This window comes from Paenibacillus silviterrae, from assembly GCF_030167925.1.
Taxonomy (GTDB): domain Bacteria; phylum Bacillota; class Bacilli; order Paenibacillales; family NBRC-103111; genus Paenibacillus_G; species Paenibacillus_G silviterrae.
In genome coordinates this window covers 1,845,487-1,903,157 of sequence record NZ_JASKUT010000002.1, presented here as the reverse complement: position 1 = coordinate 1,903,157, position 57,671 = coordinate 1,845,487, and the positions used below count along the sequence as shown (strand labels likewise).

Below are 57,671 nucleotides of genomic sequence, written 5' to 3'. Positions count from 1 at the left end.
TGAAGCTGTGTCAGCTGCTGCTCCGCCTGAGCCTCCTGCTGCTGCGCCTGCTGTGCTGCCATGCCCGTGGCTTGCATTCCCTGTTGAGCTACCGGCGCTTGCATAGACGCCCCTAAACCTGCTTGTACACTCATGGAAGCTTGTTGCTGCTGCACTTGAGCAGCTTGCTGAAGCACCTGCTGTGATGCTTGTTGAGCTGCTTGCTGCGACGCTTGTTGAGCCGCCTGCTGGGCCGCTTGTTGGGCAGCCTGCTGAGCTGCTTGCTGAACGGATTGCTGCAATGCCTGCTGGCCTGCTGCTTGCTGCTCAGCTGCCGCTTGCTGTGTCAGCTGCTGTGCTTTTTGAATCAATTGCTGCGCATCCTGCTGTACCTGCTGTGCTTCCGAAGCGATGGTTTGCGTTGCGGATGCTTGCTGCTGCGATTTGTTGTTTGTAGTCATAGTTGTAGTCCTCCTCATAGTAATTTATGAACTGCTAAAGTGATGACACTATATTGTTATCTTGAAAAGATTTTTTATCCGGTGAGTTTTGTTGGATTGGTAACGAAAGGTATATAAACGCAGTTTATGTACTTTTATTTATTCTTCCTCGTTTCCGGCGGTGTTTCGATGCATGCCTTGAAGTTAGTAACAACAACTACTGTAAGGAAAAGCGCCGATAACACAATGAGCATGTTCACGTCCTCCTTTACGTTCATGTCCTTACTCCTTTATTTATTATGAATTCAACCTGCATGAGATTATCCATATAGGAAGTTATCATGGACACTTGGTAAAATTTTCGCTATATTAGTAGCTGTAATCTTATTGATTCGATTCGATTCATTTACTGAATCATTTATTTCATCGAGTTATATGATGATCATTTCTAATGATTCAATTAATGCATCAATAATCGATTCTACATTATTTCGATTTGGAGGTGAATTTGTGACGCGAGACGAGATTCTTCAAGCTCTCCTTGACCGACTGGGTGACGGCCAGTGGATGCTCGCCGTATTAATGACCCACAACAAGCCTTTGAATAAAGAAAAGCTTGGTTCACTGACCAACGAATTTTACAGGAAATTTAAGAATAAGGACTTAATCGGTTCCAGACATACTCTGGATGAACTGACTGCCCGTCTTGAGGGCGCCGGTCTGGTGGATATTCCGGATTTAGGCGGCCGTGCTCGATTCTATGTTATTTCTAAGTTAGGCAAGGAGCTTATTCAGTTCAAAGAACATCAAGCTTAGAAGGGATGATTACTCTTGAAAAATATTAATGAACGCGAAGATTTGGATTTAAGCTTAAAATTCGGTTTTCTTGGTTTAGGTATGGGCGGTTGTTCAATCGCATATGAGTGCGCCAATATCAAAACCAAAATTGTAAACAACATGAATCCCTACACCGCCCTGCTCATCAATACGAATGAAGTAGATCTGCGTAAGTTTCAAGAAACAACTAATGTTCGTAAATACCAATTAAAGGGTTATGAAAAAGGCGCCGGACGCAATATCGAAATCGGCGAGCAAGCTTATGTAGAGCATAAGGAAGAAATTTCGAATCTCATCCGCGGCTATTTTGCCGATCGTGACTTTGTATGGATAGTTTGCGGTTTGGGAGGCGGTACGGGTACCGGCAGCATCCTGCAGGCAGTTATGACACTGTACGCTAACGGATTTAAGGGCCGCTGCGGCTTTATCCTTACTATGCCGCGTGATAACGAAGGTTCCACTGTGCTTGAGAATGCCATCGACCGGCTAAAGCGCTTCGCTGAAGCTATGAAGGGCTTAGGAAGCATTCTACTGGTAGATAATCAAAAGCTATATAATGACTTTATTCAGCAGGAGCCTGGAGCCAGCATTTCAGAATATTTGGATTACAGCAACAAGTACATAGCAAATACACTCCATGAATTCAATGCCATCACAGCCAGCTTCGATCCGATCGCCGGTTATCATTTCGATAGCTCGGAGTTTATGAATATGCTGAAAACACCTGGTATTATATCTATCGGTAAGCTACTCGTATCAAACGGCAGCATTGATGTGGAGAATGAAGGCACCTTTCTGCCCGACTTTAAAAATTCGATTCAAAGAGGGATTCTTTCCGACGGCTACCAATTTAAGCATGCCAATCGAATTGCCGTTAGCTTAGTAGCCAACTCCTCTACCGCCAAGCGAGTGTTCACGATGTCACTCATTAACAAAATTGAGCGTACCGTAGATGAATTGGCTCCACTGGCCGGTGAGAAACCGGTTGCCGCCTACGGCGATCCGAAGGGTCAATCCATCGCTTTCTACTCCATTGTCGCTGGTCTTCATTTACCGATACGAGTGACGCAATTAGTGAAGAAGGCGGAAGAATTGCAGCAATTCGAAGAAGAAGAAGAAGAAGATTCCACACTCGCCCTCCTCTCTTCCTTCTCGAGAAAATCAAAGCAAACTGAGGTCGATATTGATCTTGGAAGCATTTTTACATCAAATCAATCCAAGGACAAAGGCAACCAAGAAAAGACACAGGACCTTGAAGATTTGGATCCCTTTAAGCTGATTAAGTCAAATGAATAGCCTATATCTCTGCTGACCTTGTGCAAAGGTCAGCTTTTTTACTCCCTTTTCCGGGGGCTTCCCTTCCACTGTTAGGTTTGATATCCTACGAGTAATCGCATTAGCGCCAGCATAATAGACTGCCAATAGCTGATAACCTACTAATAGAATAACACCATCTCTCCAATCAACTACAAGTATGTCACCGACTTCAACCATCCTACTAGTCGTACCTTACTCATAACCCTTTGATTACTAGTTTAACCAAACTACTAGTAGCTTGTATTATCCCGTTTCGTCTCTTCGTCGTCTTACTAGTAGATCATAATGTGCTGTGCACTGCGGTTATGAGTAACCAACGAGTAATGTGCGTGCCGTTACTAATCTACGAATAGACTTCGTGTTTGGGATTATTTATAATAGAGTCATAGGAATAAAGTGCAACAATATACTGCAAGGGTGGAAACTATGACGACAACAAACCAAACGCATTGGACCTTAGGGAAGGCCGCCGAGCATCTTCAAGAGCAAGGCATGGACATACCGGTAACAACGCTGCGAGGGTGGTTTAACGAGCTTCATAAGCATAAGATCCATACGTTATCCAGGAATGAACGCAGGGACCGTGTTTTGAACGAAAGAGATCTAAAAATTGCGGAGTTTATATACGAGGCCAAGAAGCAATATGGGAATCAAATTACCATGAAGACTATAGGCGAGCAAATTGCCGGCAAATTTGACGTTTATTATGTCCAAGAGGAAGAGGAAGATAAGTTTCAGCTTGAGGTATTCGAGGAGAATCGCTTGAAGGAGTTTATTCAATTAGCTGTAACAGAGCGAGTAGAAGCATTAAGACAAGATTTGATTCAGGAATATGAGCAAAAGTATCAGCAGCAGCTTGCCCTGATGCCAAGTCAAGAGAGCCTTAAGGAAGAACGAATGGTCGAGAATAAGACGGTGGCTTATAATCTTTGGCTTACGGAGAAGAAGCTTCGTAAAATCCTTGAAGATGAAGCCTTGGAGCTATGGAAGGCAAATCCGATAAAAACCGGTTTCCTGATCAAGAAGGAAGATCCTTATCGCAAGCTTGAGTTTATTCAGAAATACATTGATGAACAGTTACCCCAAAGACTAAAAGAAGCATTTGAATAGTGTTGTAATTGAATCAATTAAAGCAGCAATAATTGATTCAATAAATCTCTCAATTATAGTGGTTTCTCATTCATACTATGAAGTAATGCATCAATTAACTCTGCAGTTTTACCGGATTTTACTTGAGCGACAAAATCAACGAACAATGTTGAAATGAGCTGCTCCAACGTTAATGCAAAAGAGGGGACCAATTCGTTGAGGTCACGCAGCAAAACCTCTCCGCGTACAATGGACTTTCTTCTCATTTCAATATGTAGAGTAGCAACGTTGCTTTTGTTTTCTTGTACTTGTTCTACGAGGATCCAGTGATCGGGCTTTTGCTCTTGATAGGTTCGAACTACTTCACTGGTATCCAACCAGTTGTCATACTTCTGCATCAGTCTGCTCGCAAGGTTCTTAAGACTAGATTTCTTAGCTAATCGAACCTGCTTCAAGAAACCGGCGTATAACAATGCCACCAGCTCAATTACGTCCAGCTTCACCTCTTCATCGGTACATTCATATAGATCATCCAAGAATACCTCCGCCCGAAGTATATCATACGGTCTCAGCTCCAGACGTAGCATCATCCATTCTTCCTGCTTGGTTAGGCCTTTGATTAATGATGACCATAACGAAGTTTTGGGATTACCAGGAGAATCAATGAAATTGCGTAAGTGACTATATTTCATTTCATTAATATTTAACATCGTAGGATAGGCTCCTTCATTTTACTTCATGAACTATTAATACCACTTTATGAAAATAGCACATTTCTTATGCATACAATCTCTGACATTCGGGCATACTGTGAAGTAAGTTTAGTAGAATGAGGAGAATGTACCATGAAATCACAGAAGCTCACCAAGGAACAAGCAATTGCTTTTTCGAAAGCGGCTAAACAAGCAGCTAAGGAGCTAGGAATTAGAAAACCTAAGTAAACATCATAGCTTATGCTAATGAAGGCCTTTAAGGATCTACGGTCCTAATGGCCTTTCTTTGCGTTTGGTTGCTATAGGCACTATAAACGCGTATGATAATTTTGTAATGACTGTACTTTGGAGGAGGCAAAGGAATGACGGATCAGCCAAATCGTATTGAAATAGCGACATTCGCCGGTGGCTGCTTTTGGTGTATGGTCACTCCATTCGAAGAGCTTCCGGGAATTATCAGCGTGGTTTCGGGATATACCGGTGGCCATACCATTAACCCGACGTATAAAGAAGTTTGCTCGGAAACAACAGGTCACGCCGAAGCTGTACAAATCACCTTTGACCCCGAAGTGTTTCCATATGAAAAGCTGGTGGACACCTTCTGGAGACAAGTGGATCCGACGGATCCTGGCGGCCAGTTCCATGATCGCGGAGAATCGTACCGCACGGCAATCTTTTACCATAATGAACAGCAAAGACGCATTGCCGAAGCATCTAAAAAGGCTTTAGAAGAAAGCAAACGTTTTGATCGACCTATAGCAACACAAATCGTCCCTGCAGAGGACTTCTATCCGGCAGAAGAGTATCATCAGAACTATCATAAGAAAAACCCATTACGCTATAAGCTATATCGGAAGGGTTCCGGAAGAGATACGTTTATAGAAAATCATTGGGGTCGTACGGAAGCCGAGAAGCTGGCATTTAGAAATCAATTAACGCCTATGCAATATAAAGTAACTCAGGAAAACGGTACTGAGCCCCCATTCCAGAATGAATTCTGGGATCATAAGGAAGAGGGCATTTATGTTGATATCGTATCCGGCGAACCCTTGTTCAGCTCATTACAAAAATTCGATTCCGGATGCGGTTGGCCGAGCTTCACCAAACCGCTTGTTGACGCCAATGTGAAAGAAAAAGAAGACTACAGTCATTTCATGATACGTACGGAAGTCAGGAGCAGGGAAGGGGACTCTCACCTTGGACATGTGTTTACGGATGGACCCAAGGATGAGGGAGGTCTTCGTTATTGTATAAATTCAGCCGCACTGCGTTTCATTCCTAAGGATGAATTGGAGAAGCAAGGCTACGGTGCATTTCGAAAACTGTTTGAAAGTTAGAGTATTTATGAAAGTAAGGAGCCACGTGGCAATCTACGCGGCTCTTTTGTATTTCGGACGAAAGCTATCCGGTATATCTCTGGATATATCAAGGAGGGGATTCAATTAATATTCTAAATTAATTTAATAATTATATGAATTCTAGTAGACTTACGATTGTTGTGACTTATAATAAATATCAGTATTATAAATTGTAATATTCTTATTAAGATTATCAATCTAGTGAAACGAAACTAAGTAAACAACAAACATATAGAAATATTATACTTATTATTTTTAATAATTTTATTACTATTTGCAACATTGTGTACTTATATAATTTTATTGGACTTAGTAATTTTATCTTACTTTATAATGTGAAACTCGCGGTGTAGGAATACCGTAATAAAACCTGCGAATTCTTACATAGGTATAAATTGATAATATGACTCATAATCATATCAATTATAATAATTTTATTAAGCGCATTAACAATAATAATGCTTATAAATATTAATAAGCTTGTATTCATTATTCAGTTTGCGAAGTTTAGTCAATTTCATCAAGTTATTATCAATCCTATCTTTAATAACTTTGTTATTCTTACAAAAATGAATAATAAAATGGTTTGTATCAAGTTTAATAATTATCATACTTTTTATAACTATAAGAAAAGCTTCTATCGGAGCTTACTCGAGGAGGTACATTCGTGATCATGAGGAAGCATTTCTTAAAACATTAGAATCCTTGAGCTCCGCTCAAAACTTATAAAGTCTAATGTTATAACTAAAAATCAATGTACTCCTATTACATCCCAATAACCGGTACTTGACGAAAATCAGTGAACAGACCTACACTAGGTTGAATTGAATTTTAACTGCAGAGGAAGACATTCATGGAAACGAAAGAAGTACCATCTTGGCAGAAGCTCAGTTTGTTCGCAGTAACGTGGCCTATATTTATAGATTCGGTCCTTCGAATGATGCTCGGAACAGCCGATGTATTCATGCTTAGCCGAATCTCCGATCAAGTGACAGGAGCAGTGGGTCTGGCCAACGAACTCATCATGTTCTGTATCCTCATGTTCGGCTTCGTTGGAATCGGAACGAGTGTAGCCATCACGCAGTACCTGGGCGCAGGAAGAAAAGAAGAAGCAAGTCGAATCTCCGCACTTGCGATCACAGTCAATCTAGCTATTGGACTACTTATCAGTATGCTGCTTTTAGGATTCGGCGATAGCCTCATGCGTCTGATGAATTTACCTGCAGAACAAATACAGATAGCAAACCCCTATTTAAAGCTAATTAGCGCCTTCATCTGGATCGAGGCCTTGTCTTACGCTGTTAGCTCTGTCATACGGGCAAACGGGCAAACAAGAGATGTCATGTATGTCACGCTAGGCGTAAACATCATACACGTCATTGGAAACTTCTTATTAATTTTCGGCAGCCTCGGCTTTCCGGAATGGGGAGTTTTCGGCGCGGCAGTATCTACCGTAATAAGCCGTTTCCTCGGACTCCTTGTCCTTCTAGTGATCTTGTATCGCAGAATACCGGTAAAAATTAATATGAAAGATTACATTACGTTGAACCCCGTGTTCCTGAAACAAATCTTGGGTATCGGTTTACCGGCGGCAGGCGAGCATCTTTCGTGGCAATCTCAGCATATGATGATCGTCAGCTTCATTAACATGATCGGATCGTCTGCATTAAGCGCTCATATTTACGTGATGAACGTCACGAACTATTACATGGCGTTGGCTATGGCAATTGGGGTAGGAACGGAAATCATCGTAGGACATATGGTTGGTGCCGGAGAAATGAATGCAGCCTACCGCAGATTACTGCGTAGCTTGCGAGTCAGTTTCCTTGTGACTGCGGTTGTAGTCGGCATAGCCGCTATTTTCCGAAACGATCTCATGAGTCTGTTTACCGCCAATCCGGACATTATAGCGATGGGCTCTACCATACTCATTCTCTCGATCCTATTGGAGCCTGGGCGTACCTTCAATCTTGTAGTCATAAATTCTTTGCGAGCCGCGGGCGATGCACGTTTTCCCGTCCTTATAGGTATGATCTCTATGTGGGGGGTAGCGGTACCTTTAGCCTATTGGCTTGCCATCCACTTGCAAATGGGCTTACTCGGAGTATGGGTGGCTTTTACGGTAGATGAATGGTTAAGGGGACTTCTGATGCTGCTGCGTTGGAGGAGTCGTGCTTGGGAACAAAAGGTGCTCATACAGCCAATAAAAGAAGCTTCAATTCCTTCATAATCGTTGGGATTGAAGCTTTTTCTCTGATCTGTAAAGCAGGTAAGGAGGAATAAGCCAGGAGATCACGAATACTACGATAGAATTAGAAAATTAGTACTTCATTCTATTTTCAACATGAACATAATGAGGAAAACAAAAAACATAACGGTAAAAAGTACTCCAAACAAAGCACTCAATACCAATTCTAACGGTTTCATTGGAAACATATCGGAGAATCCAAATTTGGCGTAAAGCTGCTGCTTACGCAATCGCCTCCGGCAACCGTCAATATAACGCCGGATGTAAAACTCATCGTGCTCCTCGAGCTCCTTCCAAAGCTCCATATACTCCACGTGCAATTGAGATTTATGATCATGATCAATCAACGGATTCATCACAGCACTCCCGAAAATACATAGTCTTGCACAAATTAGACGCAATCGATGGACCGTTTGTTTCATTGAATTAGCTAATATAGGAAGCGTTTACCAACTTTTTAGAATATTTCATCGGATATACGGATAAAAATAGGGTAATAGGGAAACCTTTCTATATTCTATCAACCGGGCGGTGGTCTTAACGATGACTTCAACCACTAGAAGACTTACCTACATTTTGGCTCTAATTATAGTGTCACTTATCGTATTATGGCTGCTTCCGTCATTACTTCGCCCGTCACTCTCGCAAATAGCGATGACAGCTCCGCCAACAACAGAACAGAACGATCGACAATCCACGAAGCAGGAAGTACGCATAACGGAAACAACAATTTCATCGAATGAAAAGGAAGCAGCTGCCGTCACCGAATCGAAACCAAAGGAAGAAGCACCGAAAGCAACAGAGCAATCGTCAGGTGAAACGGTTCAGCCTGCAGTCCCAACAATATCATCCAATGTTATCCCTATAGCGGACACCACCGTAAAACCAAAAGGCTCGGTTCATGAAGCTGTTTACAAATATGATGCGGAAAAGATCAAATTTAGCATCCCCGTCCTAAATTACCATAGTGTTACGGTTCAGCCGGGCAACAGAGCTGCAATTGCACCCGACAAGCTGGCAGAGCAAATGCAATACTTATCCGATCAGGGCTATACTACTCTGTCCTTACGCCAGTTTATAGATATATGGGAAGGCCGTGCTAAGTCACCGGAGAAGCCCGTGCTCTTGACCTTTGATGACGGTTACATGGATAACTACACGAAAGCAATGCCGATCCTTGCCAAGCATCAGTTTCGGGCTACGATGTTTATGTCACCGGGAATGGTGGATGACGGATACTTTGTAAGCTGGGAGGAGGCCAAAGCCATGCACAAGGCAGGTTGGGATATCCAGCCTCATGGTATGACCCATCCCTCGCTTCCTAAGCTGAGCGCAGAGAAGCAGTCCTTCGAGATTGTCGAGGCGAAACGCCAAATCGAAGAACAACTCGGAATTACCGCTGACGTATTCTGTTATCCCTATGGAGAGCGTAACGAGACAACACTGAAAATTCTTAAGAACAACGGCTTCCGCTATGCCTTTACGATCGATCAGGGAATGGCCCAGCCTACCCAGAATCCCTTACTCATCCGCCGGCTTTTCGTAAATGGGGAAGAGGACCTGAATAGCTTTAAAGCACTGCTGCAAAAACACAAGTAATGAGAAGCGCATCGTCTTGCGCCCACAAATTGGGCTTAGGCAATGCGCTTCTTCGTCATTTCCCACGGAACCAATGACATTCGCTGATAATATAGTGAATAGGTATCATCCGGAATCCGTGGAGGTGCTTCATGAGAAGATTGGTTTTATTCTCCATTATCGGCTTCTTCGCACAGCTGATCGATGGAGCCCTGGGGATGGCGTATGGCGCTACCTCCGCATCACTGCTGCTAATGTTCGGCGTTGCGCCTGCCGTTGCGTCCGCCTCCATTCATATGTCGGAGATTGCTACGACCGCCGCATCCGGAGCATCCCATCTATGGTTCAAGAATGTTGATCGCAGCATCCTGTTAAGACTGGTCATCCCCGGATCCATCAGCGCATTCATCGGGGCAGCCTTCCTAAGCTCCGTCCCGGGACACATGATCAAGCCCTTTGCTTCAGCCTTCTTAACCATCTTAGGAATTTACATTATGTTTCGATTTCTTGTCAAAAAGAAGTCGGACCCGGCTCCTGAGAAACCGGCCAAATATTCTACAGCTTTTCTCACACCGCTTGGGATTATTGCCGGATTTATGGATGCCGTCGGCGGCGGCGGATGGGGACCGGTGACCACCCCTGCATTGCTTGCCAAGAACGGTGCAACGCCGCGTAAGGTGATCGGCACGGTGGATACAAGCGAATTTGCCATAGCTGTTTCAGCTACAGCAGGCTTCGTGCTATTTCTTGGATGGGAGACATTTAATTTTACATGGGTTCTTGCGTTCGTAATCGGAGGTGTACTGGCGGCGCCGCTAGCAGCATGGCTCGTTAAGATCATCCCCTCCTATATTATGGGAGTTGTTGTGGGTGGTTTTATTATTCTTACCAATCTGAGAACCTTGATCCAATCCATAGCGATGATTCCAGATTCTTGGACGACGGCAATCTACGTCGTTTTGATAACTCTTTGGTTGATCACGATTGCATATCAATTGATCCATAGGAGAAGGATTGCTATGGCAGAATAAGTCTCAAGGGCAGCCGCCGGTTGCCTTTTCCTTATATTCCCGGTGTGCTATATCCCCTAAATTCTCTTTCGGTTTCCGAAGGTTGTAGCAACAACCTAGAACGAAGGGATTCTGCATATATGACGATTCATGAGCTAAAGCAAAGAATGCAGTATATGAAATACCTGGGCTTCGATGAAAGCAAGAGAATGTGGGTGTATGCTTATCAGGAGAAGTTCCGCCGCGACGGTATGTACGGCCTGATAGCAGGCAAGCTTAACGTTACTGTTCTGCCATCGTTGGAGGGACTGACATTGACGAAGGGCTGAGTGTGCCTGAAACCTGATTTCAGCGTTGACACCGCATACATTTTCATATACCTTAAGAAGTAAGTTCATAAATCGAGTGATGGAGAAATGGAGATCCACGTCAATTGCCCTCTACATGTAGGGGCTATTTGGCCATGGTCTCTTTTTTCATATCAACGTCACTTGTGGATAGGGGGAAGCTTGGTTGGAGCGCTATATTCTTTCTTTGGATCAAGGCACGACGAGTTCACGAGCAATTCTTTTCGACAAGAACGGGCACATTGTGTACACTGCGCAAGAGGAATTTCGTCAATATTTTCCGCAACCGGGCTCTGTGGAGCAGAATGGAATTGAGATATGGAAATCGATTACTAATGTTATAACCGCTTGCTTACAGGGAGCGCAAGTTAAGCCGGAGCAGCTTGCCGGAATCGGGATCACGAACCAGCGTGAAACAACCTTAGTATGGGATCGCGCTACGGGTCTGCCGATCTATCATGCCATCGTATGGCAATCGAGACAAACGGCGGATATTTGCGATGCTTTGAAGGAACAGGGCCTGGAAGATACCTTCCGGCAAAAGACAGGACTTCTCGTTGACGCCTACTTTTCCGGAACGAAGGTGAAATGGATTCTCGACCACGTGGATGGCGCTAGGGAAAGAGCGGAGAAAGGTGAACTGCTCTTCGGCACCATTGACACCTGGCTGATTTGGAAGCTTACCGGAGGCGCTGTGCATGTGACGGACTATTCCAATGCCTCCCGGACACTGCTGTTTAACATCCATGAGCTTGCATGGGATGAGGAGCTGCTTCGGATTCTGGAGGTACCACGGGCGATGCTGCCGGAGGTTCGTTCCTCTTCCGAGATATACGGATATACGGACGTCAGCTTGTTCGACGGCTGTTCAATCCCGATTGCCGGAGCGGCAGGGGACCAGCAGGCTGCTTTATTCGGGCAGGCGTGTTATGAGCAGGGGATGGTGAAGACCACCTACGGAACCGGCTGCTTCATGCTGATGAACACCGGAGAGCAAGCGGTCAAATCGGAGCACGGTCTTATTACTACGATAGCGTGGGGCATCAACGGAAGGGTGGAATATGCCCTGGAGGGCAGCGTCTTCGTTGCAGGCTCTGCGATCCAATGGCTGCGCGACGGATTGCGTCTTTTTGCCGATGCCAGCGAAAGTGAGCAATATGCGGTGAAGGTTTCCTCCACCGAAGGGGTTTATATTGTACCCGCCTTCGTAGGTCTAGGCAGCCCGTACTGGGACAGCGAGGTACGCGGCAGCGTGTTCGGATTGACAAGGGGCACGACGAAGGAGCATTTTATCCGGGCTACGCTGGAATCATTAGCTTACCAGACCAAGGATATTTTATCTGTGATGGAGCAGGATTCAGGACTTCCGGTTTCGACGCTGCGGGTAGACGGCGGGGCCGTGAAGAACAACTTCCTGATGGAGTTTCAAAGCGACATTCTAGGTGTGCCGGTAGAGCGTCCGGTTATCAACGAAACCACCGCACTCGGTGCGGCTTACCTTGCAGGGTTAGCCGTCGGCTTCTGGGAGAGCCGGGAGCAAATTGCACAGCAGTGGCATATCGAGCGCCGCTTCCAGCCAAAGATGGCAGAGCAAGAGCGAAGCTCGTTATATGCCGGCTGGAAGAAAGCCGTTCACGCTGCTATGGCTTTTAAATAGCACTCATACGTTGATTTCTCAAGGTCAGCCGGTGTTTCCGGTTGGCCTCTTTTTGTTATTGTAATGAATATTATTTATTTTATTAATTTTATTATTTTAGTTAAGCATCACAAAAATATCAAAAAAGTTAATATTGTTAAGAGGATTTTTGGCGCTTGATGTAGAATATGGATATATACGAATATTGACGTGTGGAAGGGGATTCCAGACCTATGACAGGCAAAGTAATTACCGTATTATCAACCAAAGGCGGTGTAGGCAAATCGACATTGGCACGTTTCATTTCCATCGTCGGTCATGAGCAGGGGAAGAAGGTATGTATTATCGATACCTGTCAGAATTCCTCTATTGCAACCGGCTTTCTGAAGAACCGTGATTCTTTCGAGAAGAATGCGTATGATTGGCTTGTCGGAGAAGCCAAACCATCGGAGGTTATCCAGCAATACAAGGATACCAGCATTTACTACATACCCTCCGACGAACGGATTGACGATTACGAGGATTGGGTCAGCCGTAAGGTTCCGAAGCCTAAACAGCTCGAGGTGCTGAAGCAGAAGATTGAGCCGCTGCGACAAATTTTCGATTATATCCTGATCGATACCCATCCAAGTGAGAACGCGGACATGGTGAATTACTCGATTGCAGCTTCGGACTATTGCGTCATTCCATTGGAGATTGACCTCGACGCGAAGCTTGCGGCGAAGCGTTGTGTAGAAATTATTTCAGATTACCAGGAAGCAGGCTACCACATCGATTATGGACTCGTGTGGAACAAGGTGGAGATCACGAAAGGAAAAGCGCGTGCACAACTGGATCAAATGAAGAGCGAGCTGGTCGAGTACGGTATTATGGAAAGCAAATTTATCGGAGACATCCGCTATTCAACGACAGTTTCTACTTCGAAGAATGAAGGCATCATGCTGAATACGCTCGATAACAAATACACGAAGAATGTGATGAACGACATCCGATCCGTATCGAACACCATCTTCACCAAGATCGGGGAGGCAGGATAAGCATGAGCAACAACAACAACATCAATCTTTCTCAGCTGGATGAGCTCGATACGAAGCTTTCGTCGCCTCCGCCTCTGGAGTCCAAGCCAAGAAGGAGCGTCCTTTCGAAGTATACGGAACCGGAGCCCGAACAGGAACCGGAACTAAAGCCAATCGCCCCGCCTGTGAAGAAGGAGAAGCGTGTGAAGAAAGTAAAACCCGTCAGCTTCGCGATCTCCTATGAGCTGGATGAGAGGATCGATCAATACTGCGAACGGAAATACATGAAAAAATCCACTTTTGCCGTTCTGGCCTTAGAGGAGTTTCTCAAGAAAAAGCTGGAAGAAGAAAACGGATGATATATATGTAAGGCTCGCCTAAACCATTCACAGGCGGGCCTTTTATTCTGTCATTATCTGTAGTTAAGCTCCTGTCAAATTATTACCCAGGAAATCAAGATTCGACAAGGGGCTTCAGCCTGCAGGACTGGCAGATAACTGCCCTAGTATAGTAAGATGGAGGTATACAGTAGTCCAAAGGAGAACCTTATGTGTCGAAATATAAAACCATTGCATAATTTCGAGCCGCCGGCAACCGAGGATGAAATCCGGGCCGCGTCCCTGCAATTCATAAGAAAGATATCCGGCTTCCAGCAGCCTTCCAAAGCCAATGAGGAAGCGTTCCAGCGTGCGATAGAAGAAGTCTCCGCAGCAGCTTCAAAGCTGCTTAGCTCACTCGTAACCCACGCGGAGCCGCGTAATCGTGAAGTGGAAATTCAGCGCGCCAGAGACCGGAACGCCAAAAGATTCGGAACAAAAAATTGAACAAGGGCACCATTAAGTTGAAATCATTGGGGGTAACGGCGAAATGAGTACTTTGGTTGATCGAATCCATACGGCTGTTCAGTCGTTCAGACGGGGCATCGAAGCAGGCATTATGCAGAGCGTAGGCACTGATATCACAGCGCCACAGATGTTCATGTTATATTTCATCAACCAAAAGGAAAAATGCAAGCTGACGCAGATCGCCGAGAGATTGGGTGTAAAGCCTAGTGCGGTGACCGTTATGATTGATCGCTTGGAGAATGCGGGATACGTGGTGCGGGGGGATGATCCTTTGGACCGGAGATCCATCCTCGTTGAGCTGACGGATAGCGGCAGGGAAGTCCTGGCAAGGGCAGTTGCCAAGAGAAATGAAATTATCAGCTCGTACTTTACGAAATTACAGCCGGATGAAAGGGAATTGGTCACCCGGTTAATGGAAAAGATGGTTGAAGACGAAGTACGGGACCAGCTGTAACGAAAAGAAGCAGAAACGCATGCAGTGTGAAATACGTCATAGACAACCATGCTTCTGCTTAAGTACTGTGTTGGTAGCCTCTCCCTTAGCTTGAAAGAGCCCCTGAGGGAGGCCCGGCATAACTGGATGAAATCGAGGTGCATTGGGTTGAAAACCGTTGTCATCATAGGCGGGGGTATTACCGGCTTGTCCGCTGCCTACTATTTGCAAAAAGCGATTCGGGAAGGCAAGGGCAAAGCTAACATCATCGTAGTGGAAGCTGAAGCTACGCTAGGCGGTAAAATCAAAACGACATACGAGGACGGCTTCATTATGGAAACAGGCGCCGATTCCATCGTGGCCCGCAAGCAGAATGTAGCCCCTTTTCTCGAAGAGCTGGGTCTGCAGGATGCAGTTGTTTATAATGCAACAGGAAAATCCTTTCTCTATATGGATAACGAGCTGAAGCAAATACCGGATGATACGGTTTTTGGAATTCCGCTCAGCTTGGAGTCACTGGCCAAGAGTCATTTGATATCCGCCGAGGGCAAGGTTGAAGCATTGAAGGATTTCTACACACCGAATGAAACGTTCACGAAGACGGATTCGATCGGTCATTTCCTGACCGCTTTCCTAGGGAAGGAGCTTGTTGAGAGGCAGATTGCTCCAGTCATTTCCGGTGTGTATTCAGGGAATCTGAACGACCTGACACTCGCCTCGACCATGCCATACCTGCTGGATTATAAAAATAAATACGGCAGTATCATTCAGGGCTTCTCCGAGAACAGGAAGCAATATCAGGGGAATGGGGACAAAAAGTTTCTTTCCTTCGAAGGCGGGGTTTCCTCGCTCATCGATGTCATGGAGCAAAAGCTGGAGGACGTAGAGATCATTAAGGGCATGAAAGCGGAGCGTTTGGAGAGGCTCGGTGAACGATATCGCATTACCCTGGCCGACTCCCGGGTGATAGAGACCGATTATGTCGTTCTCAGCACGCAGCATAATGCAGCTCAAGCCTTACTGCAATCGGAGGAGCTGGAAGAGGATTTCAACCAGCTGACGAACAGCTCTCTTATATCCGTATATCTCGGATTCGACGTTTCCGACAGTCTGCTTCCGAAGGACGGAACAGGCTTCATCGTAGCTCAAGGGGACGATCTCATCTGCAATGCCTGCACTTGGACAAGCCGCAAATGGGAACACACCTCGAGAGAACATCGTTTGCTCGTACGCTTGTTCTACAAGAGCTCCAATCCTCATTATGAGCGCTTGCTGAAGCTTACGGAGGAAGAGCTTGTCGAGGTAGCGCTTAGCGATATCTTCAAGAGCTTGGGAATCCAGGAGAAGCCGGTCACGTTTCGGGTAACGCCATGGCATGAAACGATGCCGAATTACCACATACGGCATTCTCAGACCGTTCAATCGTTAGTGCAGAAGCTGGGGCAGAGCGACCCAAACATTCTCCTGGCCGGGTGCTCCTATTACGGCGTCGGTATTCCAGACTGCATTGCGAATGGGGAGAAGACGGCGCAAATCCTTGCGGAACGGATGCTGTCCCATAAGTCGGTGAAAATATAACCTTCTTATCGTTGGTCGCTCGCGCTGAAGCTATTTTCCCACTGACTCGCAGATGAGTCCTATTTTCAAGGAACCAACAGAAGAAAGGGGTGCCTCTTAAGTAGAATTTCTACTTATGGGACAGCCCCTTTTTTAGTTGATTAAGTGAATTATTAACGTTGTGAATACTTCACTTCATAGAGCTAATCATCAATAAAGATCGTGCTTAAATCAATTGCGAAATCATCAAATAAGCTCAATGGGATGATATCTGATCGGAAATATTGCCCCGTTCTTTCATAAGAGTTATTGTGAAGTCGAAATGACTCTATAAACTCATGGTAAGGGTCAACAATCCAATATTCCTTTACACCGGCTTTGGCATAAGTATTAAATTTAAGAACCCGGTCTGTTTTCGTTGTAGAAGGGGACAGCACCTCCATCACCATATCGGGCACCCCGACAATCCGCTTTTCTTTGATTTTGTTCGAGTCGCAGACAACCAGCAAATCCGGCTGAAGCCAGTCCATTATTTCCGTTTCCTTGGTTTCATCCGTGGCGAACAAGCAGACATCGATCGGAGAAATGAAAGCTCGGCAGGCTTTCCCCTTAAGAAAAGCTCTGAACTCCGTGTAAATACCTCCAAGTATATCTTGATGCCTTGGAGTGGGAGATGGTGTCATATTAATAATTTCGCCGTTTAAGACCTCGCAAGGCAAGCCCTCATCCCAAGTCAGGTAATCCGCATAGGTTACAGGTGTTTTTTTATCAGGCAACCCCATTGTCGATCCCTCCGTTCGAATGGATGCTTCCTACTAGCAGTATATCATCACTATGCCTCGCATCCAAATAACAACACAGCGGCGCACTCACCTGTTAGCGGCCTTCCCCGAATGTTGGAATCGAAGAAATACATGCAGCACCCGCTTCATCAAAATACCGATCAGCAGATATCCGGGAATAGAGTAGTAATGCTGCCAAACAATAGGGAAGTACACCCTCAACCAAACGGCAATAGGCTCGAAAACAAAGCTAAAGAGAAATGACATGATCAGGATGGCGAGGATGAAGGTGCTCCATCTTACGGCGTATTGGTAGATCAGCATATAGATTACGGTCATTATGATGTCCACACAAACATTTCTAGGTCCCCAGGGCAGCACCATCGTCGGGTAATCCCAAAGCTGCAGCTCGCCTCCGATCATATCGAGCAGCATGATGAGGGTCAGCGCCAAGGAGCCGAACAGGCTAATCTCCAACAGCCGCTTGCGGTCAACAAGCTTTATCCATAGCAGAAAGGCCCCGGCTGTAGAAATCAACAAAAACCACCAGGAATAGGAGAAGACGGTATGGCTGGTCCAATAACTTATTCGTACCTCGTTCAAGTGCATGGCCGCCTCATGAACGTCGTCAAACTGCACCCTGTTACCCACTCATCCTGCCTCCAATCTATCAATGGATTCCTGTATTATTTTCCAAATTGATGCAAATTATGTGGAATGCGGAAGCCTGTCCGAAAGTCAAGTCCGGATGATGAAAAAAAGCTATGCAACTTCAATGGATCATGGCATTATGATTCCAGAACAGATTGCTTACTTCACACAAATCAGAGGAACAAATGGTGCAGCTTTAGGGAAACGGAAAGCTGTTCAACAGCTTGATCTCACTGACCAGGCTGAAGAACCGCAGGGGTGGAGACGATGGAACCAGTCGACTTCTTACTATCCCGGGGCTGCAGACTGATGCAGCTATTAGTACGGAAAGCCGATGAAGCCGGAAGAAATCGTAGCTTGGGTTTCCCGGGACCGCCCCGGGCAAGGAATTGAATTGGAACCGCCGCATGACACTGTCGGCGGTCTTTCTGTAACCACATGTCAATTATTTCTGTCTATCTTTTGTTTTTGGAATCGATTATAGTAAGGAACGAAATCGTTGATAGACAGGTGAGGTGTTCATTATGATGAAGGGATTTGGTTCTTTTCTAGAGCAATTAAGAGGAAGTCGGTCACTTAGAGAAGCGGCGAAGCTGAGCGGCTTATCCCATGCATACATAAGAGATCTGGAGCTCGAAAAGAATCGCTCTACGAATGAGAGGATCATTCCGTCGCCGGATACATTGAAGAAGCTGTCCGTGGCCTATAACTATCCCTATAAGGACCTGATGACGATGGCAGGACATTTATATCAAGAACAAGACACAGAACAACAGGTCGATTTCACAGAGGTCCTATATGCCAAAATTATGACGGATCATGTCCAGTTCCACTTGGGTTCTCCCGGGCAGCAGTTCAACATGCATTGTGATTTGCCCCGTTTCCATGAACTGCTCAAGGAATTCGAGGCGCATTCGTTTAAGCGTCTGGATACGGAGCTATTCGTGAATATCGGGCGAATCCGGGCGGTGGATTGGAAGGCCGGCACCGTTCATTTCGAGCCTAACATCAGCTTGAGAGTATCTCCGCTTCGCCTAAACAAGCATCAAAGCCTCATTCTCAGAAGCATCGCGGAACATAACGGGACAACGCTCGAATACAATGTAGACAAGAAGAACAGTTTGAAGTCCGCCATTCAATCAATATTTACGCCATCGGATTAACTAGAAAGAGGTGCGGTATGTCGGCTGGTACGGTGCTTGGGTTAAGCATTCAATATCTCATCCTCTGGCTGAGTGTATTTCTGTTCTCCTTTACACTCTTCCGGTTCAAGCTTAGGGACAACGTTTCGAGAATAGCGGTTTCCGTATTGATCATGACCCAAGTCTCGCTGCTGCTGCAACTTCAAACATTTACACAGGCATTAGTTCCCATCGGACAGCCGATTGCGCTGGTCTGTACGCTGGTTTTCATTTTCCGAATTCCATGGCTGTATGCCATGATGATGACGGTGGTTCCGTATTCGATGCTCAGCGTGGCCGAATTCCTATCCAACTATATCATGCTGGAGTATTCGCTTAAAAAAGTCATGGATCGGTTGAACCAAACGCCCGGCGTGCCCGAGTTTGCTGTCCTGATCGTCTTGATGAATATGCTGACCTTCCTTATCTATAAAAGCAATGTCGGATTTACCTTTATTTCCAGGAGATTTCAGCGTAAGTCCCATGATGATCTAAGGGTGGTGGTGTTCGCCATTGTCGGATTGCTGCTTGCGGCAGGAGTAGGACTGCTCTATCCTTGGCTATTCCTGATGGGGTCAATCGGTGCCCTGGCCATCACCGGCTATTTGATTTATTTGTCGTACCATAAGGAGATCATGGAGAATTAGTGAGAGCACCAACATCATCGTACATAATAAAGCCTCCAGCCCCCACAGCCCGAGCTCTGGAGGTAGAGGCTATTGTGTTTATTTGCCGGCAATCCAGGATTGGATTTCACTACGGATTCGCTCACGTGCCTCATCCACCAGCCTGAAATCGGTCGCCTTTACATAAATGGCTTCCAATTGATCCCGCAGTGATTTGGCGTGGGCCAGGTGGGCGGTGCCTTCCTTCATTTTCGCTGCGTACCGCGCCTGAATGTCCGCGATCTCCGCGGCGTACTTCTCATCAGTGCCCGGTGTTATGCAGCGTGAGTACATATCCACGATTTCGTCCGACTCCCGCTCCGGGAAATACTCATGAGGCGCGGTGCTATCAAACATGGCTACACCGAGCTCCCTCACGATAATCATGTCCAGACTGTTCGGGTCAAACCCGCAGTGATATATTTCCACATCCAGACCGCGTTCTTCCGCAATAGCCGCAAGCTTCTTCAGCATCGTCGATTTACCGGAGCCGGGGCGCCCCTTAATGAAATAGCGTTTGGCCACATCTTCCGTCAAATTCGGAACGAAGTCTACTGCACCTTCAGGGGTAGCGGCTCCCAAGAAACGGTGGCTCACAGCCGCAGCTTTTCCTGTGGAAGGGACCGAACCAAACAGCCTGCCCGTGTATTCCTCCGTCACTTCATTAGCCGCGTCAAAATCCATACAGCCTATATAAATCGCTTCCCACTCGTCATGAATACGAAGCGCTTCCTTATATGTCGCGTAGGCTGCCTCGTAAGCCGCCTTAATGCTCCGGTTCAGCTCGATGATGACTGCTTTGCGCTCCGCCAGCTGTGCTACATCCCATGCTTGACCCAGGTCAACATATTGCTCCACGGCACCCGGGACTTCAGGCTCGATCACATGCGGCGCAGTGCCGTCCACGATGCCCAGCCCAAGCTTCGGAACGATGACGCCATCAAGGGAACGGTTATCCGATGCGCAGTGGATGAAGCGAATGTCGTACCCCTGCTCGGCAAGCTCGTTGCCGATGGTGCGGATGAGGGTTGATTTGCCGGAGCCGGGGCCGCCTTTCAAGATATAAACCCGCTCCAGTCCTTGCAGAGAGGACTCGAATAAATTGGCGAAGCCTCTAGCCGTGTTACCGCCTGCATAATAGTTTTTTACATTTCCCGCCATGCAGTTCACCTTCCTGTGCTAATGTCTCGATTGCCTAGAGTCATTATATTCTGGGCTCCCGGAAGTGTGCAGGGGCAGCACCTTTTCTCTGACACGGTATACCTAATTATGGTAATATGTAATCAGATGGATTGAGTCCGGCAGGATTCATAAGGGAGTGAATCGGATTGATGATGCTTGCACCGTATTGGTGGCAGCTAGCTTTGCTGGTTGTGTGCAGTTACTTGGTCGGCAATTTTTGTGCCGCCATTTTTATTTCTGCAAGGTTTGCCCATAGGGACATTCGAGAACTTGGAAGCAAGAACCCCGGCACGACGAATATGACCCGGGTTTTTGGCTTGAAATTCGGTGCCGCTACCTTGCTTATCGATTTTCTGAAAGGACTTCTTTGTGTGCTGACAGGCAAAATCGTATTTACATCCATAGGCGGATCCGAGGTCGGGATGCTCGCCGCGTATGCAGCGGGACTGGCTGTCATCCTCGGACATAATTATCCGTTATTGCTACGCTTTCGAGGCGGTAAAGGCTTCGCTACAGGCATCGGAGTGTTTCTAGTCGTCAATCCTTTGTTTACGCTGCTGCTGCTGTTCGCAGGCGTCATTCTGCTCCTGCTTGTCGATCGGATGTCCGTGTTCGCATTGACCTTTTTCACCATAGAAGCACTGTATTACCTTCTTATTTACGGGAACGACCGGGCGACCCTGTTCGCCTGCGGGTACTTGGGCTTAGCGGTTATCGCGCATTGGCCTAACATCCTCCGCTTGGCACAGGGGGAAGAGAAGCCGTTAGGGCTTATGAAGCTTATTAAGGTTAGTAAATAAAAAAAAGGTTCTGCTTCCGTTATGTCGGCAGCTGAACCCTTTTTTTGCTTTCTACGGCTTTGTTGGAAAAGGCTGCGTGTACGAAGGTTCTTCAGCAGCCTCCATATTACTTGGTTCTTCCTGCACCCATGGCGGCATATAATACATGCTAAATTCGTGTGGATAGTAGTAAACATAGTCGTCGGACCGCTCGCTGATGAAGAAGCTCTTCAAACCGGACCTGATTCGAGAGAACATGCAATCTGCCCCTTACTGTAAGTTTTGGGGTAGTATGCGCCGGAAGGGGGAGAGTTATACATTTTTGATAAAAAAATGATACCGTTACGGATGTCCGGGGTCGCTTGAGACCCAACATACCCTCGAAAGGAAGATGCAAATCTTGGAGCGATTACAGTCATTACCCGAGCTATTCATCCTGCAGAACGGAGAACCTGTAACGGGAAGGGATTCGTGGGAAGGACAGCGGCGTCCGCAGCTGTTGGATCTTTTCCGCGAGCATGTGTATGGCCAGGAGCCGGTACAGAGACCGGAAACACTCCGCTTCTCCGTTGAAGCTAAGCATCGTATGATGGACGGCACCGCATTCCGCAAGCAAGTGAGGATCTCCTATGAGGGTCCGGGCGGACAAGGGAGCTTCATGCTCAACTTATTTGTCCCCACTCAATCGGAGAAGCCGGTACCGGCTTTCTTGCTGATCAATAACCGTGGTCTGAAGGCTGCGGATCCCGAGCGCTTAGTGAACCATTCGTTCTGGCCGGCGGAGCGAATCGTTGCACGAGGTTATGCCGCCGCTGTACTCCAGTTGAGTGAAATCGATCCGGATCAGCACGATGATTTCCGTAATGGAGTTCACGGTATCTTCGATCCGCCCGAAAGAAAGCGGCCTCCCAACGCTTGGGGTACCATTGCCGCATGGGCTTGGGGGGCTTGCCGGGCGATGGATTACTTCGAGACGGATACGGATATTGACTCTGCCCGAGTAGCCGTCGTCGGACATTCTCGCGGTGGCAAGACGGCTTTATGGGCAGGAGCCATAGACCCACGCTTTGCCATGGTCGTCAGCAATAATTCCGGCTGCACGGGTGCCGCCGTCACACGCGGTAAGAAGGGCGAGACCGTTAGGGATATTAACAAGTCGTTTCCTCACTGGTTCAACGAAAACTACAAATCCTACAACGGCAAAGAAGAACTGCTTCCGGTAGATCAGCACATGCTGCTTGCTCTGATAGCTCCCCGGCTGCTATATGTCTCCAGTGCAACAGATGATGAATGGGCTGACCCTGCTTCAGAGTTTCTATCCGTCGTCCTGGCTGCACCAGCCTACCATTTCTACGCCGTCAAGGGTGTCGAGTGTGACCGATTTCCAGAACCGGACACACCTGTACATGGGGATCGTATCGGCTATCACTTGCGTACAGGCAAGCATGATATGGTGGACTACGATTGGGAGCAGTTTATGGATTTTGCGGATGAGCGGATGAAATAACCATTAAAAGGCCATTCTTCCTCCAGGAAGCGTGGCCTTTTCGTTTTCCCATCCGCTGGATCAGGAGGGGCATGGTTATTCAAATATGCTTTTTTATGGAATGATGAGCATCTCTGGCATATCTCGCTCATTTGTGACTGTTTAGACTCATTTTTCATTCAGAAAGCGCTTTACAAACTACAATAAATCAAATATAATCATAATCAACAACAAACAATCATGAATGAGCGTAAGATATCTGATTAAATAAGGGGGGGAGTTCCCTTTGCTGTTTGAAGAAGAGCGCCAGCAGAAGATCGCCGATTATGTTCAATTGAAAGCAAGAGCTTCCGTTCAGGAGCTGGCACAGCAATTCCAGGTGTCCGAATCGACGGTGCGCCGTGATTTGAAGATTCTAGAGGAGGCGAAGCAGCTGCGCCGTACACATGGCGGTGCGGTTATGCTGGTTAGCGATAATGCGGAGCCTACCTTTATGGAGAAGGAGGACCGGTTCCGCGCACAGAAGGAGGCTATCGCCAAAGCTGCCGTATCTTTTGTTGAGGAAGGGGATACGCTGGTGCTTGATTCCGGAACGACGACTTATTATTTGTCCAAGGAGCTGAAGGCATTCAAGCAATTGACCGTCGTGACCAATTCGATCATGGTGGCGCAGGAGCTATCAAGCCATACCGGAATCGAGCTCGTTCTGACAGGAGGCACATTCCGTCATGAAACGTTAGCGATGGTTGGTCCCTTAACGGAAAGGGCGCTCGGTTCCGTCTATGTGGATAAAGCTTTTCTGGCGATCAACGGTGTGGATTCTTCAGTCGGACTAACAACACCCAACCTTCTGGAGGCTTCCGCGAAGAAAAGCATGATTCGATCTGCTAAGCAGGTGATTCTGCTGGCTGATCACAGCAAGTTCGGCAAGGTCTCCTTCGCCAAGGTGGCTGAGCTTTCGGAAATCGATCAAATCTTAACCGACGATGGAATTACAGATAAAGCGGTGAAAGAAATGCTGGCCGCCGGCATTAAGGTAACGGTGGTTTGAGAGGAAGGTGGATTTCATGAACTCCGCAGTAGTTACTATCACGTTAAATCCGGCCTTGGACAAAACCGTCACATTGGACGAATTCCAATTCGGCGGTCTGAATCGAATCACGGACTGGCGTATGGACCCTGGCGGTAAAGGAATCAATGTGGCGAAGGTATTGAAGCATTTTGCCGTTGAGGTTACCTGCTCGGGCTTTACGGCCGGGCATCAAGGGCAAGTGCTCAGCGAGAAGCTGCAGGAACTCGGGATTCCTCACCGGTTTACGGAGACGGAAGGGGAAACAAGGATCAACCTGAAGGTCTATGAGGAACGAAGCAATATCACGACGGAGCTGAATGAGCCTGGCTTTACTGTTACAGCGGCATCGCTTGAAGCTTTTTTGATAAATTATCGTGAGGCGGTGCAGGGCGCAGCGGTTGTCGTTCTTGGGGGGAGCCTACCTCCCGGGGCGCCAGCCGATCTGTACAAGACCTTAACCGAGCTGGCGAATGCGGCGGGAGTCCGAACCGTGCTCGATGCGGACGGAGAGGCTTTCGTGCACGGCATAGAGGCCGTTCCTTTCGCCATCAAGCCGAACATTCACGAGCTGGAGTCGTTGTTTCAGGAAACCTTCACGACGGATGAGGATATCATCGCCGCAGCAAGAAGGCTGACGGAAAAAGGGATTGCTTTGGTTGCTGTCTCTTTAGGCGGCGACGGCTCTATCCTGGTCACTAAGGATGAAGCCATTCGGGCTAAACCGTTCCCGATTACGCCTATGAGCACCGTAGGAGCGGGCGATTCCATGGTAGCCGCGATGATTTACTGTATGCTGCATGGCAAAACCCTGGAGGAAACGGCCCGTTGGACATCCGCCGCGGGTACGGTGACCGCCTCCAAGCCGGGGACGCAGGTATGTACGCTTCCTGAGGTCGAGGAGAAGCTGAGCAGTGTCACGATTTGGAAGCCTTAAATGAATGACATCTTGGAAAACGGAGGCACACTATGAAAAAAATTCTTGCGGTAACCGCTTGTCCGACCGGGGTAGCGCATACCTATATGGCTGCAGAGTCCTTGTCCAGGACAGCGAAAGAGAAGCAAATCCCGATCAAGGTCGAAACCCGGGGCGCTGTCGGTGTGGAGAACGAGTTGACCCCTGAAGAAATTGCCGAGGCACACGCCATTATCGTTGCAGCGGATACGGATGTGCTTGAATCCCGCTTCGCAGGGAAGCCGGTAGTGAAGGTTCCTGTCGCACAAGCCATTAAGAATCCTGCAGGGCTTCTGGAAGAAGCGCTGAACAAGGAAGCGGCAAGCGTGTCCGAAGACTTCGCGAAGAAGGTCGAGGAATCCAAGTCTAAACGCAGTGCAGGACGCACAGGCGCCTATAAACACCTGATGACAGGTGTTTCGAATATGCTCCCGCTCGTAGTTGCCGGCGGTCTTCTGATTGCATTATCGTTTGTCTTCGGTATTGAAGCCTTCAAGCAAGAGGGGACTCTCGCCGCCGCCTTGATGAATATCGGTGGGGGCGCTGCATTTGCGCTGATGGTACCAATTCTTGCCGGATTTATCGCCTTCTCCATTGCGGAGAAGCCGGGTCTCGCTCCGGGCTTGGTAGGAGGCATGCTGGCAACCCAGACGGGGGCCGGCTTCCTAGGAGGCATCATCGCGGGCTTCCTTGCCGGCTACGTGGCCAAATGGCTGAAGGATTATATTAAGCTTCCTAGAAACCTGGAAGGCTTGAAGCCGATTCTGATTATCCCTCTCCTGGCAACCGGCATCACTGGACTTCTGATGATTTACGTTATCGGCACACCGGTGAAAGCGATCATGGACGCATTAACACTGTGGCTGAAATCGCTCGGTTCCACAAATGCCGTGCTTCTCGGCTTGCTGCTCGGGGCGATGATGGCGTTCGATATGGGGGGGCCGCTCAATAAAGCCGCTTATACCTTTGCCATTGGTCTCCTCGCCAGCAACATCTACGGTCCGATGGCTGCAGTTATGGCAGCGGGAATGACCCCGCCGCTCGGCTTATGGCTCGCAACCCTGATCGGTCCGAAGAAATTCACTAAGGAAGAACGCGACGCAGGGAAAGCAGCCTCCGTCTTGGGTATCTCCTTCATTACCGAAGGAGCCATCCCGTTCGCGGCGAGCGATCCGCTTCGAGTCATCCCTTCGATCGTAGCGGGCTCTGCGCTGACCGGCGCATTATCCATGTTCTTCGGTGCTACGCTTCGCGCGCCTCACGGCGGTATCTTCGTGCTTCTGATTCCGAATGCAGTCACACAGCTCTTGTTCTATGTCATCTCTATCGCGGCGGGTATGCTGCTGACAGCTCTGCTGCTGAACATCTTGAAGAAGCCGATCCAAGAATCATAACAACTTCAAAGGGGCGGCCTGCCCCTATCTATAGGAGGACGAAACGATGAACGTTCAAGCATTGCTTCATGACCAAAGCATTATGATCCCGCTGGAAACGACCGATAAGGAAAGCTGCATTCGCACCATGATTGACGGACTGAATGCGGCGGGCTGTATTACCGATAAGAATGCTTATTTGGACGCGGTACTGAAGCGGGAGGAGACCGGCTCCACAGGAATCGGCTTCGGCGTAGCTATCCCCCACGGCAAATCCGGCGGGGTAGCGAAGCCGGGCTTGGCCTTCGCCAAGCTCGCACAGCCGCTCGATTGGAACTCCCTTGACGGCAACCCGGTATCGATCGTTTTCATGATCGCGGTTCCGGAAGCGGCTGCCGGCAACGAGCACCTGCAAATTTTGATTGCCCTGTCCCGCAAGCTGATTGACGAAGGCTTCCGGAAGCAATTGCTTGAAGTGACGGAGCCTCAGCAGCTGAAGGCTATTCTTGAATCGATCTAATAGGAGATGACCTCAATGTTAACGAAAGATGTTACGATCCGGAACGAGTCCGGTTTTCATATTCGCCCTGCCCAGCTTTTTACGGAAAAGGCGGCTGAGTTTCAATCCAGTGTCGGCGTGAAATTTCATAACGGAACCGATCTGACGGAAATTGACGGCAAAAGTATTCTGGGCCTGATGACCTTGGGCTTGGAGAAAGGCTCCGTCATTACCATCACTACAGACGGACCAGATGCCGGGCAGGCTATGGATGCCTTGGTGGAGCTGGTAGAAAGCGGCTTCGGCGAGTAAACGGCAGCTTTGCTTTAAATGGCAGGACAGGAGGAGAGAACCATGGTGAAAACAGAGCGAGAGCTGACAGGGCTTGGGGTTTCTCCCGGAGTAAGGATCGGGAAGGCCTTCGTCTATAACCCGGTTCGAATGAACGGAGTAGAGAAAAAAACAGCCGACAACCCTTCCCAGGAAATCGAACGGCTTCGGCAAGCGAAAGCCAAGTGCCAGGAGGAGCTGCAGGCTCTGATCGCACATACCCAGAACACGCTGGGGGAAGAGAAGGCCGTAATCCTGAAGGGACAGATCAGCTTCCTGCAGGATCCGACCTTCTATCCACCGATGGAGAAGCGGATCGAGAAGGAGCAATGTACGGCGGAATCGGCCGTGTATGAAGTCGTGAACCAAATCGCCGGTTTATTCGAGAAAATGGCGAATGAGTATATGAGAGAACGCGCAGCGGATGTCCGGGATGTAGGCAACCGGCTGTATGCGCTCCTATCCGGTGCTGAGGGGAACCAGCTCTCGGATATCCAAGAGCAGGTGATTCTCGTCGCGGACGATCTGACCCCCTCGGATACGGTTCAATTGAATAAAAACCTCGTGTTGGGCTTTGTCACCAAAATTGGGGGCAAAACCTCGCATACGGCCATCCTAGCGAATTCCCTGGGCATTGCCGCCATCCTTGGGCTGGGCGACGGAATCGAGCATATTGGCCATGGAGATCCGCTTATTATTGACGGCTCCACCGGGCAATGCCTTGTGAATCCGACTCCAGAGACGAAGGAAGCTTACGAGGGACGAATAGAGCGGGAGGAAGCGGAACGGACTTTGCTTGCGGCCTATGCCCGGCGTGAAGCCGTTACCCTGGATGGGTTCCGTATCGAGCTGGCCGCGAACATCGGAACGGTGGAAGAAGCCTCTTCCCTGCTAAGCCAAGGGGCGGAAGCAGTCGGGCTGTACCGTACGGAGTTCTTATTCATGGAGCAGTCCCGTATGCCTGATGAGGAAACGCAGTATCGCGCTTATAAGGCCGTAGCCGAGGCTATGCAGGGCCGTCCTGTCGTCATCCGCACATTGGATATCGGTGGGGACAAGGAGCTCCCTTATTTGGATCTGCCGAAGGAAATGAACCCGTTTCTCGGCTATCGTGCCATCCGTTTGTGCCTGGACCGCAAGGAGCTGCTGCTTACCCAGCTGCGAGCCATCCTGAGAGCGGGAGTCCATGGCACGGTGAAGATCATGTTCCCGATGATTTCCGGACTCCAGGAATGGCGTCATGCCAAGTCCGTGTATGAAGAAGCGCGTGAACAGCTTATCTCCGAGGGTACGCCAATTGCGGCTAATGTTGAGCTCGGCATAATGGTAGAGATTCCTTCCGCCGCTCTGCTGGCCTCGAGCTTTGCCAAGGAAGTTGACTTCTTTAGCATCGGGACCAACGATCTCGTGCAGTATACGGTCGCCGTAGACCGGATGAACGAGAAGGTATCTTATTTGTACGATTACTTTCATCCTGCCGTCATTCGTTTAATCAAGAATGTCATTGACGCATCGAACCTCCATGGCAAATGGACGGGGATGTGCGGCAGTATGGCGGGAGACCCGATGGCGGCGCCGCTGCTTCTTGGACTCGGGCTGCATGAATGGAGCATGTCGGCTTCCTCTTTATCCAAAGTGAAGAAGGTCGTCACCGGCCTGGAGAAGATAGCCTGCACGGAGCTCGCTGAACGGATCCTGGAGCTGGATACCGCAGAAGAGGTACGGCAGACGCTGGAGGCCTTCCATCAATCCTTGGCCGCTGCACAAGGGTAAATCGAAAAACTGACAGCCTAAGTCCCTGATTCATAAAGACTTAGGCTGTTTTATTTTTCCTAGGGGCGTCTATATTGTCTTTCGTGTGGGAAACCGCTAGAATAATAGAAAGAGGAAGGCACGGAGGTGGTATCTGAAGATGAGCAAGAAGCTGATGACAGCTCTCGATGAAGCATCATTGCCCATTTATGCCAATACATACGGCTCGTCTCTGCCGGAAGGCATTATTAACGATCTGGTCGATCGCATGATTGCCGAGAAAATTCATAAATTTTTGAACTTCAGCTCTGCTGAACTGGATAAAGCATACGTTATTATCGGTCGGGACATCAACTCCTTACGGGAAACTCAGCTGAAGGCCCGGCAGCAGGGGGCGGATCTGGACCAAGAGGAGCTGTATGAGCTTACCAATCTCAATCTGAAGATGAAGATCCTGGAGGCAGCTATAGCCAGCAGGAAGGAAGCGCGGGCCAAGAAGGGGGAGCATCCGATCCTTCATAAGCACGTTGATTTCCCCGTCTTCAGTGTGGATAAGCCTAAGAAAGCTACGCTGGAAAAAATGCAAAAGCGCAGCGGCATCATCATGGAGAAACGAGACGGGGGATATCGTCAGCTTTACTTCATGAATGCCAACGGAACTCTGCTCACCGATTACGACCACAAGGTGTTCTCTTCCTTATGCAAGGTGTGTGTGGATAAAGGAACGCCCAAGGAGCTTCGTGTGGAGATCCGCGAGATTGTGGAAGAGATGAAGATTGCCAATCCCGGCGGAGGCGACTATCAGAGCGTGCGGGACAGCCTCCTGGATATTTATAATACTTCGCTGGTATTTGAGGATGCGATCTCCGACTTTGATGAGGACGCTTCGTTCGAGTATCATCGTATCTTTCAGTCCTTCTCGGCCAAAGGGAAGAAGTTTTCCAGCTTTACGATTCTTCTGCAGGATTACATCCATCAAGCGCTTCAGAACGGAGAATTCTTCAATATCAATATGCACTTGATGAATGACCTGTCCCTGGATGTGGCGAAGAGCTTGTACAAGTTTATCCTGAATGAGTACAGCAAGGAAGAGAAAGAAATCTACCAGATCGAGTTCAAGAGATTGCATAGTCACCTTGATAAAGACCGGAATAATGCAAACCGTGCCCATATTGCGATCAAAAAAGGGTTTCAGGAGCTGTTGGAGTCCGGAATCATAGCCAGCTGGGAGGACGTGCGCATCGGAACGGGCAATTGGATGTATTACGTCAGACCTAACAATTTGCAGCTGCAGTACGCCGCAAAAAGTGTCGCTGTCGCCGAAAAAACGGATGCCATTCAACAGGTGTTATTCACATAAATGAAAAAAAAAGTAGGATCTATCCACAGAGGATAGATCCTTTTTTTGTGTTATACAATATCCTACGTCGTTTTGTACATTAGCCGACGGATTTTTTATACAACATACGACGAAAATTCATTCAACAGATGACGTTTTATACAATACACGACGACGTTTCAGTACAATATAGGACGATTCGAATATTTTTTTTCGTTATCCACAAAAAATTTTGTGCACAAGTACAACATACTACGACACCTTATACAACACACGACGAAAAAACCATACAACACAAGACATTATTCCCATCATCATAAAACGATTTATACAATACACGACGAATTATACAACGTACGACGAATGATCTATACAATAAACAACGGATTATACAACAGATGACGAAGAACTCATACAACAAATTACGTATAATTCATACAACATATCCGAATTGCGCCATGATTCATTTAGTGTTAATGTCGAATTTGTAGGAAACTTGTACCAAGCAAAAAACCTCCCTTGCAGGGGAGGCTCAGCAGTAAAGTCGCCAAACTTTACTGTGCCGATCCAAGCGCCAACTTGGATCTGATTTTGAATTATTCTCGAGTCCCTTTTTGAACCGGCCAGCTTCCTGTTACCAGCAGGAGGCCGCCTTTTGCAAGCCTTCACGCGCAAAAAATTGCGATGTGACAGGTCTGCTTTGGTTTACCCAAAAAAAGGGCGCTGTTCTTATTATATAGAATTTTTCGTTTCTAGTAAAGGAAATTATATCAAGAGAGGAGGATCGATCCGTGGGTGAGTCCAGAAGAAGAACCGAACAGAGCTGCTACTTGCGTTTGAACAATCGGCAGCCGGGCAGCACGTACCCCGTTTCGGTCGATCATTCCTTTCTATCAGATATATTCCAGCTGGAGAAATCTTATGCTTCCGACTCTGTTTTTTTATTCCGCAAGCATAGTCATCCTCTACGCAAATTTCATGTGACGGCTACTACCCTGCGCCTGGTGATGACGATCTCGCGGCGCTTCAATACCGAAGGAACACTGGTCGGGTGCCCTGTGCACCGGCTATACAAGCTCATGCTGGACGAATACGAGCAGGGCTGCAGCAAGGAGCAATTTTATGCCGAAATCCATAAATTCATTGAGCTCGGCCTGCTCTCCGTCTCCACGAACGGCATCGTCGAAGAGTGGAAGCTGGAGTCGTATAAGCGCGATAGCGGCCGCTTTATCCTATTCCACCCTGTCGTATTCTCGCAGCAGTTTACGGGCCTGCCTGTGGCCGCCCAGAAGCTGTACCTGTACATAGTAAGCCGGAACGGCAATCGGGTCAAATCGGAGTTTAAAGAATATCTGGGACGCGATTCCTGGATCTATACCTTAACACATAAATCCCGTCCTGCCCAGATCAAGGAGCTATTGGATTCCCTCTCTTCCATCCAAATCCACGGCGAGCGTCTTTTTCTCCACTGTTCGGTTGAGAAGGATAGCCTTGGCCGCTGGTCTCTTCGCTGTGCGCTGAATCCTTATTTCCTTGTACGGCATGTAGCCGGGGCACAATACCGCATGATCCCTCAGGCCAAAATCCCTTACTCCAAAACAGTCGCACGGCTTCGTCAGTTAGTCCATTATCATAAGCTGGGGCATATCGAGCAAGTGCAGCATGGCGGTTTCTTCCTTAAGCTTGCCCAGCTGCTGCATAACAAAAGCCTGCGTACCCTGCGCTTTGCCGTTTCACGCATTCGGGACTTTATCCTTCGCTACGGCTTGACGGACGGAGTGGATCTGGTCAGCATGCTCCGAGCCGAGCTGGAGGATCAAGCGTTCGTCGCTTATATGGAGGTGCTGCAGCATACCGGAGCTTATCGTTATCTCGGTATGGCAGAGAACGAGGAAGGCGTAGAAACCTACGCCGAAGCCAGACCTCTCCAGTTTTTCCGTTCCATTAAGGACAAGCTGTCCCTGGCCGAACTGAAACGGTTGTGTAATAAGGCGGTTCCCGTGATCCGTCACCGTTACGGGGAGAAAATCGACTGCGATACCTTCTACTTGGAAGATCTCCTGCTAGAACTATATTAGAGGGTTCGTTCCCAAGCAACCAAATAACCCCCCTGCAGTGCAGCGGGGTTATTTGTCGTGTGCGGAAACAGGGTTACGATAAAGAGAGGCCCTTCCTCACGTTCCAACGAGTCTTCGAACCCCCACGCCAACGCAGCATCGGTTATTTATTCAGACATAAGAAGCAGATTATCCCCAATAACGACCTATACTTCATTCCTAATGAGTAACACAAATTCTAAATTATTCACACGTTTCTCAGAACGTCTAAAAATTGTACACAAGAGCGGCGTCGAGTCTAAATAATTGTTCACAGGCAAACCCAAAGTCCTTATATCAAAGGCATGTCCGATTGTTGATAACTAGTCTAGAAGATACTAATTTATAAGGTACTCATTATTAATAGATATATTATGGAGTATTGCCTTCGGCAGCTCTTTTCATACCTGATATTTTCACTGATATGTTACAGATATACTGATATAATGTGATATAGAATCATAGAAAATAGAAGCGAATGATGTTGTCAAGTGCTTGCTTTACAAAATATTAACGAAACATTCATTGAATATGTCAGTGACATTTTGTAAGCTCAATTCAGATCACAATCCACTGTGATTTTTAAAAGAACGAGGGATAACCGCAAATGAGGAACCTACAAGTATCGAAAAAACCGAATCAACAGCTCTATCTGCAAATTGCCGAGAAGGTCATCGGTATCATCCAGAGCCGCAGGCTCCAGCCGCACGATCCTGTTCCTTCGGAGGGAGAGCTGGCGAAGCTGTTCGGCGTAAGCCGGATGACGAGCAAGCTGGCGCTGGAACGGCTGGCCGAGCAGGGGCTCGTATACCGCTTGCCAAGAAGGGGAACCTTCCTGTCCGCACAGCATGGTGAGGTGGCAGCCAAGGATGCCATAGAAGCGATTCGTGAGCCGGCGCCTGTAGAAGAGAAACAAAGCAAGCAGATCGCGCTTGTCGTGCCTCATCTGTCCGATTACACTTCCAAAATTATTGCGGCAGCCGAAAAGGAAGTACGCAAGCACGATTGTGATCTGATTCTGAAAATCAGTAAGGATAAGGAAGACGAGGATCGCTGCCTGCAGAAGCTGGTTGACAACGGCACGGACGGTATCATCCTGTTCCCGCAGGGCCGCAAAACCTGCAGCGACCAAGTGCTAAGGTTGAAGCTGCAGCAGTTTCCGATTGTCATCATCGACCGGATTTTCCGGGAAGTGCAAATCGATTGCGTGTACCACGACCATTTTATGGGCTCCTACCAGATGACCAAACATTTGATCGAGCAAGGCCATCGTGAAATCGGTTACACCTCGAACCCGATCGACAATATAACTAGCAGAGAGGAGCGGTATCAAGGATATATTCAGGCGCTGCTTGATCATAAGATTCCCGTTAAGGTGCAGTACATTCATTTCAGAAGCGTGCTGTGTGATCCCAGCCGAATCAACGAAAGCGATCCGGAGCAGGAACGGTTTCTCTCCGAGAATCCGCAGATGACGGCGGTTATGGGCGGCGACGATTATGTGGCGATATCCACCTTATACACAGCCTTGCGCATGGGAATCTCAATTCCTGACAAGCTGTCCATCGTCGGCTTCTCCGATATCCATTTGTCAGCCTTAACCCCGATTCCGCTGACGACGGTCAGACAGGATACCGAGCAGCTGGCCCAATCGGCATTTAATCTGCTGATGAAGCGGGTTAACCATTCGAATGAGAAGCCCATCACGATTAAAATACAAACAAGCATCGTAAAGAGAACGTCTGTTCTTCATCGCGAGCAGGAGGAGATACTGTGAAGATTCATTTTCTAGGAACCGCAGCAGCAGAAGGGTTTCCGAATGCGTTTTGCCGCTGCGAGCCTTGTCTTAAAGCACGGGAGCTGGGAGGAAAAAACATCCGTACGCGCAGCTCGGCCATTATTGACGATGTGATCAAGTTCGATTATTCGCCGGACTCCTACATGCAGGCGCTTCGCGATAACATCGATTTCGGGGCGATCGAGCACCTGCTGGTTACCCATACGCACTCCGATCATTTTAACGCGTATGATTTGGAATGCCGCAGAGTTGGAATCGCTCACAATCTGGAGCATCCGATGCATATTTACGGGAACGATGCCGTCATGCATCATACACGTACCGCCATCGGCCGATTTGTCGGAGAACGGTATGCCTTTCATCTGTTGCGCCCCTTCGAGACCATAACGGTCGGTGATGCACTGGTTACCCCGCTGCTGGCGGATCATGACAAGATGGAAACCTGCTTGCTTTATGTGATCGAGAAGGGAGGCAAGAAGCTGCTGTACGGTCATGACTCCGGCTGGTTTCCGGAAGCGACATGGGAGTGGTTACAGGGGAAGCAGCTGGATGGCGCGATACTCGACTGCACCCATGGGTATACGGGAAAATCCCGGGACCGCAATCATATGTGCATTGAGACGATCCTGGAAGCCCAGCGCGAGTTTCAGAAGGAAAGCATCCTGAAGGAGAACGGGCTGATTATCGCTACACATTTCAGCCATAATTCCAAGCTGCTACACGAGGAGTTCCAGGCTATATTCCAACCTGCAGGAATCGTGGTCGCCTATGACGGATTGATTGTCCATATTTAGATTTACGCTGTTCCTTAAGCGGTGCCATGGTTTTTATATTCAATCAACCTATATCCCAAAAGGAGTGTTTCATCCATGATGAAAAAATTAGTAAGCACCTCTTTGATCTCGATTCTGTGTCTTGCGGTAACAGCCTGCGGCGGCAATACAGGGTCAGCCCCTGCTGCGAACTCGCCTTCCGCCACTGCGCCTGCAGCGAACGAACCGGTGAAGAATGAAAAGCTGATCGTGTACACGAACGCGAATTCCGACGGTCGCGGCGAATGGTTAGTCGAGAAGGCAAAGGCCTCCGGCTTCGAAATCGAGCTGGTTGGAGCAGGCGGCGCCAATCTGACAAATCGATTGATTGCGGAGAAGAACAATCCGATTGCAGACGTGGTGTTCGGCTTGAACAACATGCTGTATGAGAACCTGAAGAAGGAAAACGTTCTGACCAAGTATGTACCGAAGTGGGCTGGAGAGGTGGAACCTGGCCTCAACGATCCGGAGGGCTTCTATCACGGCTTGGTGAAGCAGGCGATTCTGCTGGGTTATAATCCCAAAAACTATACAGCCGAAACGGCGCCGAAGGATTGGACGGATCTCTACAAAAACCCGGCGTTCAAGGGCAAGTATGAAGCGCCTACGCTGCTTGGACAAATTACGCCGCAGCTTGTCGTGGCAGGCATTTTGACAAGACACAAGGATCCGCAGGGCGAGCTTGGCATTTCCAAGGAAGGCTGGAATGAAGTGAAGCAGCTGTTCGATAACGGTGTCAGAGCAGTAGAAGGGGAAGACTTCTATGCAAACCTGGCGAGCGGTAAAACACCGCTGGGCGCTGTAGTTTCCGGTACTCTCGGCAAGAAGGAAGAGCAATATAAGGTGAAGGCAGGCATCGTCAGCCCGCAAATCGGAGTACCAATGATTGTAGAACACGCCGCGATTGTTAATGGTACGAAGAAGAAGGCAACGGCGGAGCGGTTCGTCGAGTGGATGGGAACGGCTGACGTTCAAGGAGAATTTGCAGCCAAGTTCAATGCGATGCCGGCCAATACCAAAGCTGCCGCCAAAGCCAATGATGCTGTAAAGGCATTGTATGCGAACCTGAAGGCGCAGCCGCTGGATTGGGGCTTCATTGCAGCTAACATTGGCAAATGGGTAGAGAAAATCGAATTGCAGATCATGAAGTAGAGGTAGCTATGATAACTTTTCGTGATATTCAAATAAAGTTCGGTCAATTTCACGCGATCAAAAATCTCAATCTGGACATCAAGGAAGGCGAGTTCTTCACCTTCCTTGGCCCGTCCGGGTGCGGGAAAACAACGATTCTCCGCAGCCTGGTCGGTTTTATTCAGCCGACAAGCGGTCAGATTCTGCTGGGCGACCGGGATATTACTAATGTGCCTATCGAAAAAAGAGATATCAGCATGGTGTTTCAAAGCTATGCACTCTTCCCGACCATGAATGTGTACGAGAATATCGCGTTCGGGATGAGAGTTAAGAAGGCGTCCAAGGAAGAGGTAGACCGGGAAGTGCGCGACATTGCGCGGAAGGTCGATCTGAAGGAAGAGCAGCTTGTGAAGAAGGTGTCGGAGCTGTCCGGCGGTCAGCAGCAGCGTGTAGCCATTGCCAGAGCGCTTGTCTTGAAGCCGAGCATTCTAGCCCTGGATGAGCCCTTGTCCAACCTGGATGCGAAGCTGAGAGTACAGCTGCGCAACGAGCTGAAGAACCTTCAGAAGAAGTTCGGCATAACGACGATCTACGTCACCCATGACCAAGAGGAGGCGCTGACCTTATCGGACCGGATCGCCGTATTTAATCAGGGAATCGTTGAGCAGGTCGGCACGCCGCAAGAGGTCTACAATCAATCCAAGACGGAATTCGTATGCAATTTCATTGGCGACATTAACCAAATCGATCCTCGGATCATTCAGAACAGCGACTTGAAGGAATGGATCAGACCGGGGAAGATTGCCTACATCCGCAACGAAAAAGTAAGCTTGCTGCCCCTTCCGGGGAAAGACGCCGTCCAGCTCAAGGGGACTATCGTGGACCAGGAGTTTTACGGCTTATACAGCAAGTATGTCATCGAAGTCGCCGGCGGAGGCCTGCTCAAGACCATTGAGAAGGAAACCGGGCTGGCCCATCATCAAGTCGGGGATGAAATTACGATGTATGTTCATGCCGGCGATATTTTGCAGTATTAGTGGAAGGAGGATGTGTGGTGAACGCAGCAAAAATCAAAAACAGCCTGGCCTCCCTAAATCCGACCACACTGATTTTCTACGGACTGATTGCCTGGTTTGTCATTGCTTTCCTGATCTATCCGAATATCAATATTTATTATGAAATCTTCTTTAAAGGCGGGAAATTCTCCTTCGAGGCGGCGGAGAAGCTGCTGTCATCCGAACGTGCCATGAGAAGCTTGTATAACAGCTTTATTCTGGCCGTATCACTTGTTTTTACGGTTAACCTTGTCGGGGTTACTTTGGTGCTGATCTCCGAGTATTTCGATATCAAGGGGGCCGGCGTACTCCGACTCGGCTATTTTACTACGCTGATCTATAGCGGTGTCGTGCTGGTGTCAGGTTATAAATTCGTTTACGGTGAAAACGGATTCATGACCAAGCTCCTTTCCGGCTTGTTTCCAGCCTTTGATGCGACATGGTTTCACGGCTACTGGGCGGTACTCTTCGTGATGACCTTCGCCTGTACCTCCAACCACGTCTTGTTTCTAAGCAATGCCATACGCAAAATCGATTATCAAACGGTCGAAGCGGCCAAAAATATGGGGGCCTCGACCTTCTACATCCTTTGGCGAGTTGTGCTTCCGGTCTTGAAGCCTACGATGTTCGCGCTTACGATTTTGATCTTTCTTACAGGTCTAGCCGCTACCTCGGCTCCGTTGATTCTGGGAGGCACCGAGTTTCAAACGATCACACCGATGATTCTCACCTTCTCGAACAGCGTATCCTCGAGAGATTTGGCGGCACTGCTGGCGCTCATCCTAGGTCTGGCAACGCTGATTTTGCTCAGCATCATGATCCGTTTCGAGCGGAAGGGCAACTTCATGTCCGTTTCCAAAGTCAAATCGGAGCTGGTCAAACAGAAGATCAACAATAAGGCGGCCAATATCGCCGCACACGTGCTGGCTTACTTCTTATTTCTGCTGTATATCATACCGGTCGTTCTGATTGTGGTCTTTTCCTTTACGGATGCTCACAGCATATCCACGGCCACGCTGCATTGGAGCAGCTTCTCCTTGAACAATTATATTCAAGTATTCTCCAACATGTCTGCGTTCAAGCCATACCTCGTGAGCATAGTGTATGCTGCAGCGGCTTCAGTAGCTGTGGTGGCTTTGGCCTTGGCGGCGTCACGAATTTTGCATAAGTTTAAGAACAAGTGGACGACGGCTCTGGAATATGCGCTGCTCATTCCATGGATGCTGCCTTCGACGCTCATTGCCATCGGGCTTATCGTGACGTTTAACTCGCCGAGACTGGTTATCGGGAACTCGATCTTGGTAGGGACGGTCTGGATGCTGTTCATCGCGTATGTCATTGTGCACATACCTTTCACCCTCCGAATGGTGAAAGCTTCCTTCTTCAGCCTGGACCATAATCTTGAGGATGCAGCGAAAAATTTGGGCGCCAAGCCTTTCTATACGTTCCGGAAGGTGCTGCTGCCCATCATCCTACCATCCACGCTGGCCGTACTTGCCTTGAATTTTAACGGGATCCTAGCGGATTACGATCTTACCGTATTCCTTTATCATCCTTTGTATCAGCCTCTCGGCATCGTGATCAAGAACAGTACGGATGCACAGGCGCTGGCGGATACCAAGGCGTTAACGTTGGTTTACTCCGTCATCTTGATGATCATGTCTACCCTTACGTTGTATTTTGTTTATGGAAGAAAAAGCAAATCCTAGCATCATAATCAACCGACAAGAGGCTGCAATCGTCTAAACCGATGAACGGCCTCTTTGGGCTAGGCTGTTTCTCCTTGACAGGTAGAAATTATTGTGGTTATCATAGACACATAAAGTCTTTGATTTTAAGGGGGTGGGACGGATGAAATATTCTAAAGCAACGAACTACGCCCTCCACACGATGCTTTATTTGATGGCCTTCACGCCTGACAAACCGGTAGGCGTTCAACAGCTTGCCGATAGGCAGGATGTCTCGCCCACCTACCTATCGAAAATACTCACGAAGCTGGTAAAAGCGGGGCTCATTGAGTCGGCTTCAGGGGCGAACGGAGGCTACCGGCTGAGAGGCAGGAAAGAGGACATCTCTTTTCTGGACATCATTCATGCAGTGGAAGGCACGGCCTCGCTTTTCGAGTGCTGCGGCAGTGAAGATTCAAGGTGTATGATCCATCAGGTCATGGTGAAGGCTGAGGAAGCGATGGAGCGGCAACTGAAAAATACCAAATTGTTCGAGCTCGCGAAAGAGGTTACAGCTTTGAAGGAAACCTAGCTCACCGAGCTTGCAGCTCTATTGCATTGTCCATAGGTTGGGCAATGCTAAGCTGTGATTAATTATAGATATAAAATGTCTATAAAGTCTTTTGAATAACCAAGGAGAGGATTGAAAGGACATGAACTATGATTGTGCGATTGTCGGCGGCGGACCGGCGGGGTTAAATGCAGCGCTGGTGCTCGGCAGAGCGAGACGGAAGGTTGCGTTGTTTGATAATAGCGCGCCGAGGAATGGCGTAACACACGCCTCTCACGGATTCATTACACGAGATGGGATTCGGCCGGCGGAATTTCGTCGCATTGCTTACGAGGAAGTGCTAAAGTATCCTTCCGTCCGGCATTGGCCGTCCGAGGTCACAGATATTCGCAAGTCGGAGCTCGGATTTACTTTGCTGACCTCTTCAGGCGATCGCGTGCAGGCGCGCAAGCTGATTTTGGCCGCCGGACTCAAGGAGGTATTTCCCGAGATTGAGGGGCTTCGCGATTTTTACGGGAAAAGCTTGTTCAATTGTCCTTTCTGCGACGGTTGGGAGCTGCGTGATCAGCCGCTAGTGATCGTCTCGGACTCAACGGACGTGTTCCATAAGGCTAAGCTGCTGATAGGCTGGAGCCGGGACCTGGTCGTGTGCACGGGAGGCCGGGATACGCTGTCTGCAGAACAGCGGGAGCAGCTTGTATCCCGGGGCATCCGGATCGTGGATACTCCCGTAGCCGCGTTTTCCGGACGAAACGGTATGCTGGAGCGGGTGCATTTTACAGACGGTACGTTTATTGAAAGAAGCGGAGGCTTTGTCTCTCCGTCCTTCGTTCCGAATGCTAGGTTCGAGGAAGCCCTTGGCTATCAAACAACAAGCAACGGGGGAATTGTTACCGACGAGATGGGGAGGACGACGGTGCCGGACCTATTCGCAGCAGGGGATTCGGCTTATGTGATGCCTTCCCAATTGATATTCGCCGCATCCTCCGGCAGCAAAGCAGCAATGGCTGTTGTTGCGGATCTGACGGAAGAGGATTGGCAGGCGCTTTAAATTATGTAGCGGTCACCGAACCTTCGAACGATTAAGGAAGATCGATTCATGTCCATACTAGTAGAAGTACAATTTGTTATGGAGATGGGGAGTTGTTATGGGGGTTCGGCGGAGCCTTTTCATTTGTGCGGCAGTGATCAGTATCATTCTGGTTCTGACGGGGTGCAAAATAAAACAAGCGGAGCCTTCTACACCTGCAGGGCAGCCTCCGGCAACGGCCAATCCCGTATCCCCTGCCCCTCGGCCCGCCGACCCGACCGCTGAACTTGTCGCCGGCATGAGCTTGGCCCAAAAGATCGGCCAGATGGTGGTAGTCGGCCTGGATGGCACTGCCGTACAACCGGAAATTAGATCGTTGATTGAGGAACGACGCGTTGGGGGAATTATTTTGTATAGCAACAATGTCGTGTCTTCGAAGCAAATGTCCGAGCTGGTGAATGGACTGAAACAAACGAACCGTGATGCCGGGGGAAAGCTGCCGCTGCTGCTGAGTGCGGATCAGGAGGGGGGCCGCGTCTCCCGTTTGCCGAAGGAGATAACGGCATTTCCCGCTAGTAGGATCATTGGCGGTACGAATGATTCGAAGTACGCGTATCAAGTCGGTACCGCGCTTGGGGAAGCGATGAAGTCTGTTGGGCTGAATACGGACTATGCACCCGTGTTGGATGTCAATACGAATCCGAACAACCCGGTCATCGGCGAACGTGCGTTTGGAAATACAGCGAAAGCAGTGTCCGGTATGGGCGTGCAGGAAATGCTTGGGATCAAGTCCCAAGGCGTCATTCCCGTTGTGAAGCATTTTCCCGGTCATGGCGATACGTCGGTCGATTCTCATTACGGGCTGCCGGTGGTGGAGCACGATTTGCAGCGTCTGCGCAGCGTCGAATTCGTACCGTTCGCTTCGGCGATCAAGGAGGGGGCTCCGGTCGTGATGGTCGCTCATATTCTTATGACGAAGCTCGATCCGGACACGCCGGCTTCGATGTCTAGCTTCGTTATTCAAAATGTGCTCCGAGACGAGCTGAAATTTGACGGAGTTGTCATAACGGATGATATGACGATGGAGGCCATCGGAAAGACGATGGCGATCGGTCCCGCAGCAGTGAAAGCCGTGTCGGCCGGTGCGGATATCGTCCTTGTCGGGCATGACCCCGCGAAACAAAAGGCCGTGATTGAAGCCCTAACGGCGGCTGTGCAAAGCGGCCAAATTTCACAAAAAGAGATCGACGCCAGCGTATACCGAATTGCCAAGCTGAAGACAAGTTTTCAACTATCGGACGAACCGATCCCGCCCGCTAATGTGTCTGAGCTGAATCGGCATATTCAAGCCGCGTTACAGAGGTAGCGAAGCATTCTGAAGCCCGGTACCTAGTGTCCGGGCTCATGCTGCCGGCGTGAAGTATTCTTGGCCCGGCGCAGATAAAACAGTAGGAAGATGACAAGGAGCAGGATCAAGAGAACCCAGGAGTAACGATGTACCGTCATAGCGATATCCATGGCAAAGTGCAGTGCCACCCGCCCAAGCCAAAAAAAGAGCAGCGTCCAGACGAACCCCGTTGAATAAGAGGCGAGTGCGTAGCGGGCAAACGACATGTTGTTGCTGCCCGCCACGTACGGCATGACATGCCGAATGACCGGGAAAAAATAGCTGATCATGAGCGCCGCGCTTCCATACTTTTGCATCCATTGCTCGGAACGGTGGACGTACTTTTCAAATCGTTTCTTCTTCTTTAACCACTGAATCACGCGATTTCCGAATACTCTCCCGAGTACATATCCGAGAGAAAGACCTGAGATAACGCCTAAATATGTTATAACAAAGGCGGGAATGGGGAGCAGCAATCCGCGCAGCGTGACCGCTCCTCCTGTCATCACAATCACCTCGTCCGGTATCGGCATGCCGATAATCCCGAGCCATAACGCGAAGAATAAGGCAAAATACCCGTATTGTCCGATCAAGGAAATAAGAAAATCTTCATTCATGGGAGAGCCACCCTATTTTCGGTTATTTTTTTCGGCAGCTGTAAACGAAGGCGGGAGGCAGGTTCCATGGAACCAAGGAAATATTTTCAATTTCGAACCTTCGTTCCAGCGCTTTCTTCATTTGAAGCGAATATTGAAAGGCAATGAATTGTCCGTTGGGTCTAAGGGAGTCTTCGATTTCTACAAGCAGCTGCTCTCGAAAGCTCTCTGAAAAATTAAAGAAAGGCAGACCGCTGATGATGGCGTCGAGCGGCCCCATAGCATTAGCCTCCAATTCTTTCCCGATACGAAGTGCATCGGAGAAGCATACATGCTCCGGGTACTGCTGCTGAAGCTTTGCGCGTAAATAATCATCTTTTTCGAACAGAACCACTTGGGCTCCAGTCATATTGGAACTGCTGATATATTTCGTCACCGCACCGGTACCTGCCCCTAATTCGGCTATCAGCCGGGTCTCATCCCACGCAACCGCCGATACCATCGCGGAGGCCAAATATCTCGAGCTGGGAATAATGCTGCCGATTTGCTTGGGATAGCGCAAATATTTATAAAAAAACAACCAACTTTCCCGCAGAGTGCTTTCCGACATTGTAAGATTTCTCCTTTGTCTTCATAATAGTTGAGGCGACTCTTTTTCTATGATGGTTGCGACGATGTTTCGTTCTCTTTTTATTAGACGTTACTTGGGGAAATTCTCCTTCAAATTATGATGGGGATATTTTACTATTATGGAGGTATTAGTTGAAATGAAGGTCAAACGAATTGTTGCCAATATCAATACGAAGAATATCGAGGCAGCTACACGCTTTTACCATGACGTGCTTGGTCTTGAAATACTAATGGATCATGGTTGGTTTAGAACATACGGTTCCAGTGAGGAGATGAGCATTCAAGTTAGTTTTGCTTCACAGGGGGGCTCCGATACGACTACGCCGGATTTATCGATTGAAGTGGATGATGTCGATGTTGCGTTTGAACGAATGAAGCATGCCGGATTTTCCATAGAATATGGGCCTGTGGATGAGCCATGGGGCGTTCGGCGTTTCTATGTCCGTGATCCATTCGGTAAGCTTGTTAATATTCTAGCACACGATCATTGATATTTTAACTATATTTTGAGGGTTGGAGCTGCTTCACCGCGGCTCCTTTTTGTTTTATTTAACGACGCGCCAAACGATTAAATTTTATTAACAAGATCTTTGAACTTAAATAAGAGGAGAAATGTCGGGGTTTGTCGAAAATAGGAGATATTCTATTCTTCAAAATTTTTATTGAAAAGAGGTAATTAGGTGCATCACGAGCATGAATTGCATGGAACATACGATATGATGTTAGTGTTATTCTCATATGCTGTTGCTGTTATCGCCTCCTATACGGTTCTGGATTTAGTTGGAAGAATAAGCACATCCAAAGGCTATTATCGCTGGTTGTGGATCTTATTTGGTGCAGTTGCCATGGGTCTTGGCGTTTGGTCGATGCACTTTGTCGGAATGTTAGCCTTTTCCCTCAACGTTTCGGTTCCGTACGATTTAGCAATGGTCATCTATTCTGTTTTAGCTGTTATTGCGGCCTCATTCTGGGCTTTGTCCATCGTTGGACAAAATGTTTTGAAATTGCGTCAGTTGATTGGCGGAGGGCTGCTTCTGGCCACCGGTATTTCTCTGATGCATTATATCGGTATGGCAGCCATGCAAATTGGGATTACGTATAATCCCCTTTATGTCGTGCTTTCGGTACTGATTGCCGTTGCTGCCTCCATCATCGCTTTTTGGCTGGCTTTTTATTTCAAGCAGACGATCGGGCCAAGTCATATATGGATGAAACTTGGAAGCGGCCTTATTATGGGGGCGGCGGTTGCCGGAATGCATTATGTGGGTATGGTGGCAGCACATTTTCATTCAACTAGTACAATGATCTCACAGGATGGAATGGTGCTTGATCAAAGATTGTTAGCTTATTTGATTGCAGGCGGCACGGTTCTGACCTTAGGCTTATCCTTATTCGGCATTTATATTTCCAATCGGTTATCGCGGAAAGATTCAGAGATTGAGGAAAACGAGAAGTGGTATAAATCCTTATTTGAAAACAATCAGGACGCCATATTATCGATAGACGCAAATTATCGTATTATTGACTATAACGCAGCAGTGATGGAGCTAACCGGCTTACCCGGTGACGTATTCAGGAACCAGACAATAGAACAGGTTCTTCCTCTCATCGCTCCGGAAGAGCAGCAGCGTACTAGAGAAATGTTCTTACGCTCCTTGGAGGGTGAGGTACAGAACTACCAGACCGCTATTATACACAGGTACGGTCATCGGATTGAATTAAGCGTCAAGAATATTCCTGTCATTCGAGAGGGAGAAGTCGTTGGCAGCTATATTATTGCCAAAGACATTACCATGGAGAAGGAGGCTAAGGATAAGGTGCAATTCCTTGCCTTCCATGATGAGTTGACGGGGATGCCCAATCGCCGAATGTTCAATCAAGCACTCTCAATGGAAATAGAGAGCAAGGCGGAACGATTCTATGTCCTGGTTATGGATATCGATCGATTCAAAATGATTAATGATTCTCTTGGCCATACCTATGGCGATTTGTTTCTTAAAGAAATGTGCGCCCGCATTGAACATTGCATTCGGGGCTATAAAGTGACTTTAGCACGAATGGGTGGGGATGAGTTTACTTTGCTGTGCGATGGCAAGTACGAGAAACACGACATTGCACATTTAGCGGAGCGCGTGATAGATGCGATTGGCATTCCTTGTCGCCTGAAGGAAAATGATTATTATGTTACCGCAAGCATCGGGATTGCAGAGTACCCCGCAGACGGTGATGATGCGGAGCAGCTGCTTAAGAATGCAGATGCCGCCATGTATGAGGTGAAGAAAAACGGTAAGAACGGGTATCAGTTTTATGATGCGGCATTAAATACACAACTGCTGGAGAAAATTGAGCTGGAGGCGGATTTGCGACAAGCGATAAGCCGGGAGCAGCTGTTTCTTTTTTACCAGCCTCAAATACGTGCCAGTGACAGTCGCATGATTGGTATAGAGGCCTTAGTTCGATGGAGGCACCCGGTTAGAGGGGTTATATCGCCTGGGGTGTTCATTCCGATTGCTGAGGAAACAGGTATGATTTACGAACTGGGAACGTGGGTCCTCAAAGAGGCGTGCGAGCAAATGAAACAATGGCATAACGCTGGAGGACCGCTTATACCGATTTCTGTGAACTTGTCTTCCCAACAATTTCATCAGCCAAACTTAACGACATATATTAAAGAAATTCTTGACTCAACAGGCTTGGATCCTCAGTACCTTGAGCTGGAAATTACGGAAAGTATGATGATGGATGCTGCTGTTTCAACGAGTATTCTCAAGGAATTGACGGACTTTGGTATTCGAATCAGCTTGGATGACTTCGGAACGGGCTACAGCTCTTTAAGCTACCTTAAACTTCTTCCGATCAATAAGCTCAAAATCGATCGTTCTTTCATTCGCGATATCACCGTGAATCAGAACGATAAGGCCATTGTTGCGACGATCATTTCGATGGCTCAGCATTTGAAGATGGATGTGATCGCTGAAGGGATTGAAACAAAGGAACAGCTGGATATTCTAATGGATAATCAGTGCAAGGAGATTCAAGGCTATTATTACAGCCGTCCCTTGCCCGCGGGAGAGGTGGAAGAAGCTTTCTTCGCTCCAATGAGAATGAACAAGCCGTCCAGTTAACGTGCTGGATATGGAGTATAAAACTAGGGAGCAGACCGCCGCGGCAGCTGCTCCCTAGTTTATAACCCTTAGCTTCTCGGTGCCCATAACATAACGGACACACCTATAATGCAAATAGCGGCCCCGATCCAATCATACAAATCAGGTGTTTTTTTATCGACAACCCAGCCCCACAGCACAGCGAGAATCACAAACACGCCGCCGTATGCGGCATAGACTCGCCCGAACGATGGGAAGCTTTGCAGCGTTGGAATGATCCCGTATAAGATAAGAATGATACTGCCAACAATCCCATACCAAATGGGCTTAGATTCCCGCAGCCATAACCAAACCAAGTACCCTCCGCCAATTTCGGCAAGGCCGGCAAGCATAAATATGAATACAGCCATCAGCATAAAAATTCCCCTAACACGAGCCGGTATTTTCCTTTTCCAATCAATATGAGTTTACTTCGGTCCTTGCCGCGAGTTGGCTAATGCTAAGCCCGAAGATAAAATCACCCTGGACTTAAAGATAGCATTACAGTTTTATTCGAAGTATAACGTAATTTGGGAGAGGATGTAAATGATTAGGGGGGTCACCGGACTAAAGTGTCTTGCGCTGTGCGCCACCGCTGCGAGACCTGCTTAAAGTTGTAAGGGGATAGAGAACTCGCCCCCTTTTTGATATATAAAAATTAAGACCCACAGCCCGGTTGCTGTGGGTCTCTTTTTCGGGTTAGGCATGTACTGCGGTAGGCTTTGCACCGGTACCGGTTGCGCCGTCCTTCTTATGCGGCGTGAACAGCTTGCGCAGCATTGGCATCAGATAGTAGTCGAGTCCGAATCGTCCGGCGTTGGTGCCGGCCATGAACACAATGCCGCCGATGAGGATCAGCCAAGGGTTCGTGCTTACCGTACCGGCAAACATGAACATGAAGTTCATTAGGAGTCCGAAGAAGGCAGCTGCGGCAGTCAGACCGCCGAGAATCAATCCGAGACCGACCAAGAATTCCCCGAGCGGGATCATGAAGTTGATGATTTTTACGTTCGGCATTGCAAAGTTTTGGACGAACGCGGTAAAGGTCGGGTAGACCAGCTCGTTAGTGGCTTTATCGACAATTGGCTTGGCGACTGCATTTTTCAAAAACCCGCCGGCATCGAATCCGCCGGTCAATTTGTGCCATCCTGCAGTCAGCCATTGATATCCTAGATAGAACCGGACAAAGAGCAGAAGCCCTGCCGCGTATTTATTTTCTCTAAGCCATTTCGTCATCATGACAATCATCTCCTAAGTTTAGGTAGTGAAAATCACAATACTGTTGCGATTTCTATCTTCCTTACACTTTTACTTTATCATGGTCTAAGCTGGTTTGATGTGATTAACCTCACAAGCTGAAATAATTAGGAAATACGGTTGTGAGTCGCTTTTACATCCTGCATATTTCTTTCGGACAGTTTTCGCAGCGGCAAACGTCTCGCAGATAAGCTAAGTCCTTAATGACAACATGTCCGTCCTCATACCCGATGATGTCATCTTTCTTCAGATCGCTCAGCATGCGGTTGACGCTTTCTCTTGTGGCGCCGATCATATCTGCCATTTCCGTATTATTAATTTTGAGCTCGATGAAAATTTCGTTCTTGCGATGCACCCCGTAGGAGTTGGTTAAACGAATCAGCAGCGAGCAAAGAGCACCGGTTTTTCCGAACATCATCAAATCGCGGAATTTGGTCTGCGTCAGGCGGTGCATCAGCCCCATCCACTTCATGAACTCTACCGCCAGATCCCCGTGCTGCCACAGCAGAATCTCGAGGTCTTTACGCTGAATGACACCGATTTTGCTGTCTTTCATCGCTTCCGCGCTAAACGTGTGAACGGAATCCTTGAATGGATCCATTTGTCCAATCAAGTCGCCTGCTAAATGTAAATACATCGTAAGGCTCTTCCCGCTGTCGGTTGTTTTCGTGGTCCTAACCGGTCCGTTCATGATAAAGTAAAGCTTATCCGCCTGGTCACCTTCCCAGAAAAGGTAGGAACCCTTCTCAATCTCTTTCATGTACATGATGCTCTTAAGCTTTTCGAAGCTTTCCGCCGAGATGATATCCAAAATTCCGTTCAATTGCTGTGCCGCTGCTGCCATCGCCGTTTCCCTCTCAGGTGATTTCGTTACACTAATCATATAACGGATGTGATCTTTCTCACATCGGGGCATCACCTGATTTTTGAGGGGGGAGAATCCCTATTCCGGTGTGAGGAAAATCACACGTATCAGTGGAGATTCCCTTAGCGGGTGATCAGGGATTTCCCCTATACTATTTTATCGGCGGACGATAATTCTAGAGGGAGGAACGGCTACGGAACTTTCCAACCTTTGGAAGCGTATATAGGTTATATTGGGGGGGGGAATCCCTTGCCATGCAATTACGATAAATAGTCCTGAGGTGGTTACATTGGAACTCATAACGCAGCAAAATGTAAGGAGTAAATCACCTGAGGTGAGATATGAAACAATTTGAAGGTAAGGTAGCGGAAAACCCCATGACTGACTTCTTAGCGGGAATTGAATGGCATGAAACAACTCCAATTTTGAATAACCTGATTACTTCAGGGGCCGAACTAACGCTTAGCCCACTATCGCCGGGGCTTGAGGCGGATGTAGTTAAGATCACGCAGGGGGAGAAGCATTTTGTTCTGAAGGTGTGGAACAAACGCTCGAAACCCAACGTCCTGCACCAATATCGCCTATTGGAAGCTCTTAGCCGTCAGGGAATCCGCGTATCCGAGCCGATCGGCTATGGGCGCACCGAAACTGGGGACGGTGTGCTGCTGACTCGTTATCACGGCACTACAGTTACGAAGGTGAGTCCAGGCATTTTTAAGAAAATTGCCGCCGTTTTAGCCGACATTCACCGGCTGCCTCCAGATGGTTTGGAAGGTAGGGAGCTAGCTAGGTATGATTTTGTCGGGTATTTTTTCTCGGGGATCGAGGAGTTTCCGGCAATGGAAAAGGAACTGATCCGTCTTGTCGCTTCCGCTGATATGAAAATGGACCGGGTTATTCATGGCGATTTCAATTTAGGCAATATTCTAGAAGAGAATGGACAATACACGGTGATCGACTGGACGAACGGGCAACTGGGGGATCCTAGGTATGATCTATCATGGGCTTGTCTGCTTCTGCGTATCTATATGAGCGAGAGCAAAAGCCTTACGTTTTTGTACAAATATCAAGAGGAAATGCCTGTAGCGACGGGAGAGTTGGAGATTTTTGAAGCGCTTGCCTGCCTGAGGTGGCTGCTGCTCGACCGAATCGCTGGAGTGCCCAAACACGCCGATACGATGAGAAAGGTTAGAAAAATCGTCAGGGAAAATCGATTTTTAAATGAGAGTGTGCTGCTGGAGGGCAGCTCCCGTTCGAAACGTATATGACTGGGAACGATAGCGCTATACACACGGAGTAGTTCGTCGAGCGACAACTGCTCCCTGTTTCATTTAACGGGAGTTATGCTCATTTAGGGGGGAGTAGATTTGAAAGGACATTACTTGAAAATGAGCTTATTCTTGGGGATTCTTCTCTTTAATGCGTGCAGCAATGTGGAAAAAGTTGAACATATCGAGGTATTTGTTGCAGAAACATTAGAACAAAACAATGAAGGTAAGTTTGATGCGACTGGTTACAAGAAAGTAAATTCATTAACGATTTTAATTGATATCTTATAAGCAGTGGAGATCCAATATAGACTGTTCAAATTTCCTGCATCGATTCTCTCATTCGATTCTTGTTGATGAGCACAACGATGACGGCCAATAGGCTGAGTAGTGCACAAAGGGTGAACATGCCTGAGTATGTAATCTTTTGGGCTACAATGCCCATGATAAGCCCTCCTGATGAAAATCCCAAATCATAGGTTGATATAAAAAGGCCCATAAAGACAGCTCGGTTACGGGACGATAAAACAAAGGACAAATAGGTAACCATTGTTGGATACAGTAAAGCTATAGCTAGCCCGTTACATACTGCTGATACATACACAAACGCCCCAGCCGATTGAAGCATGGCGAGGAGCTGGGAACCGGCGGCCGCGGAAAGTAAAAGTCCCGCGATTAATCCCGTATTCCAGCTTCCGTCGGACGGAATATGCTTGCGCAAGGTATATCGGCAGACCACTACAACAAGACCCTGCAGCATGAGATAATAGCCCGCATGACCTACGCCGGCCTTCTCCATATACAGCGGCAAAAAAGTTGAAATAGCGCCAAAAACACAAGAAGCAAACAGCATTACGACGGAGCAAACTAGTAATACCTGATTTTTCCATAGCTGCGTGAAAGATCGGAGCATCTCCAGAAATGTATAGGACCCTTCACCCAAAGGTGAAGCGGGCAATGGAGCAAAATATCCGGTCAGCCAAGTCATGATGCTCAGGGCAATCATGATCCCGATGAACAAAGAAGGCTCTCCAGAATTCCAAATCAATAAAGCCATCATAGGACCAAACAGCTGTGGAATCATTGTAGATAGTGTATATATCGACATCCCCTGTGCGCGGTCTTGCGCTGAAAGCGTCTCTACAATCCCCATCTGCATTAACATGGAGAAGAATGCGGTGACGGCTCCTTGCAGGGCCCGAAGCCATAGATAATTATCAATGCTGGATATGGAGTACAGTAGTAAGCAACTACCGTGAACGATCAAGAGTAAGCGCATGATAGCGAGCGCTCCGTATCGACTAAGCATTTGCCCCGCCCATGGCCGAAAAATCATACAAGTCAGCATGTAGGCGCCCATCATCAGGCCGATTTCGCCTTGCTCCATGCCTCGGGAATCACTTTGAAGTGGAAGAATCACGGTAAGTAAAGAATTGGCGGAGAAGAATAAGACAGCGAGGAGGTATAGCCTCATTTGTCCACTTGAAAAAGGACCTTGAGCAACCATTCGTAGTGTTCTCCTTTCCATGTGATTTCGGTCGTTACAATGATGATGGCCAAAGATAAATAAACCGTGGAAACCTTATTGATGAAATATAGCACGAGAAAGCATGGAGAGCAACGAAATCAGGCCTATTAGTAACCAAAGGGTACCGCATGGAAGATAAATACATTGACACTCTCGGGTTTTATAAAGTATTATCCTATTGTAATTGATAATCATTATCAACGGAATAATGAGAGGGGTCTCTTGTATATGTTCGCAACAAAGAGAAAAGGCCTGCTTTTGAGCATGTCCTTACTTATGGCCTTGTCTGCCGCGATAGTAGGCTGTTCTACACAGAATCCAAATACCGCGCCTAACGCAGCAACAGAAACTGCTAATGCCAAAACGGTAACGATGTCTTGGCCGAGGGACGTTGGACCGATGAATCCGCATTTGTATAACCCATCTCAGTTGTTTGCTCAATCGATGATCTTTGAACCGCTCGTCACGTATAAGGATGGGAAGATTGAGCCTCATTTGGCAGAGTCATGGACCCTTTCGCCGGATGGTAAGGAATATACGTTCAAACTTCGGAGCAATGTTAAATTCTCTGATGGAACCGCCTTTACGGCAGCGACTGTGAAGAAGAACTTTGATGCGGTTATGAATAATATGAAGCTACATACGTGGTTGGGTGTTATAACGGTGCTTGAGAAAACGGAAGCGATCGATGACACCACGTTTAAACTAACGCTTAAAGAGCCGTACTATCCGACCTTGTACGATCTAGCCGTTGTTCGTCCTGTACGTATTCTTGCCGAATCGGGCTTCCCTGAAGATGGTGACACATCGAAAGGCGTAAAGAATCCGATCGGAACCGGACCATGGGTTCTCAGTGAGTACAAGAAAGATGAGTCTGCGGTGTTTACTCCCAATCAGAACTACTGGGGAGACAAGCCCAAAGTTGACAAGGTTGTCATTAAAGTAATCCCTGATGCGGAAACACGTGTACTTGCTTTTGAAAAAGGCGATTTGGATCTAATTTTTGGTGAAGGTCTAATAAGCTTCGATGCATATAAACAGCTTGAAAAATCAGGTAAATACGTAACAAAGCTATCTGAACCGGTTGGCACAAGAAACCTGGTGCTTAATACGATGAACGAGAAGCTAGCAGATCTGCGGGTTCGTCAGGCGCTTCACCTTGGCTTTAACAAGAAGGCGATGGTTGAGGGTGTGACTATGGGTATGGAGGAAAAGGCTGACAATATTTTGCCCAAAAACCTTCCATATTCCAATATTGACGTAAAGCCGGTTGAGTACAATGTAGAAAAAGCCAAGGCATTATTAGAAGAAGCAGGTTGGAAGCTGCCCGCTGGAAAAACGGTTCGGGAAAAAGACGGTAAGGCGCTTGAGCTTGAATTGCTTTATGACAAAGCGGACTTAACTCAAAAATCAATGGCCGAAACGTTGCAAGCAGAATGGTCAGCTATCGGTGTTAAACTGAAGATTACTGGTGTGGAATTAACAGTTTATATTCAGCGTAGAAAAGCCAACGAATTTGATATGAATTTTTATTCGAATTTCGGGGCTCCATATGACCCGCATTCCTTCATGACCGCAGTTGTCCAGAAGGGCTATGGAGTTTCAGATGCACTGGTAGCCTTACCTATGAAGGCTGAGATTGACCGGAAAATTAATGAAGGAATGAAAACAACGGATGAGAAAGCCCGAACAGAGTTATTTAGTTCCGTTCTCACTACACTGCAGGAGCAATCATCCATCCTTCCGATCTCTTATATCAAGAAGATAGCTGTTCATCAAAAAAGCGTAAGCGCCTTTCATTTCCCTTCTAATCGTGATGAACATCCGTTTGACGGGATTGATACGAAGAAGTAAAGTCGCAGGAGGCAATACATGGGCATATTTATCGGGAAACGAATTCTTTCCATTATACCAATTGTTCTATTTGCCTCGTTTCTCATGTTTGTCATGATAAAATTAGGACCTGTGGACCCGGCCGAAGCGTATTTGGCCGCGGCCCACATTCACCCTGATGATGAAGTGTTGGCTCAAAAAAGACATGATTTTGGATTGGACAAGCCCTTCATCGTTCAATATGCTCAATCAGTGATTAAGATGTGCCGACTCGATTTCGGCATGTCTTATATTACTAATGAGCCCGTTTGGCAGGAAGTAGCGCAGAAAATACCGGCAACGGTTCAGCTTGCCCTCAGCAGTATTATTCTCACCATGCTTGTAAGTGTGCCAATTGGCTTGCTATCTGCGATTTATAAAAATAGTGCTATTGATTATATGAGTAGGGTGCTTTCGTATATTGGTGCTTGTATTCCAATTTTTTGGCTGGGGTACTTATTGGTGTTTTTCTTTTCGGTAAAACTCGATTGGCTCCCCGTAGAGGGTCGAGGGACTTGGCAGCATCTTGTGCTCCCGTCGGTAACGCTGGCGCTGTGGCTAATCGCGATTTATACTCGCTTGCTTCGAACGACGGTATTAGAGGAATTACAGGAGTCCTACGTTCGCTATGCCAGAGCGAGAGGGATTAAAGAGAGAATGATCATGCTCAAATACGTGCTTAGAATTGCAATTGCACCTTTGATCACAGGTTTGGGTATGAATATGGGAATTTTGTTAACGGGAGCAATTGTCGTAGAGCAGGTGTTCTCGTGGCCTGGGGTTGGTCGCTATTTTGTTGAATCCATTATGAACCGAGATATTCCGGTGATCCAATGCTACGTATTGCTTTCCGTCTGCGTTGTTGTTGGATGTAACCTGATTGTAGATCTGCTCCAATTGTACATGGATCCCCGGATTTTACGTAAAGGGAGAGCTGACCAGTGATTGGCAGATTACACAGAGGTATCAAAAGCTCGAAGACAATCTTCATATGCACAATCATTATCGTCTTTTTCTTTCTAATTAGTGCGTTAGCTCCATGGATTTCACCCCATGACCCGATTCAGGTGAATTTAGCGATCAAGCTTCAAACACCCTCGTGGGAATATCCGTTAGGGACGGACCAGTTAGGTAGGTGTAATCTATCTAGACTCCTGCACGGTGCGCGTGTTTCGTTAGGATTTGCTTCTTTAATTTTCATCTCTTCCCTTACGATCGGCTTATTTGTCGGGACCGTTGCCGGTTATAGTGGAGGGTGGCTAGATGCAGTACTGATGCGGTTTTGTGAAGGCGTGATGGCTTTCCCAAGTCTTGTATTGGTACTAGGTCTTGTTGGCATATTCGGTCCCGGTTTGCCGCAATTGGTGATGGCTTTGATGATGGTGCAATGGGTGTATTATGCGCGTATGTTTCGTAATATGGTGGTCAGTTTAAAGGGACGGAACTTTATTACGGCAGCACGGGTAAGCGGCTCCTCTCAGTGGCAAATCATTAGAAGGCACATGATTCCTAACATTTTGCCTCCCATTGTAGTCATAGGCACGCTCGAAATGGGATGGGCAATTATGAACATCTCTGCCATGTCATTCCTTGGTATAGGGATTCAGCCGCCAACTCCAGAATGGGGTGCGATGGTAAATGAAGGGAAGCAATTCATACGAAATCATCCGCAGCTCATGCTCTATCCTGGAATGCTGATCGTTATTGTTGTGGCGACTTTTAATATTTTGGGCGAAGCTTTATCAGAGCGATTTGGTGTAAAACGAGGCTCCTAATAGAAGGAATGAGCAAAGTGGCAGATGTATTGCAGGTAAAAGGACTGAAAGTGACAGTAAAGACGGGGCAGGGAAATTTATCGCTTGTACATGGCATTGATTTTGGGCTTAAGCCGGGGCGTGTACTTGGTCTTGTAGGGGAGAGCGGCAGCGGCAAAACCGTTACTTCGTTATCTCTTATGCAGATGCTGGATCGAAAAACGACCGACATCGAAGGGAGTATCCGTTTAAATACACTTGAGCTGAACGGACTTAAGGACAGTGAAATGCGGCGGATAAGAGGGAAAGAGATTGCTCTTATTATGCAGAATCCGATGAATGCATTCTCACCTGTGTACACAATTGGTACTCAATTCTTAGATACGATTCGCACCCACACCGACCTGAGCAAAAAGCAAGCAACAGAATTGGCTGTCAGTGCGATGACGGACGTAAATTTACCCATGCCCTCAGAGCTATTGGGAAAGTACCCGTTCGAGTTGAGCGGAGGCATGCTTCAGCGGGTGATGATCGCATTGAGCGTGTGCTTGAAACCATTGGTTATTATTGCTGATGAGCCTACTACTGCGCTGGATGTGACGAATCAGCTGCAGGTGCTTCGACTATTGGATCGAGTGCGGCAGGAGCATGGGACATCAATTTTATTGATATCTCACGATTTAGGAGTCATTGCAGAATTGGCTGATGATGTAGCTGTCATGCAGCATGGCCGGATTGTTGAGCAGGCTGATGTATTTGAACTGTTTGATAACCCTAAGCATACGTACACAAAATCATTGCTTGCCGCCAGACCCATGCTTCAAATTAGCCCGCAGATGGCAGGCTGCATATGGTCATGATTCAGGAATAGAGGTGGGTAAAATGACATTGCTTCAAGTGAACGAGGTAACTCATGCTTACTCTTCTTCTACTTTTTTCAGGCGTACCAAAGGGAACGCGAACGTTCTGAACAACGTTTCGCTTCGTATCAAGGAAGGGACGTGTCTGGGACTTCTGGGAGCGAGTGGAGCGGGAAAAAGCACTCTAGGGAGGGTCATTCTAGGCTTGGAAAAACCGAAGAAGGGTCAAGTGCTTTTTCAAGGGCATGATCTGTACACGTTGGATGCGAAAACCCGCAAACAGCTGCGTCGAAACCTGCAGGTTGTTTTTCAAGATTGTTATTCCTCGGTTAATCCTAGGATGACAGCCGAACAAATCATTGGTGAGCCCCTGGACAATTACGAGACCTTGTCGGTTCAGGAGCAAAAGCGTGCTGTCGGAGAACTGCTGGAGCGCGTCGGGTTAAGCTCCTTGGATATGGGTAAATATCCGCATCAATTCAGCGGGGGCCAACTGCAGCGAATTAATATAGCAAGGGCGATTGCTCTAAAGCCGAAGATGATCGTATTGGATGAGGCGGTAAGCAGCCTGGATATGGTAAATCAAACGAATATTTTACACCTGCTTAATGATCTGAGGTCAACATTTGGTTTGTCCTATTTGTTTATTACCCATGATATTAAAGCGGCTTACACGATATCGGATGCGCTCGCTGTCATGGAGAAAGGACAGGTGGCTGAGTACTGTGAGGAGAAACAGCAGTTTCTGCTATCGTCACACCCCGCTGTGAAGGGCTTATTGGGGTCGATGCTTTCGGAGCATCCGCGTTATCGCTCAAAAGAGCGTCTATATTCAAGAGAATGATTGTGCGTCATGACTCAACGGGCCAAATCCTGGACTCGCCCCCCTTTTTGATATATAAAAATTAAGACCCACAGCCATTGCTGCGGGTCTCTTTTTCGGGTTAGGCATGTGCTGCGGTAGGCTTCGTACCGGTTGCACCGTCCTTCTTATGCGGCGTGAACAGCTTGCGCAGCATCGGCATCAGATAGTAGTCGAGTCCGAATCGTCCGGCGTTGGTGCCCGCCATGAACACAATGCCGCCGATGAGGATCAGCCAAGGGTTCGTGCTTACCGTACCGGCAAACATGAACATGAAGTAAAAGGTCGGGTAGACCAGCTCGTTAGTGGCTTTATCGACAATTGGCTTGGCGACTGAGGAAATGCCTGTAGCGACGGGAGAGTTGGAGATTTTTGAAGCGCTTGCCTGCCTGAGGTGGCTGCTGCTCGACCGAATCGCTGGAGTGCCCAAACAAGCCGATACGATGAGAAAGGTTAGAAACATCGTCAGGGAAAATCGATTTTTAAATGATTTACAATCGAACGTATATTCGTTATATTTTTATTTGGATACTGCTTCCATTGATTCGGACTATCTAAAGAACCCAAAAACATATTTGTCAAATGAATTGTAATTTGGAAAGGGCGACCCCGATGAAAGTGAACGATAATCGTAAGCTTTATAGATCCGTCTACCATTTGAAGCCGGGTGTTATTAAGGAAGTGGAAGTACCGTCGTTGCAATTTATAGTTCAAGAAGGTAAGGGAAAGCTGAACTCATTAGGGCAGCCTGAAGAAGAGCATTGGGTAGTATGGAAGACGGTAAATCAGCTCAAAAGAATCACGAAGGAAAGAAGCGGGTATCAATTCAAGCTCATGCCGCACGAAATTGTATGGCACGAAAACATTGGCGAGGATGAGTGGTCATATACTCAAATGATGCAGGTGCCGGATGTTATCACATTCGAGATGTATGATGAAGCAAGTGCATGTGTACAGACGAGATACCGTGATGAAATTGTCCCTGCAACGAATTTTGTCACCTATAAACAAGGTTTGTGCATTCAAAAGCTCCATGTCGGGCA

The 57,671-nt window shown here is 47.8% G+C and carries 59 protein-coding genes (2 of these 59 only partly in view); 45 read left to right on the top strand and 14 right to left on the bottom strand.

Annotation, left to right across the window (positions count from 1 at the left end):
- Positions 1–440, bottom strand: the 5' portion of a protein-coding gene (locus QMO62_RS31315) for a hypothetical protein (protein ID WP_284646391.1). Its footprint begins 88 nt before the window's first position; 440 of the gene's 528 nt are visible here — the first part of the coding sequence; it begins with the start codon at positions 438–440; its stop codon lies beyond the left edge, outside the window.
- A gap of 134 nt (positions 441–574) precedes the next feature.
- The gene (locus tag QMO62_RS31310; RefSeq protein ID WP_284646390.1) at positions 575–697 is read right to left on the bottom strand and encodes a hypothetical protein; all 123 of its coding nucleotides are present in this window, start codon (positions 695–697) and stop codon (positions 575–577) included.
- 232 nt (positions 698–929) lie between these two features.
- Here QMO62_RS31310 and QMO62_RS31305 point away from each other — a divergent pair, with 232 nt between their 5' ends.
- From QMO62_RS31305 to QMO62_RS31295, 3 genes are all read left to right on the top strand, one after another.
- On the top strand, positions 930–1,235 hold the full coding sequence (locus QMO62_RS31305) for a hypothetical protein (RefSeq protein WP_284646389.1): 306 nt from the start codon (positions 930–932) through the stop codon (positions 1,233–1,235).
- Between the two features lie 15 nt (positions 1,236–1,250).
- The gene (locus QMO62_RS31300) at positions 1,251–2,552 is read left to right on the top strand and encodes an FtsZ/tubulin family protein (protein WP_284646388.1); all 1,302 of its coding nucleotides are present in this window, start codon (positions 1,251–1,253) and stop codon (positions 2,550–2,552) included.
- A gap of 447 nt (positions 2,553–2,999) precedes the next feature.
- Positions 3,000–3,683: a hypothetical protein gene (locus QMO62_RS31295; RefSeq protein WP_284646387.1), complete on the top strand. Its 684-nt coding sequence runs from the start codon at positions 3,000–3,002 to the stop codon at positions 3,681–3,683.
- 53 nt (positions 3,684–3,736) lie between these two features.
- Here the strand turns inward: QMO62_RS31295 and QMO62_RS31290 are convergent, their stop codons facing one another.
- Complete coding sequence (locus QMO62_RS31290) at positions 3,737–4,372, bottom strand: hypothetical protein (protein ID WP_284646386.1); 636 nt, start codon at positions 4,370–4,372, stop codon at positions 3,737–3,739.
- A 365-nt stretch (positions 4,373–4,737) separates the two neighbouring features.
- On the opposite strand from QMO62_RS31290, the gene msrA reads away from it, so the two are divergent.
- Entirely contained in the window at positions 4,738–5,712 is a 975-nt protein-coding gene (gene msrA / locus QMO62_RS31285; protein WP_284646384.1) for a peptide-methionine (S)-S-oxide reductase MsrA, read from the top strand.
- Between the two features lie 874 nt (positions 5,713–6,586).
- Positions 6,587–7,963 carry an MATE family efflux transporter gene (locus QMO62_RS31280; protein WP_284646383.1) on the top strand — a complete coding sequence of 459 codons (1,377 nt, stop codon included), beginning with the start codon at positions 6,587–6,589 and terminating at the stop codon, positions 7,961–7,963.
- A 98-nt stretch (positions 7,964–8,061) separates the two neighbouring features.
- Here QMO62_RS31280 and QMO62_RS31275 read toward each other — a convergent pair whose 3' ends face one another.
- Positions 8,062–8,337, bottom strand: coding sequence for a hypothetical protein (locus tag QMO62_RS31275; protein WP_284646382.1), 276 nt, complete (start codon positions 8,335–8,337; stop codon positions 8,062–8,064).
- Between the two features lie 187 nt (positions 8,338–8,524).
- Here QMO62_RS31275 and QMO62_RS31270 point away from each other — a divergent pair, with 187 nt between their 5' ends.
- The 9 genes from QMO62_RS31270 (at position 8,525) to QMO62_RS31230 (ending at position 16,424) form a co-directional block, all read left to right on the top strand.
- Entirely contained in the window at positions 8,525–9,580 is a 1,056-nt protein-coding gene (locus QMO62_RS31270; RefSeq protein ID WP_284646381.1) for a polysaccharide deacetylase family protein, read from the top strand.
- Between the two features lie 131 nt (positions 9,581–9,711).
- Positions 9,712–10,590 (top strand): sulfite exporter TauE/SafE family protein, encoded by an 879-nt coding sequence (locus tag QMO62_RS31265; protein ID WP_284646379.1) that lies wholly within the window; start codon positions 9,712–9,714, stop codon positions 10,588–10,590.
- Between the two features lie 119 nt (positions 10,591–10,709).
- Positions 10,710–10,898: a hypothetical protein gene (locus QMO62_RS31260; protein ID WP_284646378.1), complete on the top strand. Its 189-nt coding sequence runs from the start codon at positions 10,710–10,712 to the stop codon at positions 10,896–10,898.
- A gap of 184 nt (positions 10,899–11,082) precedes the next feature.
- A complete protein-coding gene (gene glpK, locus QMO62_RS31255; RefSeq protein ID WP_284646377.1) occupies positions 11,083–12,573 on the top strand; it encodes a glycerol kinase GlpK in 1,491 nt (496 codons plus the stop codon).
- Between the two features lie 212 nt (positions 12,574–12,785).
- A complete protein-coding gene (locus tag QMO62_RS31250) occupies positions 12,786–13,589 on the top strand; it encodes a ParA family protein (protein WP_284646376.1) in 804 nt (267 codons plus the stop codon).
- Positions 13,590–13,591: 2 nt separating this feature from the next.
- Entirely contained in the window at positions 13,592–13,927 is a 336-nt protein-coding gene (locus tag QMO62_RS31245; RefSeq protein WP_284646375.1) for a hypothetical protein, read from the top strand.
- Between the two features lie 189 nt (positions 13,928–14,116).
- Entirely contained in the window at positions 14,117–14,392 is a 276-nt protein-coding gene (locus QMO62_RS31240) for a DUF2277 domain-containing protein (protein WP_284646373.1), read from the top strand.
- Between the two features lie 43 nt (positions 14,393–14,435).
- Positions 14,436–14,867, top strand: a complete 432-nt coding sequence (locus QMO62_RS31235; RefSeq protein ID WP_284646371.1) for a MarR family winged helix-turn-helix transcriptional regulator — start codon at positions 14,436–14,438, stop codon at positions 14,865–14,867.
- A 147-nt stretch (positions 14,868–15,014) separates the two neighbouring features.
- Entirely contained in the window at positions 15,015–16,424 is a 1,410-nt protein-coding gene (locus QMO62_RS31230) for a protoporphyrinogen oxidase (RefSeq protein WP_284646746.1), read from the top strand.
- Between the two features lie 182 nt (positions 16,425–16,606).
- Here QMO62_RS31230 and QMO62_RS31225 read toward each other — a convergent pair whose 3' ends face one another.
- Both QMO62_RS31225 and QMO62_RS31220 read right to left on the bottom strand, forming a co-directional pair.
- Positions 16,607–17,185 carry a Uma2 family endonuclease gene (locus QMO62_RS31225; protein ID WP_284646370.1) on the bottom strand — a complete coding sequence of 193 codons (579 nt, stop codon included), beginning with the start codon at positions 17,183–17,185 and terminating at the stop codon, positions 16,607–16,609.
- 87 nt (positions 17,186–17,272) lie between these two features.
- Complete coding sequence (locus QMO62_RS31220) at positions 17,273–17,836, bottom strand: CBO0543 family protein (protein ID WP_284646369.1); 564 nt, start codon at positions 17,834–17,836, stop codon at positions 17,273–17,275.
- Positions 17,837–17,933: 97 nt separating this feature from the next.
- On the opposite strand from QMO62_RS31220, the gene QMO62_RS31215 reads away from it, so the two are divergent.
- From QMO62_RS31215 to QMO62_RS31205, 3 genes are all read left to right on the top strand, one after another.
- Entirely contained in the window at positions 17,934–18,146 is a 213-nt protein-coding gene (locus QMO62_RS31215; protein ID WP_284646368.1) for a hypothetical protein, read from the top strand.
- 214 nt (positions 18,147–18,360) lie between these two features.
- Positions 18,361–18,999 (top strand): helix-turn-helix domain-containing protein, encoded by a 639-nt coding sequence (locus tag QMO62_RS31210; protein ID WP_284646367.1) that lies wholly within the window; start codon positions 18,361–18,363, stop codon positions 18,997–18,999.
- 17 nt (positions 19,000–19,016) lie between these two features.
- On the top strand, positions 19,017–19,664 hold the full coding sequence (locus QMO62_RS31205; protein WP_284646366.1) for a hypothetical protein: 648 nt from the start codon (positions 19,017–19,019) through the stop codon (positions 19,662–19,664).
- A 78-nt stretch (positions 19,665–19,742) separates the two neighbouring features.
- Here the strand turns inward: QMO62_RS31205 and QMO62_RS31200 are convergent, their stop codons facing one another.
- A complete protein-coding gene (locus QMO62_RS31200) occupies positions 19,743–20,843 on the bottom strand; it encodes a PRK06851 family protein (protein WP_284646365.1) in 1,101 nt (366 codons plus the stop codon).
- Between the two features lie 170 nt (positions 20,844–21,013).
- Between QMO62_RS31200 and QMO62_RS31195 the strand changes: the two genes are divergently transcribed.
- The 18 genes from QMO62_RS31195 to nagZ all read left to right on the top strand — a co-directional run bounded on the left by QMO62_RS31195 (position 21,014) and on the right by nagZ (position 41,972).
- Positions 21,014–21,664, top strand: a complete 651-nt coding sequence (locus QMO62_RS31195) for a glycerol-3-phosphate acyltransferase (RefSeq protein ID WP_284646364.1) — start codon at positions 21,014–21,016, stop codon at positions 21,662–21,664.
- A gap of 370 nt (positions 21,665–22,034) precedes the next feature.
- The gene (locus tag QMO62_RS31190; RefSeq protein ID WP_284646362.1) at positions 22,035–23,150 is read left to right on the top strand and encodes a dienelactone hydrolase family protein; all 1,116 of its coding nucleotides are present in this window, start codon (positions 22,035–22,037) and stop codon (positions 23,148–23,150) included.
- A gap of 265 nt (positions 23,151–23,415) precedes the next feature.
- Entirely contained in the window at positions 23,416–24,180 is a 765-nt protein-coding gene (locus QMO62_RS31185; protein WP_284646360.1) for a DeoR/GlpR family DNA-binding transcription regulator, read from the top strand.
- Between the two features lie 16 nt (positions 24,181–24,196).
- Positions 24,197–25,135, top strand: a complete 939-nt coding sequence (pfkB, locus tag QMO62_RS31180) for a 1-phosphofructokinase (RefSeq protein ID WP_284646359.1) — start codon at positions 24,197–24,199, stop codon at positions 25,133–25,135.
- Between the two features lie 32 nt (positions 25,136–25,167).
- Positions 25,168–26,547, top strand: a complete 1,380-nt coding sequence (locus QMO62_RS31175) for a fructose-specific PTS transporter subunit EIIC (protein ID WP_284646358.1) — start codon at positions 25,168–25,170, stop codon at positions 26,545–26,547.
- Positions 26,548–26,593: 46 nt separating this feature from the next.
- Positions 26,594–27,046 (top strand): PTS sugar transporter subunit IIA, encoded by a 453-nt coding sequence (locus QMO62_RS31170; protein WP_284646356.1) that lies wholly within the window; start codon positions 26,594–26,596, stop codon positions 27,044–27,046.
- Between the two features lie 15 nt (positions 27,047–27,061).
- Positions 27,062–27,337 (top strand): HPr family phosphocarrier protein, encoded by a 276-nt coding sequence (locus QMO62_RS31165; protein WP_284646355.1) that lies wholly within the window; start codon positions 27,062–27,064, stop codon positions 27,335–27,337.
- Between the two features lie 42 nt (positions 27,338–27,379).
- Positions 27,380–29,128: a phosphoenolpyruvate--protein phosphotransferase gene (ptsP, locus tag QMO62_RS31160; RefSeq protein WP_284646354.1), complete on the top strand. Its 1,749-nt coding sequence runs from the start codon at positions 27,380–27,382 to the stop codon at positions 29,126–29,128.
- Positions 29,129–29,267: 139 nt separating this feature from the next.
- A complete protein-coding gene (locus QMO62_RS31155) occupies positions 29,268–30,467 on the top strand; it encodes a hypothetical protein (protein ID WP_284646352.1) in 1,200 nt (399 codons plus the stop codon).
- A 770-nt stretch (positions 30,468–31,237) separates the two neighbouring features.
- Positions 31,238–32,524 carry a hypothetical protein gene (locus QMO62_RS31150; protein WP_284646351.1) on the top strand — a complete coding sequence of 429 codons (1,287 nt, stop codon included), beginning with the start codon at positions 31,238–31,240 and terminating at the stop codon, positions 32,522–32,524.
- Positions 32,525–33,149: 625 nt separating this feature from the next.
- A complete protein-coding gene (locus QMO62_RS31145) occupies positions 33,150–34,319 on the top strand; it encodes a GntR family transcriptional regulator (protein ID WP_284646350.1) in 1,170 nt (389 codons plus the stop codon).
- Positions 34,316–35,134 (top strand): MBL fold metallo-hydrolase, encoded by an 819-nt coding sequence (locus QMO62_RS31140; RefSeq protein ID WP_284646349.1) that lies wholly within the window; start codon positions 34,316–34,318, stop codon positions 35,132–35,134. Before QMO62_RS31145 ends, QMO62_RS31140 begins: the two co-directional genes overlap by 4 nt.
- A gap of 75 nt (positions 35,135–35,209) precedes the next feature.
- Positions 35,210–36,304 (top strand): extracellular solute-binding protein, encoded by a 1,095-nt coding sequence (locus tag QMO62_RS31135; protein WP_284646348.1) that lies wholly within the window; start codon positions 35,210–35,212, stop codon positions 36,302–36,304.
- An 8-nt stretch (positions 36,305–36,312) separates the two neighbouring features.
- Positions 36,313–37,320, top strand: a complete 1,008-nt coding sequence (locus QMO62_RS31130) for an ABC transporter ATP-binding protein (RefSeq protein WP_284646346.1) — start codon at positions 36,313–36,315, stop codon at positions 37,318–37,320.
- A gap of 17 nt (positions 37,321–37,337) precedes the next feature.
- Positions 37,338–39,047: an ABC transporter permease gene (locus QMO62_RS31125; protein WP_284646345.1), complete on the top strand. Its 1,710-nt coding sequence runs from the start codon at positions 37,338–37,340 to the stop codon at positions 39,045–39,047.
- A gap of 142 nt (positions 39,048–39,189) precedes the next feature.
- Positions 39,190–39,597: an Rrf2 family transcriptional regulator gene (locus QMO62_RS31120; protein WP_284646344.1), complete on the top strand. Its 408-nt coding sequence runs from the start codon at positions 39,190–39,192 to the stop codon at positions 39,595–39,597.
- Between the two features lie 121 nt (positions 39,598–39,718).
- On the top strand, positions 39,719–40,627 hold the full coding sequence (locus tag QMO62_RS31115) for an NAD(P)/FAD-dependent oxidoreductase (protein ID WP_284646343.1): 909 nt from the start codon (positions 39,719–39,721) through the stop codon (positions 40,625–40,627).
- 133 nt (positions 40,628–40,760) lie between these two features.
- A complete protein-coding gene (nagZ, locus tag QMO62_RS31110) occupies positions 40,761–41,972 on the top strand; it encodes a beta-N-acetylhexosaminidase (RefSeq protein WP_284646342.1) in 1,212 nt (403 codons plus the stop codon).
- Positions 41,973–41,995: 23 nt separating this feature from the next.
- On the opposite strand, the gene QMO62_RS31105 is transcribed toward nagZ, so the two are convergent.
- Together QMO62_RS31105 and QMO62_RS31100 are read right to left on the bottom strand one after the other, a co-directional pair.
- Positions 41,996–42,610 (bottom strand): DedA family protein, encoded by a 615-nt coding sequence (locus QMO62_RS31105; RefSeq protein WP_284646341.1) that lies wholly within the window; start codon positions 42,608–42,610, stop codon positions 41,996–41,998.
- A 22-nt stretch (positions 42,611–42,632) separates the two neighbouring features.
- Positions 42,633–43,199, bottom strand: a complete 567-nt coding sequence (locus tag QMO62_RS31100; protein WP_284646340.1) for a class I SAM-dependent methyltransferase — start codon at positions 43,197–43,199, stop codon at positions 42,633–42,635.
- 157 nt (positions 43,200–43,356) lie between these two features.
- Here QMO62_RS31100 and QMO62_RS31095 point away from each other — a divergent pair, with 157 nt between their 5' ends.
- Positions 43,357–43,710, top strand: coding sequence for a VOC family protein (locus QMO62_RS31095; RefSeq protein WP_284646339.1), 354 nt, complete (start codon positions 43,357–43,359; stop codon positions 43,708–43,710).
- A gap of 189 nt (positions 43,711–43,899) precedes the next feature.
- A complete protein-coding gene (locus QMO62_RS31090; RefSeq protein WP_284646338.1) occupies positions 43,900–46,344 on the top strand; it encodes an EAL domain-containing protein in 2,445 nt (814 codons plus the stop codon).
- A 68-nt stretch (positions 46,345–46,412) separates the two neighbouring features.
- On the opposite strand, the gene QMO62_RS31085 is transcribed toward QMO62_RS31090, so the two are convergent.
- The 3 genes from QMO62_RS31085 to QMO62_RS31075 all read right to left on the bottom strand — a co-directional run bounded on the left by QMO62_RS31085 (position 46,413) and on the right by QMO62_RS31075 (position 48,463).
- A complete protein-coding gene (locus QMO62_RS31085; RefSeq protein WP_284646337.1) occupies positions 46,413–46,739 on the bottom strand; it encodes a YnfA family protein in 327 nt (108 codons plus the stop codon).
- A 322-nt stretch (positions 46,740–47,061) separates the two neighbouring features.
- The gene (locus QMO62_RS31080) at positions 47,062–47,601 is read right to left on the bottom strand and encodes a DoxX family membrane protein (RefSeq protein WP_284646336.1); all 540 of its coding nucleotides are present in this window, start codon (positions 47,599–47,601) and stop codon (positions 47,062–47,064) included.
- Positions 47,602–47,752: 151 nt separating this feature from the next.
- Positions 47,753–48,463, bottom strand: a complete 711-nt coding sequence (locus QMO62_RS31075) for a Crp/Fnr family transcriptional regulator (protein ID WP_284646744.1) — start codon at positions 48,461–48,463, stop codon at positions 47,753–47,755.
- Positions 48,464–48,825: 362 nt separating this feature from the next.
- Here QMO62_RS31075 and QMO62_RS31070 point away from each other — a divergent pair, with 362 nt between their 5' ends.
- Together QMO62_RS31070 and QMO62_RS31065 are read left to right on the top strand one after the other, a co-directional pair.
- Entirely contained in the window at positions 48,826–49,752 is a 927-nt protein-coding gene (locus tag QMO62_RS31070; RefSeq protein WP_284646335.1) for a phosphotransferase family protein, read from the top strand.
- 99 nt (positions 49,753–49,851) lie between these two features.
- Positions 49,852–50,043, top strand: a complete 192-nt coding sequence (locus tag QMO62_RS31065; RefSeq protein ID WP_284646334.1) for a hypothetical protein — start codon at positions 49,852–49,854, stop codon at positions 50,041–50,043.
- Between the two features lie 25 nt (positions 50,044–50,068).
- Here the strand turns inward: QMO62_RS31065 and cntE are convergent, their stop codons facing one another.
- Positions 50,069–51,259 (bottom strand): staphylopine family metallophore export MFS transporter CntE, encoded by a 1,191-nt coding sequence (cntE, locus tag QMO62_RS31060; RefSeq protein WP_284646332.1) that lies wholly within the window; start codon positions 51,257–51,259, stop codon positions 50,069–50,071.
- Positions 51,260–51,508: 249 nt separating this feature from the next.
- Between cntE and nikA the strand changes: the two genes are divergently transcribed.
- Genes nikA through nikE form a run of 5 tightly spaced genes read left to right on the top strand, consistent with a single transcriptional unit; the run spans position 51,509 to position 56,610 of the window.
- Positions 51,509–53,134 (top strand): nickel ABC transporter substrate-binding protein, encoded by a 1,626-nt coding sequence (nikA, locus tag QMO62_RS31055; RefSeq protein ID WP_284646331.1) that lies wholly within the window; start codon positions 51,509–51,511, stop codon positions 53,132–53,134.
- 18 nt (positions 53,135–53,152) lie between these two features.
- Positions 53,153–54,097 (top strand): nickel ABC transporter permease subunit NikB, encoded by a 945-nt coding sequence (gene nikB / locus QMO62_RS31050; protein WP_284646330.1) that lies wholly within the window; start codon positions 53,153–53,155, stop codon positions 54,095–54,097.
- Positions 54,094–54,927: a nickel ABC transporter permease subunit NikC gene (nikC, locus tag QMO62_RS31045; RefSeq protein WP_284646328.1), complete on the top strand. Its 834-nt coding sequence runs from the start codon at positions 54,094–54,096 to the stop codon at positions 54,925–54,927. The genes nikB and nikC overlap by 4 nt, the downstream gene beginning before the upstream one ends.
- A gap of 8 nt (positions 54,928–54,935) precedes the next feature.
- Positions 54,936–55,766, top strand: coding sequence for an ABC transporter ATP-binding protein (locus tag QMO62_RS31040; protein WP_284646326.1), 831 nt, complete (start codon positions 54,936–54,938; stop codon positions 55,764–55,766).
- A gap of 22 nt (positions 55,767–55,788) precedes the next feature.
- Complete coding sequence (gene nikE / locus QMO62_RS31035) at positions 55,789–56,610, top strand: nickel import ATP-binding protein NikE (protein ID WP_284646325.1); 822 nt, start codon at positions 55,789–55,791, stop codon at positions 56,608–56,610.
- Positions 56,611–56,710: 100 nt separating this feature from the next.
- Here the strand turns inward: nikE and QMO62_RS31030 are convergent, their stop codons facing one another.
- The gene (locus tag QMO62_RS31030; RefSeq protein ID WP_284646324.1) at positions 56,711–57,091 is read right to left on the bottom strand and encodes a hypothetical protein; all 381 of its coding nucleotides are present in this window, start codon (positions 57,089–57,091) and stop codon (positions 56,711–56,713) included.
- Between the two features lie 149 nt (positions 57,092–57,240).
- On the opposite strand from QMO62_RS31030, the gene QMO62_RS31025 reads away from it, so the two are divergent.
- A protein-coding gene (locus QMO62_RS31025) for a GyrI-like domain-containing protein (RefSeq protein WP_284646323.1) crosses the window boundary here: on the top strand, positions 57,241–57,671 show its 5' portion. 160 nt of this gene lie beyond the right edge of the window; 431 of the gene's 591 nt are visible here — the first part of the coding sequence; its start codon is at positions 57,241–57,243; the stop codon falls past the right edge of the window.

Coding starts and splice junctions, on each gene's coding strand:
- QMO62_RS31310 (WP_284646390.1), bottom strand. CDS start 697: ATGAACGTAAAGGAGGACGTGAACATGCTCATTGTGTTATCGGCGCTT.
- QMO62_RS31295 (WP_284646387.1), top strand. CDS start 3,000: ATGACGACAACAAACCAAACGCATTGGACCTTAGGGAAGGCCGCCGAG.
- QMO62_RS31290 (WP_284646386.1), bottom strand. CDS start 4,372: ATGTTAAATATTAATGAAATGAAATATAGTCACTTACGCAATTTCATT.
- msrA (WP_284646384.1), top strand. CDS start 4,738: ATGACGGATCAGCCAAATCGTATTGAAATAGCGACATTCGCCGGTGGC.
- QMO62_RS31280 (WP_284646383.1), top strand. CDS start 6,587: ATGGAAACGAAAGAAGTACCATCTTGGCAGAAGCTCAGTTTGTTCGCA.
- QMO62_RS31275 (WP_284646382.1), bottom strand. CDS start 8,337: ATGAATCCGTTGATTGATCATGATCATAAATCTCAATTGCACGTGGAG.
- QMO62_RS31270 (WP_284646381.1), top strand. CDS start 8,525: ATGACTTCAACCACTAGAAGACTTACCTACATTTTGGCTCTAATTATA.
- QMO62_RS31265 (WP_284646379.1), top strand. CDS start 9,712: ATGAGAAGATTGGTTTTATTCTCCATTATCGGCTTCTTCGCACAGCTG.
- QMO62_RS31260 (WP_284646378.1), top strand. CDS start 10,710: ATGACGATTCATGAGCTAAAGCAAAGAATGCAGTATATGAAATACCTG.
- QMO62_RS31250 (WP_284646376.1), top strand. CDS start 12,786: ATGACAGGCAAAGTAATTACCGTATTATCAACCAAAGGCGGTGTAGGC.
- QMO62_RS31245 (WP_284646375.1), top strand. CDS start 13,592: ATGAGCAACAACAACAACATCAATCTTTCTCAGCTGGATGAGCTCGAT.
- QMO62_RS31240 (WP_284646373.1), top strand. CDS start 14,117: ATGTGTCGAAATATAAAACCATTGCATAATTTCGAGCCGCCGGCAACC.
- QMO62_RS31235 (WP_284646371.1), top strand. CDS start 14,436: ATGAGTACTTTGGTTGATCGAATCCATACGGCTGTTCAGTCGTTCAGA.
- QMO62_RS31225 (WP_284646370.1), bottom strand. CDS start 17,185: ATGGGGTTGCCTGATAAAAAAACACCTGTAACCTATGCGGATTACCTG.
- QMO62_RS31215 (WP_284646368.1), top strand. CDS start 17,934: ATGATGAAAAAAAGCTATGCAACTTCAATGGATCATGGCATTATGATT.
- QMO62_RS31210 (WP_284646367.1), top strand. CDS start 18,361: ATGATGAAGGGATTTGGTTCTTTTCTAGAGCAATTAAGAGGAAGTCGG.
- QMO62_RS31205 (WP_284646366.1), top strand. CDS start 19,017: ATGTCGGCTGGTACGGTGCTTGGGTTAAGCATTCAATATCTCATCCTC.
- QMO62_RS31200 (WP_284646365.1), bottom strand. CDS start 20,843: ATGGCGGGAAATGTAAAAAACTATTATGCAGGCGGTAACACGGCTAGA.
- QMO62_RS31195 (WP_284646364.1), top strand. CDS start 21,014: ATGATGCTTGCACCGTATTGGTGGCAGCTAGCTTTGCTGGTTGTGTGC.
- QMO62_RS31190 (WP_284646362.1), top strand. CDS start 22,035: ATGCAAATCTTGGAGCGATTACAGTCATTACCCGAGCTATTCATCCTG.
- pfkB (WP_284646359.1), top strand. CDS start 24,197: ATGAACTCCGCAGTAGTTACTATCACGTTAAATCCGGCCTTGGACAAA.
- QMO62_RS31175 (WP_284646358.1), top strand. CDS start 25,168: ATGAAAAAAATTCTTGCGGTAACCGCTTGTCCGACCGGGGTAGCGCAT.
- QMO62_RS31170 (WP_284646356.1), top strand. CDS start 26,594: ATGAACGTTCAAGCATTGCTTCATGACCAAAGCATTATGATCCCGCTG.
- QMO62_RS31165 (WP_284646355.1), top strand. CDS start 27,062: ATGTTAACGAAAGATGTTACGATCCGGAACGAGTCCGGTTTTCATATT.
- ptsP (WP_284646354.1), top strand. CDS start 27,380: ATGGTGAAAACAGAGCGAGAGCTGACAGGGCTTGGGGTTTCTCCCGGA.
- QMO62_RS31155 (WP_284646352.1), top strand. CDS start 29,268: ATGAGCAAGAAGCTGATGACAGCTCTCGATGAAGCATCATTGCCCATT.
- QMO62_RS31145 (WP_284646350.1), top strand. CDS start 33,150: ATGAGGAACCTACAAGTATCGAAAAAACCGAATCAACAGCTCTATCTG.
- QMO62_RS31135 (WP_284646348.1), top strand. CDS start 35,210: ATGATGAAAAAATTAGTAAGCACCTCTTTGATCTCGATTCTGTGTCTT.
- QMO62_RS31130 (WP_284646346.1), top strand. CDS start 36,313: ATGATAACTTTTCGTGATATTCAAATAAAGTTCGGTCAATTTCACGCG.
- QMO62_RS31120 (WP_284646344.1), top strand. CDS start 39,190: ATGAAATATTCTAAAGCAACGAACTACGCCCTCCACACGATGCTTTAT.
- QMO62_RS31115 (WP_284646343.1), top strand. CDS start 39,719: ATGAACTATGATTGTGCGATTGTCGGCGGCGGACCGGCGGGGTTAAAT.
- QMO62_RS31105 (WP_284646341.1), bottom strand. CDS start 42,610: ATGAATGAAGATTTTCTTATTTCCTTGATCGGACAATACGGGTATTTT.
- QMO62_RS31100 (WP_284646340.1), bottom strand. CDS start 43,199: ATGTCGGAAAGCACTCTGCGGGAAAGTTGGTTGTTTTTTTATAAATAT.
- QMO62_RS31095 (WP_284646339.1), top strand. CDS start 43,357: ATGAAGGTCAAACGAATTGTTGCCAATATCAATACGAAGAATATCGAG.
- QMO62_RS31085 (WP_284646337.1), bottom strand. CDS start 46,739: ATGCTGATGGCTGTATTCATATTTATGCTTGCCGGCCTTGCCGAAATT.
- QMO62_RS31080 (WP_284646336.1), bottom strand. CDS start 47,601: ATGATGACGAAATGGCTTAGAGAAAATAAATACGCGGCAGGGCTTCTG.
- QMO62_RS31075 (WP_284646744.1), bottom strand. CDS start 48,463: ATGGCAGCAGCGGCACAGCAATTGAACGGAATTTTGGATATCATCTCG.
- QMO62_RS31070 (WP_284646335.1), top strand. CDS start 48,826: ATGAAACAATTTGAAGGTAAGGTAGCGGAAAACCCCATGACTGACTTC.
- cntE (WP_284646332.1), bottom strand. CDS start 51,259: ATGGTTGCTCAAGGTCCTTTTTCAAGTGGACAAATGAGGCTATACCTC.
- nikA (WP_284646331.1), top strand. CDS start 51,509: ATGTTCGCAACAAAGAGAAAAGGCCTGCTTTTGAGCATGTCCTTACTT.
- nikB (WP_284646330.1), top strand. CDS start 53,153: ATGGGCATATTTATCGGGAAACGAATTCTTTCCATTATACCAATTGTT.
- QMO62_RS31040 (WP_284646326.1), top strand. CDS start 54,936: ATGAGCAAAGTGGCAGATGTATTGCAGGTAAAAGGACTGAAAGTGACA.
- nikE (WP_284646325.1), top strand. CDS start 55,789: ATGACATTGCTTCAAGTGAACGAGGTAACTCATGCTTACTCTTCTTCT.
- QMO62_RS31030 (WP_284646324.1), bottom strand. CDS start 57,091: ATGTTTCTAACCTTTCTCATCGTATCGGCTTGTTTGGGCACTCCAGCG.